Source organism: Brucella sp. NBRC 14130, assembly GCF_040371715.1.
Lineage (GTDB): Bacteria > Pseudomonadota > Alphaproteobacteria > Rhizobiales > Rhizobiaceae > Brucella > Brucella intermedia.
In genome coordinates this window covers 1-52,418 of sequence record NZ_BAABTE010000023.1, presented here as the reverse complement: position 1 = coordinate 52,418, position 52,418 = coordinate 1, and the positions used below count along the sequence as shown (strand labels likewise).

The window sequence follows — 52,418 nt, the reverse complement described above, 5'->3', positions numbered from 1 at the left end:
CCATAAACGCCAAACAAATACCAATACCAGTGATACAATCACACAAATGGCGCGGGGTGGAGCAGCCCGGTAGCTCGTCAGGCTCATAACCTGAAGGCCGCAGGTTCAAATCCTGCCCCCGCAACCATCTTTACTTGCGATCCACCCCGCCCACCGGCGGGGTTTTTCGTTTGTGCCGCAATCGTCAGAATGCCAGCCAGATCGCCCTGGACATCGATCGCCATCTTGTCGTCCACCGGCGTCAGAACGATCTGGTCCACCAGCGAGCGCAGAATGTCGGCCGCCTCGACCCGCTTCTCTTCTTCCTCGTCCTGCAAGGCTTCGTAGAGCTGCTGGACCCGCTTGCGGTATTGCAACGCCATCGAGGGATGCAAAAGGGGAGGTGGCTCCTCGGCTTCGGCCAGGAACAAGGCGAGTTCTTTCTTGCGCTGTTCCAGCAGGACCATCTTGGCGTTGATCGCGTCGGCCGCGCCACCCTTGAGAATCAGGTTGAGCAGCGTGTCCAGTTCCCTGTCGATCTTCGCGATCTCCGCTTCAGCCGCGGCGATACCCGCCCGTCCCTCCATGCGCAGGCGGTTCATCTCCTGCGTGAACACCTCGCAGAAGCGGGCGAACATGGCGGGATCGACGAGCTTGGTGCGCAGCGCATTCAGGACGCGCGTCTCCAGCTCGTCTCGGCGGATGTTGACCCGGTTGGAGCAGGTGCCCTTGTTGCGGGCTGTCGAGCAGCCGATCAGGGTCGCTGAGATCGCGGAATAGCCACCACCACAGTAGGCGCATTTGGTCAGCCCAGAGAACAGGTATTTGGGCCGGCGGCGATAGTTCATCTTGCGGACGTCGGCGACGCCCCTTTCGTCCCGCTCGACGCGGTTCTCGCCCTGCCTCGCCTTCACGGCGTTCCAGAGTTCGTCGTCGAGGATACGCAGTTCCGGCGCTTCCTGAATGACCCATTCGGATTCCGGGTTGGGCCGGGCCTGCCGCTTGCCGGTATCGGGGTCTTTGACAAAACGCTGCCGGTTCCAGACGATCTTGCCGACATACATCTCATTGTTGAGGATGCCGTTGCCACGCTTCGGATTGCCGTTGATGGTGCTGAAACCCCAATCGCCGCCGGAAGGAGCAGCGATGCCGTCCCTGTTCAGGGCGAAGGCGATGGTCTTGGCCGACTTGCCGGCAGCATAGTCGCGGAAGATGCGGCGCACGACCTCGGCTTGAGCTTCGTTGATCGTGCGATCGCCGCGGATTGGTTCGCCGTTAGCGTCCAGCTTTTTCACCACGTCATAGCCGTAGGAATTGCCGCCGCCCGACTTGCCTGCCTCGACCCGGCCGCGTTGCCCGCGCCGGGTCTTGTCGGCCAGGTCCTTCAGGAACAGCGCGTTCATCGTGCCCTTGAGCCCGACATGCAGGTGCGAGACTTCACCCTCGGAGAGGGTGAATATCTTCACGTCCGAATAGGACATGCGCTTGAAGAGGCCCGCTATGTCCTCCTGATCGCGCGAAAGCCGATCCATGGCTTCGGCGAGGATCAGATCGAAGCGCCCGCGCGTGGCGTCGGAGATCAGGGCCTGGATGCCGGGGCGCAGCAGAGACGAGCCGGAGATCGCGTGGTCGGAATATTCCTCGACGATCTGCCAGCCTTGCTTCTCGGCATGAAGCCGGCACATGCGGAACTGGTCGGCGATCGAGGCGTCGCGTTGACTGTCGGACGAATAGCGGGCGTAGATCGCGACCTTCAATGCACCTCTCCTTTCGGCATCAGGAGGTGCGCTTCCTCCGTCGCCTCGTCGTCTTGACTTCTTCCGCGTAGCATTCCCGTGCCGCCTGCCGCGCCAGAAAGTCGACCAGACGCAAAAGCCGCGGATCGGGATCGCCCCTCGGCGTAAAGGTCAGTTCCGGCTCGTCGATGAGCAGGGATTCGAGCAGCTCTTCGCGCTCTCTTCCTGTCATCTTCGACGGATATTGGTGTGTTCGTAAAGTCATGTCCGGCAGGATTTGCCGGAAAGGCAGTATAAGCAACTGAAAATACGATAGAATATTCGGCGTTGATTGATGTCGCGTGGCGCATGGCGGCGTGGTCCAGCGCACAGGCGCGCGCCGTGGCATAGCGAAATAACCTATGCGCTTTTGCCCCCGAACCGATGGTTGGGCGTATCGGCACCGCTGTTTCGAGATCGCTGACCATGGATGCGATGGTAGCGTATTGCGTTTTGCGATACAATCCCCTATCTTGCCTTCAAGGAGACGACACATGGCCAGCACAGCGGAACGCAAGGAATATCCTATCTCGATGCGGCTACCGGAAGCGGATGTCGCGATGATCGATCGCGCGGCGACGCTGCGCGGCCGCTCGCGCACCGACTTCGTGCGTGATGCCGCCGTGCGCGCGGCCGAGGAGGTTGTGATGGAGCAAGGCCTGATCCGTATGAGCCCGGAAGGGTTCGATGCGTTCATGGAGGTTCTCGCCGCCCCGGCAGCGCCTGTTCCCGAGATGGTCGAGCTGGCGAAACGGCCTGCACCTTGGGAAGCTGGCTACGAGCCGAAGCGATAAGTCGTGGCGCTATCGGCTCCCGAACCGCTCACCGTCGCGCATGATGTGTCTGAATTCTCTTGCGGCAAGCCGACGCTCGATCACTGGCTGAAGACGCGCGCCCTTTCCAATCAGCAGAAAGGCTTTACCGCTGTTCTCGTGGTCCATGAGGCGGGACGCGTCGTGGGCTATTATGGTCTGGCGCCGACCGCCGTCGTGCCGGCGGTTATGCCGCGTTCGATCCGCACGGGCCAGCCGCCCGACCCCGTTCCCTGCCTTCTTCTCGGCCAGCTTGCCACCGATACCGGATGGACGGGGCAGGGGATCGGAACCGGTCTCGTCAAGCACGCGCTGCAGCGATGTGTCCTGGCTTCTTCGCTCATCGGGGGAAGGGCATTGATGGTTAATGCCGTCGATGAGGAGGCGGCGCTGTTCTGGCAACGGCGCGGCTTCTTGCGCTCCAAAGATGATCATCTGGTACTGCTCCGGTCGATTCCCGATATCGCCGCATCCCTTCGTACTGTGGGTCTTGCTGGCGGCGTTCTGTGAGTTCGTGACGCAGCGGCAATTGCATTAATATCTGCCACTTTGTCTGGTGCTTGCGCGGCCTATCCGGCGCTCGAAATAGGTTGCGCCTGTGTTGGCGATCAGGCAGACATCGGCCTTCGGAGTTTGGATGATCCGCAGGGTCGGATAACCGCTGCTAGGAAGTTGGCAGGTGTCGGGGCTGCCGCTGCCATCAAACAACACTGATGCAGCGGCCGCCAACCTCTGAGCAACGATACCTTCACCAAAATCATCCTACGAAGGCCGCTTAGTCCTCGTCAGACGTCAGAAGTGCGCAAATATCATCTGACGGGGTGAGAATGGTCGTTCGGCTCTTCGCACGAGTTACGCTCACGCGAAAATTCTGCCGCGCCTGTGTCATAGCACCGGAACGAATATTGCCGCTCACGATCCGGTCTGGATTCGCCACGATCTCGCGCTTGGCTCGTCTCGGCCAACCTTCAAAAATGATTACCTCGTCGAACTGTTTACCCTTGGCCTTGTGCATGTTCATAACAATCACACCGGTTTCCGGCTTATGGGCGGTGGAAAAATGCTCCTGAACGAAGGCGCGGCGTGTGATCTCCAGGGCGTTACGATAGACCCCACTATCGCGCCAGTCTTGCGTGAGCCCCTGACGAAGTTGAGTGCCGCGTTCCAGCAAGCGCACATTCCGGACCTGTCCGGCGATCTCCTTCAGCCGCGAGCAGCCGCCAGCGTCAAGAATCGAACGAATCGCACGCCAGTCCTTGTCCGGGTCTCCGGTCAGCGCCAAGGCGATTGCAGCCTGATGGACAGTCGCGGTTGCATTCAGAACACTGTTGCCTGGTGGCGGCTTTCCCGCTGCTATGTTCGCATTCCATTTGGTGAGGGCGGTGCGCAATCGGCTTGCCTCCTCCAGATCGCCTTTGTTGGGAGCCGAGCCACCGCGACCGTGATAGTAGCTGCACAGCAACTCAATGAGATCGTCGAACGCCGCACTATGCCGATCTTGTTGCAGGAGGAAGGCTACGATTTCGGCGGCAAGGATTGGACCCTCCATGTCAACAGCGGCAGTATGCCCGATCGGGGGTACTGCGCCAAATGGCTCTCGCAGCGTATCCGATACAAGCCGCGTCATTTTCTTGGTCGGAACAAGTATTGCCAGCGACCAATCGCGTTTCCCGGCGTCTACTAGCCGCTTGCGAGCCTGAAGCACCTGCGTGGTTAGAGTCACATATGCCTGGTTCGAATTCGAAGCGAAAAGCTCGAAATGAATGCCTTCATAGTTCGATTTCCGGAATTTTCCGGAGAGGATGTCATTTCCGAATAGCGCGATTTCAGTACCCTTGCTGCGATGATTGTCGCCTGCGAGGTCATGCTCGGACGGATGAAACGCCTCCCTGAAATGGTTGAGACGTTCAGGATCGGCGCCGATGAAGTCAAAAATACGTTGCTCGGGGTCAGCGAGTGCGATGAGCGTGCTCTCTACCCCGAGGGCCTTGACGACACGCCATTGCTCTGCGCTCGTATCCTGAAACTCATCAAGGATAATGAACGGATACATCGTCGAGACCAGGGCCCGGACCTTATTCGATCCATGGAGAAGATCGCCGACCTTGGTCGCGAAGAGGTCAAAGCAGACCTTTCCTTCCTCGCGTGCCAAGCGCTCCCGTTCGGCTTCTTCTCGCTCTTTTTTCTCTGCTTTCTCTTCATCCGTCAGCTTCGAGGCCGCTTTATATCCACTACGCAAGCCTGACAGCGCAATCGCCTCGTTCGGTGGCGTCAGGATCGTCGTGCGGCGCGGGAAGCCGACCAGATACCCATGCGTTTTCAGAATGCGCCAGAAGAAGGCGTGATAGGTATCGACCTCGATCACCGCCTTTTCCTTCCGGGTGATCTGCTTCTCCTCGTCGACCGCCTCAAGCACGCGCGAGACGGTCGCGCGGGCAAAGCTCAGGAACAGTATCCTCTGACCAGGCTTGAGTGCTTCCCGTCCGATCTGGGCAGCTTTGAGAATGGAGACAGTGGTCTTGCCCGAGCCGGGGCCGCCCGTGACAAGCTGATGGCCTTCTGCCTCTAGGACGCCCTGCTGTGCTTCGGTGAGAGAGACCACGATCGTCTTCCTCTAACCCAGAATGTCCGCGAAAAGATCATCCTTTTCCGGCTCCGGTGGGGCCGGAGCCGCGAGTGGCGGGTCGCATAGGTTCTTCAACTCAACGCAGGCGTCGCGCAAAAACTGAGGGATCTCCGCCTCGTCGCATTGCGCGATAAAATCGGCGATCCCCCAATTTCCCTTCGACCAGCCGAAATACTCCTTCAAGGCTGCCTGCGCCTGAGCCTTCGGATCGGGGTACTTCGCCGCAAGGTGCGGCGGCCAGTCGAGGACGTCGGCAAACCGTTCCAGGGCAGCGGGCGTCGTATTCTTGAGGATCAGGTCCTCGATGCCCTTCTCTGCGTGCATGAACAACCGCTCGACCTGGGCCTCAATCGCGGCCTGTGCCACGGCCGTCTGCTTATCGCAGATGGCAAAGGTTCGCTTGCCGAGCCCCTTGTAGAGCGCCGCCAGATCGGCGATCTGGCTCTCGGTTCCAGCGTCGATCACGCAAACGCCCAATGCCTCCACCGAGGCGTAGGTCGCCGGGTTCAGTTCGGCAAGCCGGCGCGCTGCCACCGGGAAGGATGCGGCTTCGGTCGCGCCTTCGGCGATAAGTACGCGGCGCGACAGCAGCCCCTCGCAAAAGCGTGTTCGAAACTCTTGGCGATAACGCTTGTGCTTGACGCTTTCCGGGAGCGCAATCTTTGACTGCGTCAGTTCGCCATCGTCGGAACGAGACAGGATCACCGTCTCGTCGAGCGTGAACTCCTCCAGCACATAAGGCGAATGCGAAGTGAAGATCGACTGCGCCGACAGCTTGCGAAGCTCGTGGACGATCCGCTTTTGGGCATAGGGCGGTATCGCCGTTTCGGCTTCCTCCATCGCAAAGATGACGTTCTGCTTGTCCTCGGCGATTTGCGACAGCAGGGCCAGCACCAGCATGTTGATCGTGCCCGTACCCTGACGATAAAAGGGAGCCGCGTGATCGCCTCCACCCGTTGCAATGAACGCCGTCACGATCTTGCGCAGATGCTCGCGCGTCAAATTCGATACCTTGAGATGCGGCTGCGCGCCCCATTCGCGGGGAACGTACTTCTTCAGCGATTTGTTGATACTTTCCAGCACGCCGGAAATCCCGAGTTCCGGTTTGCTCGCCACGTCAAAGCCCGCCAGCGTCTTTATCGTTTCCTCCCACATCTGGGGGCGGATTTCCTTCAGACGCAGGATGATGTCGAGCAAGCTGCCGTGTTCCAGGCTCAGCGCCCGCGATCCTGTCCGCAGTGAACGCAGGAAAAGGAAGCCGCAATGCTGCTTGTCCTTCTTCGAGAAGGGCGTTGGCGTTGCCTCTTCGGCGATACTGCGGGTGAAATACGTGTTGCCGGAGAAATCGTCCTCGTCTGGATCATATTCCCCGATGAACGTCACTCGGAGCGCCGCAACGATATTCGCTGCATCGACCCCGGCCGGCTCCGCTTCGTCGTAAAAGTCTCCGGTGTCCGTTGCGAGCCATTCGATCTGCCCACCAAAGCGGGCTTGCTGCTCCAGCGACAGGTCAACGATCGTCACCTCGATGGTGATTTTCGGTCCCTCCGCCAGTTCCGCTTCAGCGTCGTCTGCCGGCACAATCGGAAGATCTTCGCCTTCGGCGACTGCCAATGTCGGCTCAGCCAAATAGCGTCCCTGATAGAAATCGTGCTCGTCGACCGGCGGACGCCGGTTCAACCTGTCGGGGCCAAGCACTAGGTCGATGGCTTCGAGCACCGAAGACTTGCCGGTGTTGTTGTCTCCGATAAGCACCGCATGATCCGGCAAAACCAGGCGCGTCGAGCGGATGCCCCTAAAATTCTCGATTGCGACAGAGTATATTTTCATTGCCCACCCTGTAAGTCAGATCCCCAAGACGTTTTTGTTCGTTTATATTTAGTAGCGGAAAAAGTTTGAAAGAGTCTCATCAGCTTATTGGAAAATAACAAAAATATCCTTGATCACAAAAACGTCGAGCGCCATTGCTTTTCTGATCGACGCTCGCCTCGATGCTCACCGAAAAAAAACGTTGTCTCGCCTTGCAGAGCGAGAGGGAGCGAGAGAAAGCAGGCTACTAGCAGCAAACGACTGTCACCATCTTCCTCGATGGCATTGATCGCTTGCAAGACGGCCGAACAAAGACGCTCCGATTCTGAGGCTAGTGTGGTGCCGTGCGCTGTCAATGAAGATGGGTGAGCTACAAGTTTCTCTGATAGCGAAGCCGTTATCCAAGGCTTACGCATTTGCTGTTTCCGTGAGGAAGTCTTCCCCCTGGGCCGGCGCCGCGGTCGCCGGCACACCTCCTTCTGCGGGTGCCCCCGCGACGCCCCCTTTAGAGCGAGAGTGCGGACGGGTTTTGCCGTGACGGGTTGAGGGCCGGAGGAGAGTCTTCCGGCGCCCGTCGCGGAGAACCGCGATGTCCAGATATGATCGCAGCGTTCGCACCGGCTCGGACCGGACGAACCTCTATGCCGAAATCACCACCAAAATCGTCGCCGAGCTGGAGGCCGGCCGGGTGCCGTGGGTGCAGCCCTGGGGCACGTCGGTCGCCAAGGCGCCGCTCGGCCTGCCGAAAAACGCCGTCACCTCCCGCAGCTACAGCGGCATCAACGTGCTCATCCTCTGGGGCGCCGTCATTGAGCACGGCTTTCCCTGCCAGGGCTGGCTCACATTTCGGCAGGCGCTTTCGCTCCGCGGCCATGTCCGCAAGGGCGAGCGCGGCACCACGGTCATCTATGCCGACCGCTTTACGCCGGAAGATGAGAAGCGCCGCGCCCGCGAGAGCGGCGAGGAGGCGCATGCCATCCCATTCCTGAAGCGCTTTACGGTTTTCAACGTCGCGCAATGCGACGGGCTGCCCGACGACATCGCCACCGCCGCGCCGCCACCACCGCCCGGCCTGATCGAGCCGAGGATCGAGGCGCTGATCAAGGCGACCGGCGTCGATTTTCACATCGGCGGCAACAGGGCCTTCTACGTCCCGTCGCAGGACTATGTGATGGTCCCGCCGCCCCAAGCGTATTTTGAGCCCATCAACTGGCACCGGACGGCTCTGCACGAACTCGGTCACGCCAGCGGCCATCACAGCCGGCTGAACCGTGACATGACGGGCTCGTTCGGCTCGAAGAAATATGCCTTCGAAGAGCTGATCGCCGAGCAGATTTCGGCCTTTAGCTGCGCCGCGCTCGGCATCGTGCCGACGGTGCGCCACGCCGATTACATCGGCAGTTGGCTGGAGGTTATGCGTGAGGATTCCCGCGCCATCATACGCGCGGCCTCGCAGGCGAGCAAGGCGGCCGACTGGCTGCTGTCTTTCCTGCCGCAAGACGAGCAGCCCGCGACATCCGAAACCGGCATCGACCAGAGGGCGGCATAAGTGCTCCGCAGCAGCATGGTGTCAGATAGGAGCACCTATTAGCTTCGCGTGATGAACCGTGCGCGCTCAAGCAGTTCATCAAACGTCACAATGTCGATACTGCGGGTTTCCCGGCGAAAAAGCTCAAAGGTATCGCGCTTGATGTTTGCGGCCCTGGGATCGTCGGCGGGCGAGAATTCGGAATGGGAGCCGATCACCAGAATGCTCTTGGTATTCCTCGTGCGAGCTGCCAGAGTCTCAGTCCCTGCCTTGTTATAGTGCTCGCCCGTTTGCGCGAAAGATAACCATTCCGCCTTCTGTTCGATGATCTGGGAAACAGCGCTCATGAACTCCTGGCTGAACTCCCATGTTCCCGCTCGTCCGCCACGATTGGCACGAAAGATGGGCGTGTCGGGCCTCTTAATTTCAACGAGTACAGTATAGTCGGTAAAGCTCATGAGAAAGTCGATGACAGGCTTGTTCTGATTATCTGTGCCCCCCATTCCCACCGTCATCTCTCGCCCGAACTGTCGCATCACGCGATAGTCGAGGCCGTACCCGAAGACCCATTGCTCGCGCTCAAAGAAGTCTTGCCACTGCGCTTCGCTCCAATCGCCGACGCGCATATGCTCCTCGTACTCCTCCAATCCCTGTCTTCGCCCGAGCAGGATATTGATCTCTTCATCGGTCAACGACTCTTGGAGCGCGCGGAGAAGACCATTTCGTTGGCCGTCCGGCATGCTTCTGATGCGCTCGATGATACCTCGATCCGAAGCGTCAATGATCGCCTTTGGGCCAGCCTTCGTGGAGATATCCTCGATCTGGAAATTTTCCTTATTCGTTAGATCGATGAACTTGATCTGTGCCAGGAATCCGAGAAGACGTTCAAACTCGTCGGCTCGAAACGTGAACTCGTCTTTCTCAACCGCTTCGATCCAGTCTCCTGCCCGGGTCTTGAAGGTCTGAAGCGTGATCCGCTTGATATTCTTGTCGTCCTGGGTGACAAGCGCAGAGACTTGTGTTTTGCGGACATTTCCGGTCAGGCGAAGACACATAGCGGCCTCGACTTCGCCGACGAGAACCTTGTCATTTCCCTCAAACACCATTTTTACATTTCGGAGGGGCTCTGGATTTTGCCCATTGAAGGTGAAAACCTTCGAGATATATGTCTTCGCCTGTTTGCGTAGCTTGAAAAATTCGTACTCGCTTTCATCGCTCATTCCACAAACCTCACAAACTTCTGCGAAACACAGTATCAAATATTCTGTTCATCCGCTCGGGTTGAAGACAGCTGACCACCTCTGCTTCCACGGCTATTTGCCTGCCGGTAGTAAGCCGTGCACCTGCATCCCATCACGGCGGCCCATGGTACGAAAGAGAGTGAGAGAGGGGCTGGGGATTTCGTGACGGGTTGGAAGGTCGAGAGAGGGTCTCGGCCGCCCGTCACGGAGAAACCACCATGGCCAAAGCTGCCAGGAAGTCGAAAAAGCCTGCCGCTGCGATGATCGTCTTCTCGCGCTCGCGTGACATTCCCTTCAATCGCATCCGCCTCTCGGACAGCAACGTCCGCGAAACCGACGTCGAGGCCGGTCTCGACGATCTCACCCACGACATCGACCGTCGCGAGGACATCGTGCAGGGCATTAATGTCCGCGCCATTCTCGATGCCGACGGCAACGAGACCGGCGATTTCGAGACCCCGGCCGGCGGCCGCCGGTTCCGGGCAATCGCGCGGCTGGTCGAGGCCGGACGCTTTCCCGCCGACGGCCTCGTTCCCTGCCTTGTCAAGAAGGCCGACGCCAAGACCTCGGCTGTCGACGACTCGCTCGCGGAAAACATGCTGCGTCTGGGCCTGCATCCGCTCGACCAGTTCCGGGCGTTCAAGCGCATGTTCGACGACGGCATGACGAAAGAGGAGATCGCCGACGCCTATCGCACCACGCCGCGCTACATCACGCAGCGTATGCGCTTGGCTTCGGTCTCGCCGGCACTTCTGGAAGTCTATGCGCGCAACGGCATGCCGCTGGCGATGCTGGAAGCGTTCACCGTCAATCCCGACCATGCCCGCCAGGAACAGGTCTGGGAGGCTGTCCAGCGCTCCTACAATGTCCAGCCCTGGCAGGTCCGCCAGCTCCTCACTGAAACCACCGTTCCAACCGATGACAAGCGCGTGCGCTTCGTCGGCGTGGAAGCCTATGAGCAGGCCGGCGGCGCGATGCTGCGCGATCTCTTCTCCGAGAACGACGGCGGCTGGCTCGAAGACGTGGGGCTTCTCGACCGTCTGGTCTCGGAGAAGCTGAAGGCGATTGCCGATGACGTAGCGGCCGAAGGCTGGAAGTGGGTTGCTGTCGAAACCAGCCATCCCTACGGATACGACAACGGCCTTCGCGAAATCACTGGCAGCTTCGCCGATCTCATCGACGAGGAGCGCGTCGCGCGCGATGCACTCCGCAACGAGTACGACGATATCGAATCGGAATATTCCGAGCACGACGAACTGCCCGAGGAGATCGATCGGCGCCTCGGCGAGATCGAGGCCGCTCTGGAGGACTTCGAAAAGCGCCCCGTCATCTATGATCCTGCCGAGGTCGCCCGCGCCGGCGTCTTCATCAGCATCGACCGCGACGGGGAGCCTGTCATCGAGCGTGGCTATGTCCGGCCCGAGGACGAGCCGATCGCCGATGCCGGGGACGGCGAGAACGAGAACGCCGTCACCGCCGCCGGAAATGACGGTGACGTGCAGCGCGCCGTCATCACCATCGGCGGCCAGCCGGTCGAAACCGAAGACGACGATGACGACGACGGGATCAAGCCGCTGCCGGAACGGCTCGTCATCGAACTGACCGCCCATCGGACCGTCGCGCTTCAGGAAGCGCTCGCCAACAATCCGCATGTCGCGATGACGGCGCTACTCCACCGCATGGTGATGGAGCGCTATCATTACTCGGCGCCGACCGGGTGCCTGGAGGTTTCCGTTCGCCACAGGTATTTGTCTTCGCAGGGCTCCGATCTCGCCGACAGCCCGTCGGTCAAGGCGATCGGCGAGCGCTTCGATGCCTGGAAGGCCGATCTGCCTTCCGACGAAGCGGCGCTCTGGGACTGGATCGCTGCGCTTGACGAGGCGAGCCGCATGGCGCTTCTCGCCCATTGCGTCAGCTATGGCGTCAATGCGCTCTACGAGCGTCCGAACCCCCATAGCGCCTCTGGCATCTCGCAGCATGGCCTTGATCGTCGCCTTGCCGGGGCCGACCGGATCGCCCGCGCAACCGCCATGGACATGGTTCTCGATGCGGGATGGCGGCCCACGGTCGAGAACTATCTCGGTCGCGTGACCAAGACCCAGATCCTCGCTGCGGTGCGTGAGGGCGCGGGCGAACGGGCGGCGCAGCTCATCGACCATCTGAAAAAGGGCGACATGGCCAAGGAAGCCGAGCGCCTGTTGGCCGATACCGGCTGGCTGCCGGAGCCGTTGCGTCTGGTCGATCTCGATGGCGATGCGTCCGCCGACACCAATGGCGAGGTCGAGGCTTTGCCCGACTTCCTCGCCGGTGACGGTGACGACGAGGAAGCAGCGGCCGAAGATGAAGAAGACCGGCAGCACCTCGTCGCTGCGGAATGACCTCATGCGGGGCGGCGCAGGCCGCCCCGCATCGCGTTTTCAACTCGCCCGGCCATCGCGCCGGGCATTTTCTATGGAGGCCGTCATGGCTGACCACATCGACATCGACTTCATCTTTCGGGCCGACCGCGAAAATCCCCCGGCGGAGCGGTCGCTGCCCTGGGAGGATACGCGCGACGGCATCACCGTCGTCGTCGAGCCCAAGCCACATTGGGCCGAGGACTTACGGGCCTTCCGCCTCGATGCTCGCGAATATTGCTACTATGCCGACTGGAGCCGGTCCGGTGCGCGCGCCCGATTCTATGGCCATATCGATATCTGTGGCGATGACCTGCTGCTGAAGGCCCGCGCGCTGTTCGTCCGCGAGATCGCCGAGGGGCATTGGAACTGACGATCATCCCCAGTCGCGTTTCAGTTTCACCAGCATCCGCCGTCCTTGCCATACCGTGTGGAGTTGGATTCCGTCTCCGGCCTGGAACACGTTGATCCGGTGAGACCGGCATGGAGGAAAGGCTGGCGCGGCGCGGCACCTGCGACGGGATTTCGGCATCCTGTCAGAGGCAGAACACCCCCGCTTCCATTCGCTGACCTTGGTCTGAGCCGTCTCCTTGTCAATCAACCCACGTATGTGGAACGGCCCGCGGTGCAAGGTGCTCTTCAGTCGATTTCACCACATGGGAACGGTGCGGTCATATGTCCGGCCTACTTGTGCGGTCATGACCGCTGGCCTCGATGAAGTCCGCGAAACGGGTGGCTGGATCAAGGGGGCGCGCTTTGTGCGCGTCACGGGTTTCGGCCTGTCCTGCTTCGGGATTTCGTCCCGTGGTTCATCGTCTGTTATGCACCCTACCTGCCGGCGGTTGCCGGGCAGCTCGTCTCGGCGGTCCTGCGCTTATACGGCGGCAGATCCTACCTCAATTCCTATTGGGTCTCGATAAACTCCACCTCTGGTCAACAATGCCCAGATCATCCGGGCGATCTTATTGGCCAGCGCCACCGCTACGACCTTGAACGGACGCCGCGTAAGCATGTTCTTCAGCCACGGCCAAACTCGGTCGCGATACTGCACATGACGTAGCACCGATGCCGCCCCCGTCGTCAGTAATGATCGTAGTACCGGATTGCCCATCTTCGATATTCGCCCCAACCGTTCTTTGCCACCGCTGGAATGCGCTTTCGGAGTTAGCCCGATCCAGGCCGCAAAGTGGCGAGCAGATTTGAAGCCGGCGGGATCAGGAACGAAAGCCTTTACGGCCAAGGCGATAATTGCGCCAACGCCAGGGATGGTCGCGAGGCGCCGCATCTCATCATCCTGCTTGGCTTGGATGACGATCTCACGTTCGAGTTTGTCGATCTGTGTGGCGAGCATCTCGATCTGATTGATAATTTCGGTCAGGGCAAAGCGCGCAGCCGGAGGCAGTCGAGTATCCTCTTCATCCCGGATGATAGGCGCCAGTGCTTTCACGTTGGCGATTCCGGTCGGAGCGATGATACCCAACTCTCCCATATGGGCGCGCAACGCGTTGATCGCTTGGGTTCGCTGACGCACGAGCAGCGCCCGCGTTCTGAGGACCATCACCGCTGCCTGCTGCTCTGCAGTCTTGACCGGCACGAACCGCATCGTCTTTCGCGTCACCGCTTCAGCAATTGCCTCCGCATCAGCGGCGTCGGTCTTGCCGCGCTTGACGAACGGCTTGACGTATTGGGGCGGCAGCAATCTGACGTCGTGCCCGAAGGCCGAGATCTCCCGCGCCCAGTGGTGCGCACTCGAACATGCCTCCATACCCACCAGGCACGGTGGCAGTCTTTCGAAGAAGCGCAGCACTTCAGCACGGCGTAGCTTTCGGTTGAACAGCGGCGTCCCGTCGACGTCCGCGCCAAAAGCTTGGAAAACGTGCTTCGCCAAGTCCAGTCCAATAGTGGTAACATCTTTCACGGAACGGTCCCTCCTTGTGGCGTTTGCGATAACGACCACGTTAGCACTTTGATGCTGTCGGAGCGGGCCGTTCCACCTCATCAAGGGGTCGGCTTACGCGAGCGTGCCGCCCTCGCGGATTCGGACAAGCCGAACGCGCGAGGGTGATTGCAGACCCGTTCAGACACTTCGGGCGCCTGTCGCGCGGGGGATGGTCCCCCGCCTCCCAAGACAGGAGCCGGAACCCATGTCCTACGCAGATGCCACCGCCTTCGCCGCCAGCCTCGCCGCCACGCTGATGGTCTCGATCGTCGTGTTCCAGGCAGGAGACGGAACCCACGGCGCCATGCCCGCCGACGAATTCGACGGCGACGACGAAATGGTGAAACTGGAACTCGACCCATGGAGCTGAGGCGCGCAAGCGCCTCGTTCCCGACGGCCCGGAACGCTCAGGAGGCGTCCGGGCCTTCCGCCTTGCGATGGGTTGGTCCATCGCCGGCAACATCGCCGAGGCGGACGCCTTCGGCAGATGAGAGGAAGAGGTTGGGCCTTTGGCCGTGACGGGTTGGATGCTGAGAGAAAGGCTCTCGGCGCCCGTCGCGGAGTGATCCCGATGACCCATGCCAGCCAATCCACCTTCGCCCCGATCGGGCAGGCTCTCGCCGACCGGGTGCTGCCCCGATTTCGGCGGGCGCAGAAGCTGCCGCTGCGCATCTCCTGCCTCGGCACCATCAGCTATGCCGGAGCCGCCGATGCCGATTATCGTGACCGCAGCGTCTCGCTTGGCGAGGCTGCTTCGCCGGAAGACGCCATCGCTCTTGCCGCGCTCCGCGTTTCGCGCGGCGATCTCGGCCCCGGCGGCGATACTGGCTTACGCTTCGAACTGCGCCTGATCGTCATTCAGGACAGCGCGCTCGGCCTTGTGCTCGCCGGCGAGATCCGTGCCGGGGTCATCCTCTGGCAGCATCCGGTTGCCGGCGATGGCGAGGTTCGCCGCATCGTCATCGAGGCAAGCCGCCTCCGTGGCATAGCCTTTGTCGCCACCGGCGGCGGCGATCATGCAAAGGCCCGCGATCTCCGTTTCCGCGCAGCGCTGCTCGAAGCGCGGCTGGTCGATCCGCTCTGGCGCGAGACCGCCGCCGAGCTGCTCCGGCTGCCGCAGGCGGCCTGATCCCATTTCCTTCCTTCAATCAGCCCGGCCTCGCGCCGGGCTTTGTCGTTTCAGGAGCCTGACATGGCCGACTACTTCACCCATTTTTCTTGCCTGCTCGATGTGGGGACGCCCGACAACGCTTCCCGCGCCCTCGATCTCTACAATCAACTTTCCGAGGAAGGCGCTTCGGAAGAGCCGCCGTCCGACGGTTTCCTCCTGTCGATCCAGGCCGAGCATGGCGGCACCAAACTCTGGATGCACGATGACGTCACGGGCGACCCGGAGCGCCTGATTCAGTTTGTGAAGCGTTGCGCCGCCGAATTCGGGCTGACCGGTCGCTGGGGGTTTCTATATGCCAACGCCTGCTCGAAGCCGCGCGTCGACGGTTTCGGCGGCGGTGCTCATGTGCTCGATCTCGCCACCGGGGAGACCGTCGCCTGGACCTATACCGACGGATGGCTTGCCGAAGTGCTGAGTGGAGGTGATCCGGATGCCTGAGATCATCGAAACGACGGTCTATCGGCTCGACGAGCTTTCCGATGCCGCAAAGGACAAGGCCCGCGCCTGGTATCGTGAAGGCGGCTTCGACTATGACTGGTACGATTCCGTCTATGAGGATTTCCAGCAGATCGCGGAAATCCTCGGAATCCGCTTCAAGACCCGCACCATCCGCCTCATGGCCGGCGGCACACGTCAGGAGCCTCGTATCGCCTTTACAGGGTTCTGGTCTCAGGGCGATGGCGCATCGTTCGAATGCTATTATTCGTATCGGAGGAATGCCCCGACCGAGATCCGCTCCTATGCGCCGCGGGACAGGAAGCTGCATGAGATCGCTGATGCGTTGCTGGCGATCCAGCGCCGCAACTTCTACCAGCTTCGCGCCGAGGCCGGCCATCGTGGGCATTATTATCACGAGTATTGCATGTCTATTTCGGTCGAGCGTGACAGCCCCACCTATCAGGACATGACCGCCGACGCCGAGGAGATCGTCATCGAGGCGCTGCGCGATCTGGCCCGCTGGCTCTATCGCCAGTTGGAGCGCGAATACGAATACCTGTCCTCGGACGAGGTGGTCGATGAGTCGATCATCGCCAACGAATACACCTTTACCGAAACAGGTCGCAGGTTCGGCTGACGCCATTTGAGCGCCCCGTCTAAAGGCGGGGCGCTCTTGTTATGTTTGCAATGGTCCGGTCAGCGAGCAGGACCGGCCGCGCTACCGCTCACGTTTCTGCCACCAAGGGCCGCGATCGGCGGCTTTCGGCGATTTGGCCGATGGATGAGAGTGAGAGCGAGGCCGGGACGGATGTGAGCCTGTGCGGTCGAGAGAGAGCGCTGCGCGGGCTCGATTCTGTCCCGCTCTCCCGAGGCTCCTTCCATGAACATGATCTCCGCATCCGCGGCGGCATCCGCCACCGCGCCGCTTTCGCTTGTCCCTGACACCGACATTCCTGCCGCCGTCTTCGCCGCGGCGGAGCTTCTCCTGCCCAATATCGAACGCGGCCAGCGCGTCGACGCCGCTACGCTGCGCGGCGCGATGGAGGCTACCTTCGGCGCTTCCGACGCGACTGGCGCCTGGAACTGGAAAACGGCCTATGACGCCTGCGAGGCGGCGACCGTTCTCTTCCTGCGCAAATACGGCAAGGCGCTTTTCCGTAGGTCCGCTTCTCCTGCGACGATGCTGCCGCAGCTCGCGAAGATCGCCGGCCTCCTGCCGACACATACGCGCCGCTCGGAGGAAACCCAATCCTTCCAGCAATTCTCGACACCGATCCCGCTCGGCCTCGCGGCCGTCACCGCGGCGGCGATCACGCCCGCCGACCGCGTGCTGGAACCGTCGGCCGGGACCGGGCTTCTCGCCATCCTGGCCGAGATCGCCTGCGGCACGCTCGTCCTGAACGAACTCGCCGAGACCCGCGCCGGGCTCCTGTCTCTTCTCTTTCCGGCCCTGTCCGTTTCCCGCTTCGACGCGGCGCAGATCGACGATCATCTCGACACCGGCATTCTGCCATCCGTCGTGCTGATGAACCCGCCGTTCTCCGTCATGGCAAATGTCGAGGGTCGGATGGCCGACGCCGCTTTCCGCCATGTCGCCTCGGCGCTTGCGCGCCTTGCGCCCGGCGGCCGTCTCGTTGCCATCACCGGCGCGAACTTCGCACCCGACGTGCCGGCCTGGTCCACGGCCTATGGACGGCTGCAGGAACGCGGTCGCGTCGTCTTCTCCGCCGCGATCGACGGCTCGGTCTATGCCAAGCACGGCACGACGTTTCCGACGCGGCTCACCGTCATCGACAAACTACCGGCCGAAGACCCGACGACGTTCCCGGCTGCGCCCGGCGTTGCGCCGGATGTGGCTACGCTGCTTGGATGGCTGGCCGAGCATCTCGCGCCACGCCTGCCGGTCGATCCGACCGTCGCCGTGCCGCTAGCCGCGCCTCGCACCGTTCGCGCCTATGTCAACCGGGCGGCCAGGGCCGCGCCGGTAGTGGCACATGCCGAGCCGGAGGGCACTCCGCTCGACTACGAAACCGTCGACTGGAAGCCGGCGGATGCCGGTCGCCTTTCCGATGCAATCTATGAGGAATACGGCCTCCAGACCATCCGGATTTCCGGGGCTCAGGCGCATCCGACCCAGATTGTGCAGTCGGCGGCCATGGCGAGCGTCGCCCCGCCGAAGCCGAGCTATCGCCCGACGCTGCCGGCGAACGTCGTCGATCTCCTGTCCGATGCGCAGCTCGAAACGGTGATCTATGCCGGAGAGGCGCATTCTGATTTCCTCGCCGGTGCGTGGACGGTGGACGACACCCTCGACAAGCTGACCGCTGTATCTGAGGACGCCAAGGGCGCCGTCCGGCTGCGCCAGGGCTTCATGATCGGCGACGGCACCGGCGTCGGCAAGGGCCGGGAATCGGCTGCGATCATCCTCGACAACTGGCTCCAGGGACGACGCAAAGCGGTCTGGGTCTCCAAGTCGGACAAGCTGATCGAAGACGCACAGCGCGACTGGGGCGCGCTCGGCATGGAGCGCTTGCTGGTCACGCCACTGTCGCGGTTCCCGCAGGGCAAGCCGATCACGCTGAGCGAGGGCATCCTATTTCTAACCTATGCCACGCTGCGCTCCGACGACCGCGGAGAGACGGTTTCGCGGGTCAAGCAAATCGTCGAATGGTTGGGCTCCGACTTCGATGGAGTGATCATTTTCGACGAGGCACACCAGATGCAGAACGCCGCTGGCGGCAAGGGAGAACGCGGTGATGTCGCCGCCTCGCAGCAGGGCCGCGCCGGCCTGCGCCTTCAGCATGCGCTTCCGAACGCCCGCGTCGTCTATGTCTCCGCCACCGGCGCAACCACCGTCCACAATCTCGCCTATGCGCAGCGGCTCGGCCTGTGGGGCGGCGAGGATTTTCCCTTCGCGACGCGCGCCGAGTTTGTCGAGGCGATCGAGGCCGGCGGCGTGGCGGCGATGGAGGTGCTCGCCCGCGACCTGCGCGCGCTCGGCCTCTACACCGCCCGCTCGCTCTCCTTCGCGGGCGTCGAATACGAACTGGTCGAGCACGAGCTGACGCCCGAGCAGGTTCGCATCTACGATGCCTATGCCGGCGCCTTTGCCATCATCCATAACAATCTGGATGCGGCGATGCAGGCCGCCAATATCACCGGCGGCGGCGAAGGCGGATCCGGCACGCTGAACATGCAAGCGAAATCCGCCGCCCGTTCGGCCTTCGAAAGCGCCAAGCAGCGCTTCTTCGGCCATCTGTTGACCAGCATGAAGACGCCGACCCTGCTTCGCTCGATTGCTGCCGATCTGGACGCGGGCCATTCGGCCGTCATCCAGATCGTCTCGACCGGCGAGGCGCTGATGGAACGGCGGCTGGCGGAACTGCCGACCGAGGAGTGGAACGACGTCCGCGTGGACATCACCCCGCGCGAATACGTCCTCGACTACCTTGCCCATTCCTTCCCGGTGCAGCTCTACGAGCCATTCACGGATTCGGAGGGCAACCTGTCGTCTCGGCCGGTCTATCGCGACGGCCAGCCGGTCGAAAGCCGCGAGGCGGTCGCGCGCCGAAATGCGCTGATCGCCAAGCTCGCCAGCCTGCCACCGGTTCCCGGCGCGCTCGACCAGCTCGTCCAGCATTTCGGCACGGATATGGTTGCCGAGGTGACGGGCCGGTCGCGACGCATCGTGCGCAAGCGCGGCGGCAGCGTCACCATCGATCGGCTCGTGGTCGAGACGCGCGCCGGGGCCGCCAATCTTTCCGAGACGCAAGCTTTCATGGACGACCAGAAGCGCGTGCTCGTCTTCTCGGACGCCGGCGGCACCGGCCGCAGCTACCATGCTGAGAAGTCGGCGAAGAACACGCGGCTTCGCGTCCACTATCTGCTCGAGGCAGGCTGGAAGGCGGACACCGCCATTCAGGGCCTCGGCCGGACGCACCGCACCAATCAGGCTCAACCGCCGCTCTTCCGGCCGATCTCGACCAATGTGAAGGCGGAGAAGCGCTTTCTCAGCACCATCGCCCGCCGCCTCGATACGCTGGGCGCGATCACACGCGGCCAGCGCCAGACCGGCGGCCAGGGGCTGTTCCGGCCCGAGGACAATCTGGAAAGCCACTATGCCCGTGACGCACTCCGCCAGCTCTATATGCTGCTGGTGCGCGGCAAGGTCGAAGGCTGCTCGCTCCAGCGCTTCGAGGAAGCCACCGGCCTGAAGCTGATGGACTCGACCGGCATCAAGGACGAGTTGCCGCCGATCACGACGTTCCTCAACCGGCTGCTCGCGCTCACCATCGAGCTTCAGGGCATCCTCTTCACGGCCTTCGAGCAGCTCCTGACCGCCCGTATCGAGGGCGCGATCGCGTCGGGCACCTATGACGCCGGGCTGGAGACGCTCCGCGCCGAAAGCTTCGTCGTCGTCGATCGCCAGACGATCTACACCCATCCGCGTACCGGCGCGGAAACCAGCCTGCTCACGATCAACGAGCGCAGGCGCAACCGTCCGGTGACACTCGATGCCGCTCTGGCCGAACTCGGCGATCCGCGCGCGAAGCTGCTCGTCAACGAGCGCTCAGGGCGCGCCGCCGTCCAGATCCCGGCCAGCAGCGTCATGCTCGACGATGGCGAGATCGAGCGCCGCGTCCGGCTGATCCGGCCGACGGAGGCGCACAATATCCCGGTGAGGATGATGGGGGAGACCCATTGGGGCGAAGCTGATCGAGACACCTTCGCGTCGGCCTGGAACGCCGAGATTGCCGAGGTGCCGGAATTCACCGATGCGACGCTTCACATGGTCACGGGCTTGCTTCTGCCCATCTGGAAGCGGCTGCCGAACGAGTCTACGCGCGTCTATCGGCTCCAGTCCGATGAAGGCGAGCGCATCATCGGCCGCAAGGTCTCGCCGGCCTGGGCCGCGAATGCGACCGCGACCGGCGCGGCCGCGATCACGCCGGATGATGCGTTCACCGCGCTGATGGACGGCCGCACCATCCTCGATCTGGCCGAAGGTCTTCAGCTTCGCCGCGTCCGCGTCATGGGCGCGAACCGGATCGAGCTGTCGGGCTTCGACGACACGATGCGCGAGCGGCTCACCGCCTACGGCCTGTTCCACGAGATCATCTCGTGGAAGCTGCGCATGTTCGTACCGACCGATGCTAATGGCCCCGCGGTTCTCGCCAGGGTGCTCGACCGCTGGCCGGTGGAGCGCATCGGCGAGAAGGAGGCAGCGTGATGGCCCGTCACGATGCTTCCGAACTGGCATCCCGTCTCGGCCGCAATGCCGAGGCGGTTTGCCGCCACTACCTGTCGTCCGGCCACCGCGCCGGACGATACTGGGTCGTCGGAGATGTTCAGAACAGTCCCGGCCGCTCGATGTTCGTGCGGCTGACCGGGCCGGAGTCCGGCAAGGGTGCTGCCGGCAAATGGATCGATGCATCGACCGGCGAGCATGGCGATCTGCTCGACGTCATCCGCGAAACGCTCGGCCTCATCGACTTCAAGGACGTAGCCGAGGAAGCGCGCCGCTTCCTCGCTCTCCCGCATCCCGAACCTTCGAGGCCGAGGACGCCGACCGGCAGGACGTCGAACATCGCTGTCGGTTCGCCCGAAGCGTCGCGGCGGCTTTTCGCCATGTCGCAGCCGATCGGCGGCACACTGGCGGAAATCTACCTCAACGGGCGGGCGATCAACTCCCTCGTGGGGACCACCGCGCTGCGCTACCATCCGCGGTGCTACTACAAGCCCGATGAGCATTCGCCCACCGAGATCTGGCCGGCGATCGTCGCTTCCGTCACCGATCTTCACGGCAACCAGACAGGCGCACACCGCACCTGGCTCGCCCCGGACGGTTCGGGCAAGGCGCCGGTCGCGTCACCGCGGCGGGCGATGGGCGACCTTCTCGGGCACGGGGTCCGCTTCGGCGTCGCCGGTGAGGTGCTCGCGGCCGGCGAAGGCATCGAGACCGTGCTGTCGCCCCGTCAGGTTCTGCCCCACATGCCGATGATGGCGGCGCTCTCTGCGGCTCACCTCGCTGCCATCCTGTTCCCGGCGACGCTGCGCAGGCTCTATGTCCTCAGAGATCGCGACCCGGCCGGGGACGGCGCAAGAGACAGCCTGGTCGCCAGAGCAAGGAGCGTCGGGATCGAGGCGATTTCGGTATCGCCCATCGCCGAGGACTTCAACGAAGATCTGCGCTGGCGCGGCATCGACGCCCTCCGGGCGACCTTGATGGAGCAGCTTCATCCTGATGACGTCCACCGTTTCGTGGAAGCGTGAGGAGATCGGCGGGGGACAAGGCGCGGTCGAGGCGTCTCCACCTGCCGTCTCCATTCATCATCGCAAGCATCCTTTGAAGTCGGAGAGAGCGGCGCCCACGGCCTTCTGAGAGGGCGATCGGCCCACAAACGGCCCGGACAGGCAATGGCCGCGTTCGGGCTATTTTCCGCCGGCGGGGGCGAGCCCCGCCTTTGCATCGCGAAAGTCAAAATAGCCCGAACCCGGCCATCGGAGCCCTCGCGAGGGCGCGAGGGTGCCAGTCCAGTCCGCCCGTGGGCTTCCGACGCCTGCGAAGGCCGCGATGGGCGCGGTCTCCAGACAAAGGACGCTCCCGATGACGAACGAAGACGAAAATGCAGGCTTTGAGCCGATCCACACGACGTCCCCCACCGATCATCTCCTCACCGAACTCCAGCTCTATGGCTGGCGGCCATATCAGGACGAACCTGATCCGAGGCCGCTCCCGGAGGGCAACGCCGTCGCCGCCGCCGTCGCAGATATCTTCGACGCCCTCGTCGCGGCGCTCGGCGACACCCGCCTCGAACCCGACCTCGACGAATTGCTCTGGGGGACCGTCAATCTCTTCCACCGCGCCGCGGGCCGGGTCGAACGCGATCTCGACGACAACGAGCAGGCGCAGCGCCGCCTCCAGCGTGAACAGGACGGCAGCGAGGTGAAGTCGGTCGAGCTTGAGCGCCTCACGGCAGAAGGTCAGACCCTGATCGAGCGGCGCAACAGCATGGAACTCTTCCGCGACGTCGCCTCCGAAGCCTTCGAGCACCACACCGGCAGCGCCTGGCGGCCCCGTACCGGCTCGACGGTCAACCATCGCAACCTCACCGCCGCGATGATCGACAGCCGGGACTTCCTCGCCGCGAAACACCGGACCGAGACCGAGGTGATGATGCCCGCCGGCCCCAAGGTTGTCTTGACCGGAGGCGCCGACTTCAACGATCACCGCCTGATCTGGGCGAAACTCGATCAGGTCCATGCGAAGCACCCCGGCATGGTGCTGATGCACGGCGGCACGCCGAAGGGCGCTGAACTGATCGCCTCCCGCTGGGCAGATAGCCGCAAGGTGTCTCAGGTCGCCTTCCGGCCCGACTGGACGAAGCACGGCAAGGCCGCGCCCTTCAAGCGCAACGACGCCATGCTCGACGTCCTGCCGGTCGGTGTCCTCGTCTTCCCCGGCACCGGCATTCAGGAGAATCTTGCGGACAAGGCCCGCAAGCTCGGCATCCCGGTCATGAAGTTCGATGGCGGCGCGTAAGCGCCGCCTCTGGCTGTTCCAGCCGCCAATACTTGACTATCGGAGAGGTTGATGGCTCTTGTGAAACATCCTTGCAGAACCGGAACAGTAGCATAGTCGCAGGCGGAGCGTATCTACAGGCAGCCTGTCGTGATCCTCAATCGATCATGTGGAGGCTTCCATGTCGCTCATCCTGCTCGCCATCTCTTTGACGATCGCGTTCTGCATCTTTGCCTACAACCTTGCGATCTACGCTTTACCGTTCATGGTTGGGCTGTCCGCTGCCCAATATACCTGGGGTGCCGGAGGCGGCATCCTCCTGTCGGGACTGGCCGCCATCGGCGCGGCGTTGGTTTCGATCGGCCTGGTCATCGCAGTTCTCGGCTTCGCCAGGAATCCGGCTCTGCGGCTGATCGCTCTCGCCGTCTTTGCCGTACCGGCCGTCATCGCCGGATATGCACTCATCCACGGCGTAGCGAAGAACGCCATCGATCCCGGCCTGATGCTCTACTTGCTTTCCGGCAGCGCCGGGCTGTTCATCGGCATCGCAGCAATGGTCAATCTGAACGCCCTCGGCGTGTCGTTCTTCTCGCGCTGATTAGTCGGTCGCGATCCGGCGCGACCGTTAAAAACCTGGCGGCTTACGCCGCCGGGTTTCACGTTTTCCGCGCAGTCGAGGCTGACGCGTCAGCGCTGCCTTTGTCGTTCTTGCCTTCGGTCCGCTTCACCCGGCTTCGGAAGTCGGTCATGGGATTGAGATCCGCATGCCGTGGACAATCGGTGCCTACCCGTCCATCCATTCGTAGTGAGGACGCGAGGGCGAACCAGAACCTTCATTCCCCTTTCGCAATTCGGCTGAATCGGACCATCCGTCGTCAAACACGGTAATGCGCTGCTGTTCCGTGCCCTGAAAGCCCGATAGCCTCCTCGTTCTTCTCCAGCCCATGTGTCCGTCAAATCGGCGAAGACGCGGGGTGCCCGGAAGCGGAGAAGGTCGGGTAACGCTCCGAAGCGTGCAAATCCAAGAGCCTGCCTGTTCGCTGTTAGCGGCGAGGACAATGGTTCTGCTGCGCGTCCCCGTATTCGTGCTTTCAAAGGCACCAATCCCTCCGACTGACTGATCCCCTAAGTCCGTTCTGTTTCCTCCAGCAACCCCGGCGGCTCCCAGCCGTGTTGCCGCGCAAGCGCGGCTGCCCGCTCCACCTGGGGCCTTAGGGGCAAGCTGCCGAAAGGTTCGGCAGTTGCGGGAGTCTCCCGACGGCCTTGGCCGGGTCTCGTCGGAGGGATGGTCCCTCCGAGAAGCAACGGAGACTTACAATGCAGAACATCGTCATTCTCGCCGGCAACATCGGTCAGACCCCCGAAACCCGCACCACCCAGGGCGGTACCCGGATCACCCACTTCACGCTTGCCACCTCGCGCCCCCGCTACTCGGACGGCAAGGTTGTCCGGGACGAGAGGGGCTACCGGGTCCAGGATACGGAATGGCACCGCATCACCGCCTTCAACGGCCTCGGCAAGACGATCCAGGAGTATTGCGAGAAGGGCATGAAGGTTCTGGTTCGCGGCCGCATCCACTACACGAAGTGGACGGACCAGCAGGGCAACGACCGCTACGGATACGAGATCATCGCCGAGACGGTCGACTTCCTGAGCCGGGCGAAGCAGACCGAAAGCGAGGACGGCAAGTTCATCGACGACGATGACATCCCGTTCTGAGCGGGACCGCGAAGCCCGGCGGCGCAAGCCGCCGGGTTCTTTTATGGCAGGCCATGCGCCGAGACGACCGAATCAGCCATCAAAGGAAAGCTGATTGCAATGTCGATCAGGCATTTCATGCTGGCGAAGTAAGCCAAGAACGACTAATTTAGTCGTAGTTCTGGAGTGCGCACAGGTCCGAATGGGAGGTGATCATGCATGATCACCGCCCGACAATCACGGGCCGCGCGCGCGTTGCTGGGTTGGACACAGGAGACGCTCGCTGACAAGGCCCGAGTAGCACTGACCGCATTGAAACGCCTCGAATCCGAAAGCGGTCTCGAAGTGTTCGAATCGACGCGCGATCAGGTGCGCCGGGCCCTCGAATCGGCCGGGATTGTTCTCCTTTCGACAGATAAGGGCGAAGGAGTTTTGCTCCTGCATGACAGGAGCGATTCGTCCCGGTAGTCACGCCGGGCACCGAGCTACCAAACCCTTGTCAAAAAAAGGGGCTATCTCCTGAGCGAGATGGTTAACGGACTTAGCGCGCGTGAATATGGTGGCTCGATGGGACAGGAGACGCAAACATTTCTGGACGAGCCACCGTTCAGCGAAACGATCACGTCTTATGACCGCAAACATATGAAGCTCTACATGCGGCTGGTCGACGCCAACCGCGACGGCGCAGACTGGCGCGAGGCGGTGCATATCCTGTTTGGCCTCGATCCCGATCAAGACCCAAGACGCTGCCGCTCTATCCACGATGCGCATCTGGCGCGCGCCCGGTGGATGATGGAGCGCGGCTATCGCGAGCTGGTTCGTGAGAGCCAGCGCGGGTCGCCATCGTGATGCGTCGGACGCATCACCTGTTGAGGCGCAACTGACTTCCGCAGATCAACCCAAACGGGAATCGTGATTCTCCCAAAGACTTAGACAAATACTTGGGAGGATCAGCGATGACACCCGACGCATCGATCTGGCGTTCCTCGGAATATGATCATCTGGACGGCCTGACCGCGTCCGATCTGGCCTGGGAATGGCTCCGCCGCAACGACGCCTATGACGCGGATTTCGAGGCTTCGGCCTCCGCTCGCGGAATGCGTGAACCACTGACCGTGCGAATTCGACAGCAGTGGGGGGTGCGATTTCCCGGTCGATCCCCTGACACCTCCGCCGGAAGCGCCGGTCTTCTGGCTTCCGCAGGAGGACACAAGCGTCGTCATGCTCGCCGAGGCGCCCGTTGACCTCGGCTCCGGTATCACAAGCGATGCTCCCGCGCTGTGGCGGCATGGGTCGCCGATGGGCGATGATGACGCTGCATTTCGCTTAGCCCTCGCGAACGGTCAGTCCCTCCAGATCATTGACCACGCCATCGACGGAAAAGAAAATGCCGTTGCGGTCATTCCTCTCGGCATAGACGGCTTCGACCGGATCGAAGCCGTCTATCGCTTCCTCTCAGCCTTGCATGGCCGCGCCATTCCCCCGGACACGCGCCTGACGCGTCAGCAGCGCGCCCGCCAGCGCCGGATGCTGCGCGCCTTCGACGGCTATCGCGCCGGCGCCACGCAGCAGGAAATCGCCGAGATCATTTTTCGCATCGACCATCTCGACCGTGACGCTTGGCAGGCGTCTTCCATACGCCACGCCATCAAGACGCTCCTGCGCGATGCCCGCGCCATGATAGCGGGCGGCTATCGAAAACTCCTTCGTCATCGCCGCCAATCCTAGCGCGGTCTCGCCCTCATCATGGTGGGCGAATTCGATACCCCCCAACTTTGCCCTGCAACTCGCCGGCTCTCCTCCGCCACCGTGGTCGTTGTCCGCCGCTGAAACGAAGCGGCCGTCCCCAACACCACGGAGGCCCGATCCATGCCACACGAACCCGTCGTTCTCCCGCCGCGCTTCCTGCGCACCAAGGAAGCGGCCGAGTTTCTCAGCCTTTCGGCCCGCACTCTCGAAAAGCACCGGACCTACGGAACCGGGCCGGCCTACCGCAAGCTCGGCGGCCGCGTCGTCTACGCCATCGACGATCTCGAAACCTGGGCCGCTCGCGGCGCGGTGACGTCGACGTCCGATCCGCGCGGTTCCGTGCTGCCGGCGAAACGCCACGCGCCAGTACAGCCGGTCCACGCCGGCCGCTACGCACGCTGACCGCGGCCGGCTTCCTTCATGGCGGTGCGGCGTCGACCCCTTTCGGAGCGCGGGCAACTCGATCTGTTCCGGGCGCTTCCCGGCGACTTCGCGCCACGAGACGCGCAGGATCTCATGGCCTATCCCTTCTTCTCACTTTCCAAAACCCATCGCGTCGCCCCGATCGATTTCGTTGCGGGCAACGTGGCGATCCGGGTCGAGGCGGTCCCGGATCATGGCATGGCCACGATCTGGGACGCCGACATCCTGATCTGGGCGGCGAGCCAGATCGTCGAAGCCCGCGATAACGGGCTTCGTACCTCGCGGCTGATGGCCGCCACGCCCTACGAAATCCTCACCTATGTCGGCCGGGGCACCAGCTCGCGCGACTATCAGCGCCTCAAAGCCGCCCTCGACCGCCTGCAATCGACCACCGTTTCCACCTCGATCCGACAACCTGCCGAAGGCCGCCGTCATCGCTTCTCGTGGATCAATGAGTGGCAGGAACGTACCGACCGCAACGGCCGGCCCGAGGGCATCGAGCTGATCGTGCCGGACTGGTTCTATCAGGCCGTCCTCGACGATGCGCTCGTGCTGACCATCGACCGGACCTATTTCGATCTGACCGGCGGCCTCGACCGCTGGCTCTACCGGCTGGTGCGCAAGCATGGCGGCCGTCAGCGCGATGGCTGGCGCTTCGACTTCCGTCACCTTCACCAGAAATCCGGCAGCCTGTCGCCGTTCAAGCGCTTCGCCTTCGAGCTGCGTGACATCATCCGGCGCCAGCCGCTGCCCGGCTACACCCTGTTCCTCGAAACCGAAATCGGCGGCCGCGCGCTGCTCGCTTTTGAGCCGCTGCCCGCCTGTGGACAACCTGTGGACGGCCTCGTGCTATCGGGAACCCGGACTATCGTGCTATCGGGAACCGGAGGCTCGTGCTATCAGGAACCCAAACAGGGTGTAAGGTACGGAAACCCCACACGAAATCGCGCCCTTAACTTAGAGTCTAACATAGACTCTAACCTTGAAGAGCGCGCGCGCGATGTGGAAAACCTCCTCAGCGTTACCGCCAGGAAGAGTGCGCCAAGCGCGCCAGCCGAGCCGCCACAGACGGCTACAAGCCGCCGCGGTGGGGTCTCTCCATCCACTGATGCCGATACGCCACGTCTTCCTCTCGATCCACCGGGAGGACGCCGATGATCGTCGCGCTTCTCAATCAGAAAGGCGGCGTCGGCAAGACGACACTCGCGCTGCATCTCGCCGGCGAGCTGGCGATGCGCGGCAAGCGCGTCACCCTGATCGACGCCGACCCGCAGGGTTCGGCGCTCGACTGGTCGCAACAACGCTCGCGCGAGAACCTGCCGCGCGCCTTTGGCGTCGTCGGCCTGGCGCGCGATACGCTCCACCGCGAGGCACCCGAACTCGCGCGCAGCGTCGATCATATCGTCATCGACGGGCCGCCACGCGTCGCCGGGCTCATGCGCTCCGCGCTGCTCGCCGCCGACCTCGTGCTGATCCCGGTACAGCCGTCGCCGCTCGACGGCTGGGCCTCGGCCGAGATGCTCGCGCTGCTCAGCGAGGCCCGCATATATCGCCCGCAGCTCGTCGCCCGCTTCGTCCTCAATCGCTGCGGCGCGCGCACCGTCATTGCCCGTGAGACCGCCGAGACTCTGGCCGACCACGATCCGCCAGTGCTCGCCACAACGATCGGCCAGCGCGTCGTCTTCGCCGACGCCGCGCAGACCGGGCGGCTCGCCTCGGACATCGACCGGCGTTCGCCCGCCGCGCGCGAGATCGCGGTACTGGCGGCCGAGGTCGAGCGTTTCGGCATCGGGAGAACCGCGCCATGACGGTTCGCCCCGAAATCATATTGTCCGGAGACTGCCGCGATCGCATGCCGGCGCGCGGCCCGTTCGACATGATCCTCGCCGATCCCCCTTACGGGGACACATCGCTCGCCTGGGATCGCCGCGTCGAGGGCTGGCTGGCGCTCGCGCGCGGCGCGCTTGCCCCGACCGGCTCGATGTGGGTCTTCGGTTCGCTGCGCAGCTTTATGGCAACCGCCGACCGCTTCGCCGACGCCGGCCTGCGGCTCGCCCAGGAGATCGTCTGGGAGAAGCAGAACGGCAGCGGTTTTCATGCGGACCGCTTCAAGCGCGTGCACGAGCTGGCCGTCCAGTTCTATCCCGCCGAGACACCGTGGCGCGACGTCTACAACGACGTCCAGACCACGCCCGATGCGACGGCCCGCACGGTGCGGCGAAAGCAACGTCCTCCCCATACCGGCCATATCGACGCCGGCCACTATGTCAGCCACGACGGCGGGCCGCGCCTCATGCGCTCGGTCATCTACGTGCGCAACTGCCATGGCCGCGCGATCCACCCGACCGAAAAGCCATCGTCGCTCCTCGAAATCCTGATCCGCACGAGTTGCCCGGAAGGTGGCCTCGTCGGCGACTGGTTCGCCGGTTCGGGCTCCGCCGGCGAAGCCTGCCGGCTCTCCGGCCGCCGCTACATCGGCTGTGAGATCGACGCGGACATGGCCGAGCGCGCCCGCGCGCGCATCGCCACGGTGTTGCCGTTTCATGACGGAGGTCCGTCATGACGGCGCGCACCGAAAGGCGCGGCTTCGCGCAACGGCCCGCCGATCCCGATGGATGGATCAAAGCGGGGGACACGCCGCCGCCACGCAATGGCGCAGCCGTCACCTTCACGGCCCGCCTCACCATCGACATCACGCCGGAGCTGCGCGGCCGGATCAAGATCGCCGCCTTCCGGCGCGGCGTCACCGCCTCGGAAATGCTGCGCGAGCTGTTCGAGCGCGAATTCCCCGACACCCAAGGAGACACACCATGACCGGCAATGCGGCGCTCCGCATCGGCGGCCGTCCGTTGCCGGACGGTCCCGCCGCGTTCACCACGCTCGTCGAACTCACCTGGATCGAAAAGCGCATCGAGAACTGGATCAGGTTCGGCCGCGAAAGCTACGAACAGAAACTCGACCGCCGTCACAGGGTGGTCGGCTTCGCGCCCGGCACGATATTCTGCCTCGTCCGCTGGGCTGCGAACGAGTACGGAACGATCATCTCGCGCCTGGACATCGTGCGCGCGGTCGACCGTGGCGAGCCGTTCCAGACGCTGCCCTTCGTGCGTCCTGGCGGCGAAATCCTGCTGAAGGTCGAGAGCTGGCCGAAGGTCGAGGACGTGCTTCGTCACGTCGACGGCATCGAGGCCCTCGGCATCGATCCCGTCGATGCTGATCCCGATCACTGGCGGCACGTCGCGCATTGGACGAATGCCGGCGAGACGCCGCGTCCGTACACCGCCGAGCGTCATAAGGCGTGGCTCCGGCGGCGGGAGATCGGGCAATGACACGGCTCGGCTACCTCGTGGCGACATCCGTCGCCGTGCTCGGCATCGCCGTCGTCAGCGCCACGCCAATGCCGTTGAAGCTGATCTGGAACGCCACGGCGAGCGCGCCTGTCGGCTTCTACACGGTATCGCCGACCGGGCGGATCGAAGTGCCGGATCTCGTCGCCGTTATGCCGCCCGAGCCGTTCGCCTCCTTCATGGTCGAACGCGGTTATGTCGGCCGCGACGTCCCGATCCTCAAGCACGTCGTCGGTCTGCCGGGTCAGCGCGTTTGCCGCGACGGCCGCGCCATCACGGTCGACGACGTTCCGCTCGGCGAGGCCCGCGATCGCGACAGCCGTGGCCGCGACCTGCCGGCCTGGCAGGGCTGCCGGGTGATCGCCGACGGCGAACTTTTCCTCATGAACCTCGAAGCCGTCGACAGCCTCGACGGCCGCTACTTCGGCCCGTTTCCCGCCGCGGCGGTGATCGGTCGGGCCACCCCGCTTTTCACCGACGAGGACGGCGACGGCCGCTTCGTCTGGCGCGCGCCGACGCGGTGAGCGCGCGCCGTTCGCCACCCCACCGCAGCACAGGAGACCACGACCATGGCCCAGATCGGACAGTTCACGCGCACGGAAACCGGCTTTGAACGCGAGTTCCGGACGCTCGGTATCAGGGAGGAAATGACCCTCGTTCCCGTTGAACCCTCTGACACCGAGAACGCGCCGAAGTACCGCGTCCTGCTCGGTGACGAAGACGGCCTCGACATCGGTGCGGGCTGGACGCATGTCGGCGAGCGCGCCGGCGAGTTTGTCTCGATCACGATCTGCAGCCCGCTTCTCGGCGGCACGTTTCGCGCAAATCTCTTCCGCACCGGCGACGACGGTTCCGCCTGGGTGTTGAACACCGTCCAGCCTCCCAAGAAGCGGCAGGAGGACTGAATGGCGGCGCCCCGAGACCGCGCGCCCGCCGGACGCACTTCCGCCGTCCGGCGCTCAGCGCTCCTCTTTCTTCTTTCCGGCCTGATCTTCGCCGCAGCCGCACCGCCGACAGCTCTGGCGCAAGTCTCGTCGCCGGTGCGTGCCGCGGCTGCGCATCCACATGCCGCCCATATCACCGAGGCATCGCGCCGCTTCGGCATTCCGCCTGCATGGATCATCGCCGTCATGCGCGCCGAGAGCGCGGGCGATGTGCGCGCCGTCTCCTCGGCGGGCGCGATGGGTTTGATGCAGGTCATGCCGGACACATGGGCCGAGCTTCGCGTCCGCTACCGCCTCGGCCGCAATCCTTATGATCCGCGCGATAACATCCTCGCGGGCACGGCGTATCTGCGCGAGATGTGGGATCGCTATGGCGACATCGCCGCCATGCTCGCGGCCTACAACGCGGGGCCTGCGCGCTATGACGAACATCGCTCGAAGGGCCGTCCGCTGCCCGCCGAGACGCGGGCTTACGTCGCTTCGCTCGTGTCCGCGCTGCGCGGCGAGCGCCCTTCGAAGAGCGGTTCGGCGATCGCCCGGCCGCTCGACTGGCGCGAGGCGGCAATCTTCGTCGGGCGCGATGACGGCGCTTCACCCGTCAATTCCGCGTCTCTGGATCGCTCGCCGGGCGACGCCCGTTCACCCGTCACGGCGACACCGCAAATGCTCGTCACCGCGCAGCCGGACGGGCTGTTCGTCGCTCGGAATGCCACCGGAGGCCGGCCATGAGCGGCTCGGCGGCAATTCGCATCCCATCGTGCGCTGGCGTGTCCTGGAGAGCGCCGTGGGTGGCGGCAGGCGCAGCAACCGGACGATGGCAGGATAAAAGGGCGCACGGTGCGCTTCGGTCGGGCGGTTGTTTTTGTTCATATTTTCGGCGCGTTCCGCACCGTGCAGCGCTGGCGCGCACCGTGCGCTTCGCGCCCATCTTCCTGATTTTCTGGTCCTTTTTGCACCGTGCGGGGTTGCGTCATGTCCGATGACCACGAGTTCCGCATCCGTCCGGGCCGCATCAGATCAACCCGCGCGCAACAGGCCCGGCCTTTCGTTGCGCAGGCGCTCGCCGCGGCAAAGAAGGCAGGCGGCGGCGTCTCGCGATCCGGCCGCGTCACCTCCGGCAACCGTTCCCGCTTCGGGCGCGGTCAGCGTGCCAGCATTCAGGCCAACCGCCTCATCACGTCGCGCACTCGCGGAGCCGTCGTTAAGGCGCGCGTGGTCCGCCACTCCCCACGATCCGCGCCGCTCGGAACGCATCTCGACTATCTGCGCCGCGACGGCGTGACCCATGACGGGGAGAAGGCGCGGCTGTTTGGGCCGGAAACGGAGAATGCCGATGCCCGCGCCTTCGCCGAGCGCTGCGGCGATGACCGGCATCACTTCCGCTTCATCGTCTCGCCCGACGACGCGCCCGACATGGCGGACCTCAGATCCTTCACCCGCGATCTCGTCGGCCAGATGGAAAAGGATCTCGGCACGAAGCTCGACTGGGTAGCCGCCGATCACTGGAACACCGAGCATCCCCATGTCCACCTGATCGTGCGCGGTGTGCGCGATGACGGTCAGGATCTCGTGATCTCGCGCGACTACATCAAGGAGGGCATGCGCGACCGGGCGCGCGAGCTTATCACCCAGGAGTTGGGGCCGCGCACCGATCTCGATATCCGCCGCACCCTCGAAAGCCAGATCGAGGCGGAACGCTGGACGCAGCTCGACCGCCAGCTTGTCCGTGATGCCGGCAAGTCCGGCATCATCGACCTCGCGCTGCGCGCCGACCGACAGCCCGACGAATTCCATGCTCTCAAGGTCGGCCGTCTGCGGACCTTGGAAATTCTCGGCGTCGCCGGGCAGGTCGGTCATTCGCAGTGGTTCATCAAGCCCGAGGCGGAGAGCGTCCTGCGCGAGCTCGGCGAGCGCGGCGACATCATCAAGCGCATGCATCGCGCGCTCACCGAACGCGGCATCGAGCGCGGCTCGGCGAGTTATGTGCTGGCCAGCGAAAGCCTCGACGTGCCCGTTGTCGGCCGCCTGCTCGAACGTGGTCTTGATGATGAGCTGAAGGGTACAGCCTATGCCGTGGTCGACGGCGTGGACGGCCGCACCCATCATATCAAGCTGCCGCATCTCGATGCCGCTGGCGACAGCCCACCCGGATCGATCGTCGAGTTGCGCGCCTGGGAGGACGCGCAAGGTCAGCGCCGCATCGCGCTCGCCGTCCGTTCCGATCTCGACATCCATGCGCAGGTCAACGCAACGGGCGCGACCTGGCTCGATCGGCAGGCGGTCGCTCGCGAGCCTATCGCTCTGTCGGAGGGCGGCTTCGGCGCCGAGGTGCAGCAGGCGCTGGAGCAACGGGCCGAGCACCTGATCGGAGAAGGTCTCGCGGAGCGGCAGGGCGGGCGCGTCGTCTTCGCTCGCCGCCTGCTCAACACGCTGCGGATTCGCGAGGTCAGCGCCCTTGGCGAGAAGCTCGCGGCCGAGAACGGTCTTCCATTCAACCATGCCGGCGGCGGAGAATATGTCGCCGGCTCCTATCGCCAGCGCTTCACGCTCGCCTCCGGCCGCTTCGCCATGATCGACGACGGCCTCGGCTTCCAGCTCGTCCCCTGGTCGCCTTCTCTCGAAAAGCAGATCGGTCGTCATGTCTCCGGCGTCGCGCGCGACGACGGCGGTGTCGATTGGGACTTCGGGCGGAAGCGCGGGCTCGGCCTCTAAACTTGACTAGAAAAGGAACATCGCCATGTCCGCGACGAAAATCCTTTGGGGGCAGATCATCGTGGTCTTCCTCATTGTCCTCTCCACCACTTGGGGCGCGACCCAGTATGTCGCGTGGAGCCTCGGGTTTCAGGCGCAGCTCGGTCCGCCCTGGTTCGTGCTGGCCGGATGGCCCGTCTATCATCCCCCCGCGATCCTGTGGTGGTGGTTCTCCTACGACGCCTATGCGCCAGCGATTTTCCAGACGGGTGGGATGATCGCCGCATCGGGCGGCTTCATCGCTATTGCGGTCGCCATCGGCATGTCCGTCTGGCGAGCGCGCGAAGCCAAGCATGTCGCGACCTATGGTTCTGCGCGCTGGGCGGAGAAGACCGAGGTCAAGGCTGCGGGCCTGCTCGATCCCGACGGCGTGGTACTCGGCCGCTACGAGCACGAGTATCTGCGCCATGATGGGCCGGAGCATGTACTGTGCTTCGCACCGACACGCTCGGGCAAGGGTGTCGGGTTGGTCGTACCCTCGCTTCTGACCTGGCCAGGCTCGGCCATCGTGCATGATATCAAGGGCGAGAACTGGCAGCTCACCTCCGGCTTCCGATCACACCATGGCCGCGTGCTGCTGTTCGATCCGACCAATCCGAAATCCTCGGCCTACAATCCGCTGATCGAGGTCCGCCGCGGAGAATGGGAAGTTCGCGATGTCCAGAACATCGCCGATATACTCGTCGATCCCGAGGGGAGCCTGGACAAAAGGAATCACTGGGAAAAGACCAGCCACTCACTTCTCGTCGGCGCGATCCTGCATGTCCTCTACGCCGAGCAGGAAAAAACGCTGGCGGGCGTCGCCAACTTCCTCTCCGATCCGAAGCGCCCGGTGGAATCGACGCTGCGCGCCATGATGAAGACCGCTCATCTCGGCGAGGCCGGACCGCATCCCGTCGTCGCGAGTGCTGCGCGCGAGTTGCTCAACAAATCCGACAACGAGCGCTCCGGCGTGCTCTCCACGGCCATGTCGTTTCTGGGCTTGTACCGCGATCCCGTCATCGCCGAGGTGACGCGGCGCTGCGACTGGCGGATCAGCGATATCGTTGGCGGCGAGCGCCCAACCACGCTCTATCTCGTGGTGCCGCCCAGCGACATCAATCGGACCAAGCCGCTGATCCGTCTCCTGTTGAACCAGATCGGCCGGCGTCTGACCGAGGATCTGCAATCGGGCGGCGGCCGCCATCGGCTGCTCTTGATGCTGGACGAGTTTCCGGCTCTGGGACGTCTCGACTTCTTTGAATCGGCACTCGCCTTCATGGCTGGCTACGGCCTCAAGAGCTTTTTGATCGCGCAATCGCTGAACCAGATCGAGAAGGCCTACGGGCCGAACAATTCGATCCTCGACAACTGTCATGTTCGCGTGAGCTTCGCCACCAACGACGAGAGGACCGCGAAGAGAGTCAGCGACGCTCTTGGCACTGCGACCGAAATGAAGGCCATGAAGAACTACGCCGGGCACCGGCTGTCGCCCTGGCTCGGCCACCTCATGGTGTCGCGCTCGGAGACGGCTCGCCAGTTGCTCACGCCCGGCGAAATCATGCAGCTTCCGCCGACCGACGAGATCGTCATGGTCGCCGGCATTCCGCCGATCCGGGCGAAGAAGGCGCGCTATTATGAGGATGCCCGCTTCCGTGAGCGCCTGCTGTCGCCGCTCGACCTGAAACGCCCGGATCAGATTCGCAAGGACGACTGGAGCAGCCTGCCGATCCCGGCGCGTCCAGAAGCGCTCGATGCGCAACCGGCAGGCCGATCCGACGACGAAGACCCCACCGAATCCGAACGGCGGCTGCAACCCGAACTCAGCCGGGCGAAGCCGGTGAAGAAAAAGGCGCCAATCGAGAACGAATTCGAGATCGAGCCGCCGGACGACATCGATGAGGACGCCATTCGTAATCGGCGCATGATCCGGCAGATGCAGGGCGTCGCGCGGCAGGTGGCGCTCGATCCGAATGACGGCATGGAGCTGTAGGCGCCATGACCACTCCTCGCCGGAAGAAGATAAAGACCACGATCTATCTGGACCCTGATGTCGAGAAGACCCTGGCGGATTTCGCCGCCCGCCGCGACCAGTCGCAGTCCATGATCGCGGAGGCGGCAATCGCGTCGTTCCTCTCACCGGACGATGCGGAGCGGCGTGAGGCAATCGTCGCCAAGCGCCTCGACCAGATCGACCGCCGCATGACACGGCTTGAACGGGACGTCGGCATCGCCGTCGAAACGCTCGCGGTGTTCATCCGTTTCTGGATCACCACAACGCCCGCCTTGCCGGAGCCGGCTGCCCAGGCGGCTCGCGCCAAGGCGAGCGAGCGGTATGAGGCGTTCGTCACCGCGCTCGGCCGCCGCCTGGCGCAAGGGCCGAAGCTGCGGCAGGAGATTTCCGAAGAAGTCCCCGAATCGGACGCCTGAATGTCTCGCGCGCGGCATCTGGGAATGGATGCGACCAGTTCAAGAACAGGGTCGCACCGCCGTTTTCCTGTATTTGCACGCCACACTACTACTACGACCGAAACTTGTTGAATCGGCCTGATTTCGGGCTCTTTTAATCATCCCCGATCCGGGGATCATCTGTTGCGTCCCCACGAAATACGGGGACGACATGGTAGCCACTCACCATAGACAGGAAGCGATCCAGCGCGGTACGCGCATGCTGCGTACCGCGCTCGGAGCGGCTATCGCCCGGTTTCTCGAAGATCCGGCCGTCGTCGAGGTGATGCTGAACCCCGATGGCCGCATCTGGGTGGACCGGCTTTCAGAAGGTCTGGCCGACACCGGCGAGACGATGACGGCCGCCGACGGCGAGCGCATCGTGCGTCTGGTCGCGCACCATGTCGGTGCGGAGGTTCACGCGCGATCCCCTCGCGTCTCAGCCGAGTTGCCGGAAACGGGTGAGCGTTTTGAGGGTCTGCTTCCCCCCGTCGTAGCGTCACCCGCCTTCGCTATCCGCAAGCCTGCTGTCGCAGTCTTCACGCTGGACGACTATGTGGCCGCCGGCATCATGACGGCCGGCCAGGCGGTGAAGCTGCGCGCGGCAGTTCAGTCCCGCGCCAACATACTCGTCGCCGGCGGCACTTCCACCGGCAAGACCACGCTGACCAACGCGCTGCTCGCCGAAGTGGCGAAGACAGCGGATCGCGTCGTCATCATCGAGGATACCCGCGAGCTGCAATGTGCAGCGCCGAATCTTGTCGCGATGCGAACCAAGGATGGTGTCGCCACGCTCTCCGACCTTGTTCGGTCCTCGTTGCGCCTGCGGCCTGATCGCATTCCCATCGGCGAGGTCCGCGGCTCAGAAGCCCTGGACCTTCTCAAAGCCTGGGGCACTGGCCATCCGGGCGGCATCGGCACCATCCACGCCGGCTCGGGCATCGGCGCGCTGCGCCGCCTGGAGCAACTCATCCAGGAAGCCGTCGTCACGGTCCCGCGCGCCCTGATCGCCGAGACGATCAACTTCGTTGCTGTCCTATCCGGCCGCGGCTCGTCGCGCCGGCTGGCCGAAGTCGCGCGAGTCGACGGCATCGACCCCGCCACCGGCGACTACCGCATCACCCCCGCAACCACCCCGAACGGAGAAGCTGAATGAATTCGCCCGTCATTCCAAATGTGACCAATCCTCCCGTGCTGTCGACTGTGTCCGTCGATCTAAAACTGCCCGCCGGCTCGATCATTCGTGGCAGCTACAAGCGTCTCGCCAGTTCGACCGCGCTTTTCACCATCATGTTGCTGGCGGCCACGCCGCCGGCCCATGCCTCCGGCTCCTCCATGCCGTGGGAGCAGCCGCTTCAGCAGATACTCCAGTCGATCGAAGGGCCGGTCGCCAAGATCGTGGCGGTGATCATCATCATCGCCACCGGCCTGGCGCTCGCCTTCGGGGATACCAGCGGCGGCTTCCGCCGCCTGATCCAAATCGTATTCGGACTGTCGATCGCGTTCGCGGCCAGCTCGTTCTTCCTCAGCTTCTTCAGCTTCGGCGGCGGAGCGCTCGTCTGATGGCGGCCGTCCTCGAACAGCTCGACGCCGTGCCTGGCTTTTCGGTGCCGGTCCATCGCGCCTTGACCGAACACATCCTGCTTGGCGGTGCGCCGCGTTCCATCGCGATCATGAACGGCACGCTGGCCGGGGCTGTGGGTCTCGGCCTGCGCCTCTGGCTCGTCGGCCTCGCCATCTGGGCGATCGGTCATTTCGTGGCCGTCTGGGCGGCCCGTCGCGATCCGCTCTTCGTCGAGGTCGGGCGCAGGCATCTGCGCATTCCGGCTTTCCTCGCGGTGTGAGGAGGCGGGCCATGATGAATCTTTCCGAATATCGCCGCACCGCCGCTCGCCTCGCCGACTATCTGCCCTGGGTCGCCCTGGTCGCACCCGGTATCGTGCTGAACAAGGATGGCTCGTTCCAGCGCACGGCCCGCTTTCGCGGTCCCGATCTCGATTCCTCCGTCGCGGCCGAGCTGGTTGCCGTTGCAAGCCGCATCAACAACGCTTTCCGCCGCCTCGGCCTGGGCTGGAGCATATTTGTCGAAGCACAGCGGCACGAGGCTGCGACCTATCCGGACAGCATCTTTCCCGATCCGGCTTCAGGTCTGGTCGACGCCGAGCGCAAGGCCGATTTCGAAGAAGCCGGCGCACACTTCGTATCGAGCTATTTCCTCACATTCCTGTTTCTTCCGCCGGCCGAGGAAGCTGCGCGCACCGAGTCCTGGCTTTACGAAGGCCGCGAGCGCTCGGGCGTCGACCCGCACGAGATCCTGCGCGCCTTCACCGACCGCACCGATCGCGTGCTGGCGCTGCTCGACGGCTTCATGCCGTCCTGCGGTTGGCTCGATGACAGCGAGACGCTGACCTATCTGCATTCCTGCGTGTCGACGAAAAGGCATTGCGTCCGCGTGCCCGAAACGCCGATCTATCTCGACGCGCTGCTCGCCGACCAGCCGCTCACTGGCGGTCTGGAGCCGCGTCTTGGCGACCAGAATCTGCGTGTGCTGACCATTGTCGGCTTCCCGACCACGACGACGCCGGGCCTGCTGGACGATCTGAACCGGCTGGCATTCCCGTATCGCTGGTCGACGCGCGCGATCCTCCTCGACAAGACCGACGCGACGAAGCTGCTGACCAAAATCAGGCGGCAGTGGTTCGCCAAGCGGAAGTCGATTGCCGCGATCCTCAAGGAGGTAATGACCAACGAACAATCGGTGCTTGTGGACACCGACGCCGCGAATAAGGCCGCTGACGCGGACATGGCTTTGCAGGAGTTGGGCGCAGACGTCGCCGGCATGGCCTATGTCACCGCCACGATCACGGTCTGGGACGCCGATCCCCGCCTTGCCGACGAAAAACTGCGGCTGGTCGAGAAGGTCATCCAGGGCCGCGACTTCACCGCCATGATCGAGACGGTGAACGCCGTCGACGCCTGGCTCGGCAGTCTGCCCGGCCATGTCTATGCAAACGTACGCCAGCCGCCGATCTCGACGCTCAATCTCGCCCACATGATCCCCCTCTCTGCCGTGTGGGCGGGGCCGGAACGGGACGAACACTTCGACGCGCCCCCGCTGCTTTACGGCAGAACCGAAGGTTCGACCCCGTTCCGGCTGTCTTTGCATGTGGGTGACGTCGGCCACACGCTCGTCGTCGGCCCGACAGGCGCGGGCAAATCCGTGCTGCTCGCGCTCATGGCCTTGCAGTTCCGCCGTTATCTCCGCAGCCAAGTCTTCGCCTTCGACTTCGGCCGCTCGATCCGCGCCGCCGCGCTCGCCATGGGCGGCGACTGGCACGATCTCGGCGGCGGCCTGACCGAAGGATCGGACGCCTCGGTATCGCTCCAGCCGTTGGCCCGCATTCACGATACCTATGAGCGTGCCTGGGCCGCTGACTGGATCGTCGCGACCCTCCTGCGGGAAGGAATCAAAATCACCCCGGAGGCAAAGGAGCACATCTGGACGGCGCTGACCTCGCTCGCCTCGGCACCCGTCGGCGAGCGCACGATCACCGGCCTCAGCGTCCTTCTCCAGTCCAACGATCTCAAGCAGGCACTCCGCCCTTACTGCGTCGGCGGTCCCTATGGCCGGCTGCTCGATGCCGAAGCCGAGCATCTCGGCTCGGCGGACGTGCAGGCATTCGAGATCGAGGGGCTGGTCGGCACGGGCGCTGCGCCGGCTGTACTGGCCTATCTCTTTCATCGCATCGGCGACCGGCTCGACGGGCGGCCGACGCTGCTCATCATCGACGAGGGCTGGCTTGCGCTCGATGACGAAGGCTTCGCCAGCCAACTCCGCGAATGGCTGAAGACGCTCCGCAAGAAAAACGCCTCGGTTATCTTCGCCACCCAGTCGCTCAGCGATATCGACAATTCGGAGATTGCCCCGGCCATCATCGAAAGCTGCCCGACGCGACTGCTCCTGCCGAACGAACGGGCCATTGAGCCGCAGATCACGGCCATCTATCGCCGCTTCGGTCTCAATGACCGTCAGATCGAAATCCTCGCGCGGGCGACGCCCAAGCGCGACTACTACTGCCAGTCGCGGCGTGGCAACCGCCTGTTCGAACTGGGCCTGTCCGAAGTCGGGCTCGCGCTCTGCGCCGCTTCCTCGAAATCCGACCAGGCACTGATCGCCAATCTCGTCGCTGAGCATGGCCACGAGGGCTTTCTCGCGGCCTGGCTCAAGGCTCGCGACGCCGGCTGGGCCGCAGATCTCATCCCAACTTTTCCGTCCCTGGTCCCCGAAGACGAAAAGGAAATGTAAACATGAAGACCCGTTCCGTCCGCTCGCCTGCGGTGCTTCTCGCAGCAACCATGCTTGCCACCCCGATCGCGCTTTCGCCGGTCGCGACCACGCCTGCCTACGCCTGGAGAATCGTCTTCGATCCCAGCAACTACGCGCAGAACGTGCTCACGGCAGCGCGAACGCTCGAACAGATCAACCACCAGATCACCTCGCTTCAGAACGAGGCGACGATGCTGATCAATCAGGCCCGCAATCTTGCGAGCCTTCCGTTCTCCTCGCTCCAGCAGCTTCAGCAGAATGTTCAGCGCACGCAGCAGCTCCTGACCCAGGCCCAGAACATCGCCTTCGACGTGCAGCGGATCGATCAGGCGTTCCAGCAGCAATATGGCAACGTCTCCATGTCGGCCACGGATCAACAGCTCGTCTCCGATGCGCGCTCGCGCTGGCAGAACACGGTCGGCGGCCTGCAGGACGCAATGCGCGTCCAGGCGGGTGTCGTCAGCAATATCGACACCAACCGCACGCAGATGAGCGAACTGGTGAACCAGAGCCAGGGCGCGACCGGCGCGCTTCAGGCGACGCAGGCCGGCAACCAGCTTCTGGCGCTTCAGTCGCAGCAACTCTCCGATCTGGTGGCGTTACTTGCGGCTAACGGGCGCGCAGGCGCTTTGACCGAAGCCGAGCGCACAGCGGCTGCCGAACAGGGCCGCGAGCAGCGTCGTCGCTTCCTGACGCCCGGTTCAGGCTACCAGCCGGGCAACGCGCAGATGTTCAACGGCAACTGAGGGCGAGCTTATGGACGGCAAGATGCTGGCCCGGCTGGGCGCTGTTGTGTTCGTCGCCATCGCCATCACGGCGGCGGTCGTCGAGATGACCCGTAAGGAGGAGCCGTCAGAGGATTTCTCCACGCGCACCGTCGAACCTCGGCGCGATCCGCTGCGTGAGGCACAGCGCCGGTGCCAGCAGCTTGGGGCAACGGCCGCGAACGACGCCGAATGCCTGCGCGTCTGGGCGGAAACCCGCGATCGTTTCCTGCGTCCGTCGCCCGCGCCAGCGTCGCCGTCCTCCAGCGAAGGGCGGTGAAGCATGGGCGGCTCGGGCGTCATCGACACGTTCCTCGACACCTTCACCCGCTATATCGACTCCGGGTTCGGTCTGCTCGGCGGCGAGGTGGCGTTTATAGCCACAACGCTCATCGTGATCGACGTTACCCTTGCTGCGCTGTTCTGGAGCTGGGGGGCGGACGACGACATCATCGCGAGGCTGGTCAAAAAGACTCTGTTTGTCGGGGTATTTGCCTACCTGATTTCCAATTGGAACAACCTCGCCAAGATCGTTTTCGAGAGCTTCTCCGGTCTTGGCCTGAAAGCCGCCGGCACGGGGTTCACCGCTCAGGATCTCCTGCGCCCCGGCAAGGTCGCCCAGACCGGCCTCGATGCGGCGCGTCCTCTGCTTGACGCGATCTCGCCCTTGATGGGCTGGATCGCGGTCTTCGAGAACCTGATCCAGATCGTCTGCCTGCTCTTTGCCTGGGCGCTGGTCATCCTCGCCTTCTTTATTCTGGCGATCCAGCTCTTCGTGACGCTGATCGAGTTCAAGTTGTCGACGCTCGCCGGCTTCGTTCTGATCCCCTTCGGCCTGTTCGGCAAGACCGCCTTCATGGCCGAGCGCGTGCTTGGCAACGTGATCTCCAGCGGCATCAAGGTGCTCGTGCTCGCCGTTATCGTCGGCATTGGCTCCACGCTGTTCAGCCAGTTCACGCAAGGTTTTGGCGGCCAGACACCCAGCATCGATGATGCCATGGCCATCGTGCTCGCGGCCCTCTCGCTTGTCGGTCTTGGCATCTTCGGTCCAGGCATTGCCTCGGGCCTTGTCAGCGGCGGTCCCCAACTTGGCGCAGGCGCCGCGATTGGCACTGGCTTCGCGGTCGGAGGTGCAGCACTTGCCGCCGGCGGCGGCGCGGTGCTTGCCGCGAAGGGTGGTGCCGCTCTTCTTTCCGGCGGCGCCGCTGCCGCGCGAGACGGAGCAGCGGCGGCCGGCGCGGCATCGTCCGCCTACACGCTTAGTTCCATGGGACGATCGGGAGCGTCCGGCGTCGCGTCCGGCCTCGGAGGCGTAGCACGCGCCGCCGGCTCTGCCTCCGTTTCGCCATTGCGCCGTGCCGCTTCCCGCGCGTCCGAGAGCATGAAATCCAGCTTCTCCGACGGCGCGCGTGCAGGTGTCAGCGCCACCGGCGGCTCCTTCACCTCGGGCGCAGCAGCCGGCGAATCCGAACCGGCTTCCGTCGCTCCCGCCGCCACGCCCGACCAGCCTCCGGCCTGGGCGCAGCGCATGAAGCGCGGCCGGCATGTCTCTCACGGAGTCAGCGCCGCCGCCCATGCCGTTCGCTCGGGCGACAGTCACGGGTCCGGCGCATCCGTCAATCTCTCTGAAAGTGACCGCTCATGAATCTCTTCAAACGACCCGCCGTTCACTACGGCAAGACACCTGAGCCAGAAACGCCCTACCAGAAGGCCGCACAGGTCTGGGATGAACGCCTCGGCTCCGCTCGCCTGCAGGCGAAGAACTGGCGCTACATGGCGTTCGGTTCGTTGATCCTCTCGGCCGGCTTCGCGTCCGCATTGGTCTATCAGTCCGCGCGCGGGACGGTGGTGCCATGGGTGGTCCAGGTGGACAATCTGGGTCAGGCCCAGGCCGTCGCGCCCGCCACGGCAGACTTCCGCCCGACCGATCCCCAGATAGCCTGGCATCTGGCGCGCTTCATCGAGCAGACCAGAAGCATTCCCGCCGATCCGATCATTGTCCGCCAAAACTGGCTCAGGGCCTATGAATGGACGACCGATCGCGGCGCCGCCGCGCTCAACGACTATGCCCGCGCCAACGATCCTTTCACGAAAGTCGGCAAGCAGCAGATCGCGATCGAGGTTTCCAGCGTCATCCGTGCTTCTCCGGACAGCTTCCGCGTGGCGTGGACGGAACGGCATTTCGAGAACGGCCAACTCTCCACGACCGAACGATGGACGGCGATCCTGACGATCGTCATCCAGCCGCCGCGTGATGCGGAGCGGCTCAAGGTCAACCCGTTGGGAATCTATGTGAATGCGATTTCGTGGTCGCGGGAGATGAGCCAATGAAATCGGCTTTCTGTAATCCCGCCATTCCGGCTTTCCGTAAATCCGTTCTTCCGGCTCTGCTGCTTTCCGCCTCCACGCTGGCGGGTTGCGCCACGCCGCAGAAGCCGCCCGAAATCAGCTACGATCGAAATGTTCCGGCTTTGCCGGCCGTACCCGCTTCAGTCACAGACGATCGGCCCCGTCCGATTCATATCCCTCCGGCGTGGACGCCCGCAAAAGGCGGGACGGCAGCCAGCACCCCTGTCGGACGCGTCGAGAATGCCAACGCCGCCGCTCGGGTTCAGCCGCGCCGGGAGGGGTACTTCAACGCGATCCAGATCTACCCCTGGTCGGAAGGAGCGCTCTATCAGGTCTATGCCGCACCCGGCCAGATTACCGACATCGCGCTGGAACCCGGTGAGTCGCTGACCGGTGCTGGACCGATTGCGGCCGGCGATACCGCACGATGGATCATCGGGGACACCGAGAGCGGCAGCGGCACAACGCGGCGCGTCCACATCCTCGTGAAGCCGTCCCGGCCGGACATCACGACCAATCTCGTCGTGACCACCGACCGGCGCGTTTACATGATCGAGCTGCGTTCCGGAGCGAAGCCCTATATGCCCTCCGTCGCATGGTCCTATCCGCGGCCGCGCGCCGGACAAGGCCAGAGCATCCCGGCGACGCCGGTCATCCCGGTCGTCGCGGCGCGCAACTACCGCTACGGTTTGACCGGCGGGAATCCGCCCTGGAAACCCGTCTCCGTCTATGATGACGGCCGCAGGGTTTACGTCGAGTTCCCGCGCGGGATCGTCCAGGGCGAAATGCCGCCGATCTTCGTCATCGGTCCGGACGGCGAAGCGCAGCTCGTCAACAGTCGTATCCACCAACACATCCTGATCGTCGATCGCTTGTTCGGCGCGGCGGAGCTGCGGCTCGGCGGCGGCGACCGTCAGCAGGTCGTCAGAATTGTCCGCACCGACCGGAGACCCGCATCATGAGTGAGGACAAAACTAACACTGCATCTTCCATGCGTCTGCGCGCCGAGGCACCGCGCGTTACCCGCCTTTCGCGGAAAGTGCTGGCAAGCGTTGCGGCCGTCGGGCTCGTCGGCATCGGCGGCGCGCTGATCTACGCCCTCCAGACCCGCGACGGAGGTCAGGGCGGAGAGGAACTTTACTCGACCAACAACCGCCAGACCGCAGATGGCCTCGCCGGCCTGCCGCGCGATTATACTGGACCTGTGCTAGGTCCGCCGCTGCCCGGTGATCTTGGGCGACCGATTCTTGACGCCCAGAACAGGGGCCAGCCCGTTGTTCCGCCGACGATCGCGACGCCGACCGTCGACGAAGCCGAACAACGCCGTCGAGCCGAAGAAGAGGCGGCCCGCACCAGCCGCGTCTTCTTCCAGACCCAGCCAAGTGCGACACCCGGGACGCCCGGTGGCGCGACCACGCCAAACGTTCCCGGCTTCGATCTCGCCGGCTTGACCGGGCAACTCGGACAGCAGACCGCGCAGGATCGGCAGCTTGCGTTTCTGAATGCGCCCGTCGATCGCCGGACCACATCGTCGGATCGGGTCGTGGCTCCGGCTTCGCCGTTCATCCTTCAGGCAGGAGCGGTGATTCCCGCCGTGCTCATTACTGGCATCCGCTCCGATCTGCCCGGCCAGATCACGGCACAGGTGACGGAAAACGTCTACGACAGTCCGACCGGCCGCATTCTGCTCGTGCCGCAAGGCACCCGGATTATCGGTCAGTACGATAACAACGTGCAGTTCGGTCAGAGGCGAGCGCTCCTGGTCTGGAACCGGCTGATCTTCCCGAACGGCCGTTCCATCGTGCTCGAACGTCAGCCGGGCGCCGATACCCAGGGCTATGCTGGCCTTGAAGATGGCGTCGATTACCACTGGTGGGATCTGGCCAAGGCGGCGGGATTGTCCACGCTGCTCGCGGTCGGCACAGAACTGGCGGTCAGCGACGAGGACCGCTTGGTGCGCGCCATCCGTGATGGAGCACAGGACACCATCAACGACGCCGGCCAGCAGATCGTCCGGCGCCAGTTGCAGGTTGCGCCGACATTGACCATCCGACCGGGCTTCCCCGTCCGCGTTATGGTCACCCGCGATCTTGTCCTCGAACCCTATAGAGGCTGACCATGGCAAAGCTGAAACTCGGACCGATCGTCGACGACAGGCCCGTCAAGGTGACGGTAGAACTACCTGCACAACTGCATCGTAACCTTGTGGCCTATGCCGAAATCCTGGCCCGAGAGACCGGCCAGCCCGTCGCCGATCCCGTGAGGCTCATCGTGCCCATGCTGGAGAGGTTCATCTCGACAGATCGGGGCTTTGCGAAAGCTCGGCGCTCCACGCAATCGTCGACGGCGCAAGTCTGACGGCCATTGCTCTCGCCATGGAGAGGAATCGCCTGAAGGCGGGATTGTCGTTGCTGGCGGACCAGACCGCGGAGAAGGGAAGATCCTCGTTGCTGATCGGCCGGTAGGCCACACCTGGGAACCGTGCGACGGTCATCGCCTCGCTCACCAGCGTCAAACCCCGCCCGATCGCCACCAGCGGCAGGAGATTGTCCCGACCGACCGATTGCACCTGGATCTCGGGATGCTGGCCGAGCCCGGCCAGCTCCCGCACCAGATAGTCATGGATCTCCTGACCCGGCGCCGCCTCAGTCACGATGAAGGGCTCATCCATCAAATCCTGCCAGGCGAGCTCGGAGCGAGCCGTGAGGTGGTGGTGATCCGGCAGCACCGCAAAGATCCGCTCCGACCACAACGCCGCGCGTTCGCAGGCCAGCCAATCCCTCGTCCCCGTGATGAAGGCGACGTCGAGGCGCAATTGCCGGATGGCCGCGACGTGCTCGTCGGGGTTGCCGTCGATCAGTTCGATCCGGACCGTGCCATGTCGTTCGCTGTAGTCACGCAGCAGGTCGGCCAGGAAGCCCGAGGCGATGGAAGAGTAGATGCCGATCCGGACGCGCCCGTTCTCGGATCGGCCCGCCGAGGCCACGTCATATGCACCTTCGCCGATGGTCCTGATGGCCTTGCGCGCTCGCCGCAGGAAGCGCTGTCCGGCATAGGTCGCCGATACGCCCCATGTATGCCGATGAAACAGGGACGCGCCGATTTGGTCCTCGAGGTCGGCGATGCATCGGCTGATTGCCGCCTGCGATCGCCCGAGGGCAGTTCCCGCCTTGCGGAAGCTGCCGTGCTCGGCCGCAGCCACGAAATAGCGGAGGTGGCGAAGTTCTATTGAATCGGGATACTTCGTCACCTCCCGCATCACACACCCTCCTTGCACCATGACGGCTGGGCGATGGCCGAGCGAAGACAGCTCGGAGCCGCGTGGTCCGTTCGGAAGGCTCGCCGTCGCTGGCGCTTGGCGACCGGGAGCGCTGGGATCAAGGCGGCCATAGGAGTCCGGTCTCCGGTCAGGTGAGGCGACCGGCCGGGGGAGACATGTTTGTGCTTCCACCGCCACATCGTTCCTACCCCTTTGGCCAGATTGGATGATGGTCATCGATGACAAAAGGGTGGGCGTGACGGACCGGCCCATGGCGATGGCCGCGCTTCGCGTCGGCCTCGCCGGAGAGAGGCGGCGCATGATCGACCCCGGCTTCAAGCGGATGGCTGTGCTCGATTTCGTGGTGATCGTGCTCGATGATATCGGGATCATGTGCGGGCCAGAGTCGCACGGCAGCAATCGCGCCAGCCCCAGCCGCGATGGCCAGCACCGCGAAAGCCGTCGTCATCCCGAAACCTGCTCCGAGCCAACCCGCCAGCGGATAGGTCACGAGCCATCCAGCATGCGACAGCGCGAATTGCGCGGCGAAGAGCGACGGCCGATCCTCCGGGTGTGCGGAGCGACGCAGCAGGATTCCACCTGGCGTCATGACAGCGGAACCGGCGGCGCCCAGCAAGAACCAGAGAACCAGAATGGACCACCAGCTCTGGTAAAACGCGGCAATCGCGAGCAACACCGGCAAAGCTACTGAGCCCGTGATCATGACGCTGCGCGGTGATCTGCCTTCGAGGAGTTTGAGCAAGGCGAAGGCGACGACCATGGAACCCGCCCCATAAGTAGCAAAGAACCATGCAACATCGCCTTCCGTGCCCCCGAAGCCTGCGCGAACGATGACCACCGTGTTCACGATCACCATCGCGCCCGCCGCCGACGAAGCAAAGCTGAGGGCTAGCAACCCGCGCAGGCGCGGCGTCGCGAAATAGATCCGGCTTCCGCGTGTCAGCCGTTCAAGGAAGGGGCGCTGCACCGTCTTGGCGACCGGCAGGGCGACCGAAAGGACCAGCAGGCCCGAGGCGATGAAGCCGATGGCATTGCCGAGGAACAGCCAATGAAAGCTGATGAGCGTGAGCAGAAGGGCGGCCAGCAGTGGGCTGAGCAGGGATTCGAGGTCATAGGCCAGCCGCGACATGGAAAGCGCGGCGGTATATTCCTTTTCGTCGGGAAGAACGTCGGGAATGGTCGCCTGGAAAGTCGGCGTGAAGGCAGCCGAACAGGACTGGAACAGGAAGACCAGCGCATAGATTTGCCAGACCTCCGTGACGAACGGCAGTAGCAGAACCATACCGGCACGCAGGACATCGAGCGTCACCAAAAAGGCGCGGCGCGGCACCCGGCCCGCCAACGCGCCCGCGAAGGGCGAGACGCCGACATAGGCGATCATTTTGACGGCGAGGGAGATGCCCAGCACTTGACCGGCGTCGGTGCCAGCCAGATCATAGGCGAGCAGGCCGAGGGCGACCGTGGTGAGACCCGTGCCGATCAAGGAAAGGACCTGCGCGGCGAAGAGATTACGATATGTCCGGTTGACGAGGATCGAAACCATGGCGATCCTATTGGCTGGTGAAAAATTCGCGCTCGGCCGGCCCAAACTGGACCGCGTCGAAGCGCACGCAGGTCGTGCCTTCGACCGGCGGGCCGGATTTCGTTTCAACCGACAAGTTGTTCTTCACCAAAGCGTGCATTACCGTCTCCTTACCTTCGTCAATCGGGCCTCAGACAGAACTGTGCGGTCTCCAATGGTTGGAAGGTCAAGACCCGATTTCATCTGATTCCCGGCAAGCCGACCCAAGCTCGCGCGCCGGACTGAACGCGGCGAGTTCAATCTTCGTAGTACGGCTCAGACACGAAGCGAGGCGATGAGTTAGCCGTGCGGAGCCAAGGACGCAGGTGCCGAATTCACATCGTGTTTCGGATGGCGCCGCTGATTTTACCTAGTCATCAGCATGGTCTTCGTGGATATGGAACGCCATGTCGATCAGCATGTCGCTTACATGGCTGTCCGCCACTTCGTAGAAGACCTGCTTTGACCGACGCTCCCCTCTGACGAGCCTTGCACCTCTGAGCAGCCGCAAATGATGGCTGACCAACGTCTGCGATAGCTCCAGATTCTCAACAATCTCGCCAACAGACCTTGGACCTGGCAGGCAAAAGAGCAGAATTCTCAGTCTTGTGGGATCGCCCAGCAGGCGGAAAGTCTCTGCCAATACGGTTACGTCGTGCTGCGTCAAGGATGGGGCTTGTTTCAATGCTCATGCTCCTGTTAGGCGTGGACGTGCTCATGGCCATTGTCATGGTCGTGTCCATCCCCATGCGCGTGGCCCGTCGGGACAGGGAATTGGGACAGGCTGCATGCTTCCGCTTCGTCATTCCAGTCGATAGCGATAGTCGCATGTTCGATCGTAAACTGTGACTTCAGTTCATTCTCGACTCCGCGCACGACCGAGCGAGCATCGACATCGGCAGCCGGTCGCACATGCATCGTGGCCAAGGTCCGCCCGGAGGTGATCGACCAGACATGGATGTGGCTAACGGACGCCACGCCAGGGATATTTTCGACGAGATGACGTTCAATCTTTTCCGGCGTCGCGTTGTCGGGCGCACCTTCGAGCAGGATATGGATCGACTTGCCGAGAAGGCCCCAGGCGCTGCGCAGGATCAGCAGGGAGACAACCACCGACAGGATGGGATCGATCGGGGTCCAACCCGTGTAAGAGATCACAATGGCTGCTGAAACCGCACCCACGGAACCGAGCAGGTCACCCATGACATGAAGGGCGGCGCCCTTGATGTTGACGTGCTCGCTATCGCCGCGCGTCAGAATCCAGAACACCAGAATATTGATGAGAAGGCCGGCGATGGCAACGCCGAGCATCGGTCCCGCCAAGATCACGTGCGGTTCCTGGAAGCGCTGCCAAGCTTCATAGACAATCCAGACGACGATCGCGAACAGCGTGATCGCATTGATGAAACCGGCAAGGACCTCGAAACGCAGATAACCGAAGGTTCGCTTGGGGTCGGCCGCACGCCGTCCGAACCGAAAGGCCGCATAGGCTAGCGCCAGCGCAGCCGCGTCGCTCAACATATGTCCGGCGTCGGCCAGCAGCGCCAGCGATCCTGAGATCAGACCGCCGATCACCTCCACGATCATGAACGTGAAGATCAGGAAAAACGAGAGAAGAACCTTGCGCTCATTATCGCTCGTGACGGTCGGCGCATGGGAGTGATCGTGGGAATGGTCATCGTGAGAATGACCATGGCTGTGTGAATGGGACATTTCAGGGCTCATCCGTTTGACATATAACACATGAATAGATGTTCATATGTTGGATGTCAACCACCCCGATAGCAATCCGCCCCAGCGGGCAGGGCCTACGGCGGGGTAGCGGGTCACCGTATCGCGCCGGTAGGCTTGATCACGGTCCGGTCAATGGACCGGGATGGGGTCGGGGGAAACCTGTCCCCTGCTGGCATTGACCAGCACCGCCGCAATGACCGCGGCAATCACGAGGGCAGCTCCAGCGCCCATAAGCGCAGGACCATAGCCGAAGATCAGTGCATCACTGGCAGATCTCTCCACATCGCCACCGCCGGCCTCGCGCGCGATAGAGCGCACCGAGTGCATCCGGCAACCTGCTCGCCGTGACCGAGATGGAAATGGTCGAAAGGACGGCCAGCCCCAACGCAACGCCGACTTGCTGCGAAGCGTTGAAGAGTACCGAAGCAATACCAGGAGGGGGGTCCGGCCGCCGCTGAGGTTCGATGTCCGCCGCCTCCGCATTGTGATCCGCGACGCATCGGCAGTTGTTGACCTGCGTAGTCGGCAATGGCCCGTCCCGTTTCTGGCTCATCCATCCTTGGATCTCACTGGACAGATCATATCTTAATGACGTGCTGGCATTCTCTCCGAGGCGCGGGAAGCTTACCGATAGCCAGATAAGCTTCAGACAGTGGCTTGTGAGAAACTGCGGCACCAGTCTCTCGCGCATCAATCAGTTCAAGGGTCTGCAAAAGCTTCTCGGCAACTTCCATGTCGCCGTCGGAACAGGCCCGTTTGAACAGGTGCAGGATTTCGCGGGCGAGGATCATAGCTACTGCTCCCTGGCGCCATAGCTGCTTCTTTTTGCCTGTGCCGAAACAACGGGGCCGAGGTGCTCGAACTTGTTACCCGTCGCTCCAGAACGACGGCGAGTCTTGGGCGTCCTGTCCGACTTACCATCCGCCGAGAGTTCGTCGATGATCGGGCAGTCCGGTCGGGCATTACCCCGACAGTTTTCGGCCAGATGCTTGAGCGTCATGCTCATCTCCTGGAGTTCGCGTGCCTTCCGCTCAAGCTCTTCGACATGCTCAAGTGCAACACGCTTGACGTCAGCGCTCGCACGGCTTCGATCTCGCCACAGGGCGAGCAATTCGGTCATTTTCTCGACCGAGAAGCCGAGATCGCGCGCATGCCTGATGAAGCGCAATGTATGCACATCCTTTTCGGAGTAGTCGCGATAGCCGCTATCTGTTCGGGATGCCTCCGGGATCAATCCAATCGCTTCGTAGTAGCGGATCATCTTGGCCGAAACGCCCGATGCCGCCGCAGCCTTGCCGATATTCATCATCCTGTCCTTTCGGTAGGTTTTATGTGGTCGTTTCTTCGGGCGTAAAAAACACGTCCGCATGCATGTCCTCGCTCCGCAGGCCCAGTTCGCGAAACATGACGCCGGCAGCGTCAATCATGGCGGGCGGTCCCGCCATATATGCCTTCCAGCCATCGAGATCCTGAATGTCACTCACGATCGCATCCGTTACCAGGCCGGTTCGGAAGTGATCGGATCGGCTCACCTCCGAGAGCACGGGAATGAACTGGAGATTGTCGTAGGTGCTCGCCAGAAGACTGAAATGTTCGACCAAATAGAGATCGCGTTCCGTCCGCGCCCCAAAATAGAGATGGATCGGCTGACGCAGGCCGCTTGCCAGCGCCATTTCGACAATCGACTTGATCGGAGCCAGACCCGACCCGCCGGCGACCGCCAGAATTGGACCAGTATGCTGTTCGCGCAGAAAAGAGCTGCCGAGCGGCCCGCGGACCGAAACCTCGTCACCGACCTTGAGTGACCTGGCGACGTGTTCGCTCGTCG

The 52,418-nt window shown here is 63.4% G+C and carries 56 protein-coding genes and 1 tRNA gene; 42 read left to right on the top strand and 15 right to left on the bottom strand.

Annotation, left to right across the window (positions count from 1 at the left end; translation table 11 throughout):
- Window positions 1-50: 50 nt before the first annotated feature.
- A tRNA-Met gene (locus ABWW28_RS25695) sits at window positions 51-127 on the top strand.
- Here ABWW28_RS25695 and ABWW28_RS25690 read toward each other — a convergent pair.
- Together ABWW28_RS25690 and ABWW28_RS25685 are read right to left on the bottom strand one after the other, a co-directional pair.
- Complete coding sequence (locus ABWW28_RS25690) at window positions 84-1,736, bottom strand: recombinase family protein (RefSeq protein ID WP_100653077.1); 1,653 nt, start codon at window positions 1,734-1,736, stop codon at window positions 84-86. The two genes, ABWW28_RS25695 and ABWW28_RS25690, sit on opposite strands and share 44 nt — an antisense overlap.
- 19 nt (window positions 1,737-1,755) lie before the next feature.
- Window positions 1,756-1,980, bottom strand: coding sequence for a hypothetical protein (locus ABWW28_RS25685; protein ID WP_197926858.1), 225 nt, complete (start codon window positions 1,978-1,980; stop codon window positions 1,756-1,758).
- Between the two features lie 268 nt (window positions 1,981-2,248).
- Between ABWW28_RS25685 and ABWW28_RS25680 the strand changes: the two genes are divergently transcribed.
- Both ABWW28_RS25680 and ABWW28_RS25675 read left to right on the top strand, forming a co-directional pair.
- Window positions 2,249-2,548, top strand: coding sequence for a type II toxin-antitoxin system TacA family antitoxin (locus ABWW28_RS25680; RefSeq protein WP_100652942.1), 300 nt, complete (start codon window positions 2,249-2,251; stop codon window positions 2,546-2,548).
- A 3-nt stretch (window positions 2,549-2,551) separates the two neighbouring features.
- Window positions 2,552-3,076: a GNAT family N-acetyltransferase gene (locus ABWW28_RS25675; RefSeq protein ID WP_100652944.1), complete on the top strand. Its 525-nt coding sequence runs from the start codon at window positions 2,552-2,554 to the stop codon at window positions 3,074-3,076.
- A 265-nt stretch (window positions 3,077-3,341) separates the two neighbouring features.
- Here the strand turns inward: ABWW28_RS25675 and ABWW28_RS25670 are convergent, their stop codons facing one another.
- Window positions 3,342-5,168: a UvrD-helicase domain-containing protein gene (locus ABWW28_RS25670; protein WP_313015742.1), complete on the bottom strand. Its 1,827-nt coding sequence runs from the start codon at window positions 5,166-5,168 to the stop codon at window positions 3,342-3,344.
- Window positions 5,169-5,180: 12 nt separating this feature from the next.
- Window positions 5,181-7,022, bottom strand: a complete 1,842-nt coding sequence (locus ABWW28_RS25665) for an ATP-dependent nuclease (protein ID WP_151606144.1) — start codon at window positions 7,020-7,022, stop codon at window positions 5,181-5,183.
- Between the two features lie 568 nt (window positions 7,023-7,590).
- Here ABWW28_RS25665 and ABWW28_RS25660 point away from each other — a divergent pair.
- Window positions 7,591-8,550, top strand: coding sequence for an ArdC family protein (locus ABWW28_RS25660; RefSeq protein ID WP_100652950.1), 960 nt, complete (start codon window positions 7,591-7,593; stop codon window positions 8,548-8,550).
- Between the two features lie 38 nt (window positions 8,551-8,588).
- Here ABWW28_RS25660 and ABWW28_RS25655 read toward each other — a convergent pair whose 3' ends face one another.
- Window positions 8,589-9,749, bottom strand: a complete 1,161-nt coding sequence (locus tag ABWW28_RS25655) for a Shedu immune nuclease family protein (RefSeq protein ID WP_100652952.1) — start codon at window positions 9,747-9,749, stop codon at window positions 8,589-8,591.
- Window positions 9,750-9,988: 239 nt separating this feature from the next.
- On the opposite strand from ABWW28_RS25655, the gene ABWW28_RS25650 reads away from it, so the two are divergent.
- Together ABWW28_RS25650 and ABWW28_RS25645 are read left to right on the top strand one after the other, a co-directional pair.
- Window positions 9,989-12,148 carry a ParB/RepB/Spo0J family partition protein gene (locus ABWW28_RS25650; protein ID WP_151665658.1) on the top strand — a complete coding sequence of 720 codons (2,160 nt, stop codon included), beginning with the start codon at window positions 9,989-9,991 and terminating at the stop codon, window positions 12,146-12,148.
- The gene (locus ABWW28_RS25645) at window positions 12,111-12,539 is read left to right on the top strand and encodes a hypothetical protein (RefSeq protein WP_502904596.1); all 429 of its coding nucleotides are present in this window, start codon (window positions 12,111-12,113) and stop codon (window positions 12,537-12,539) included. Before ABWW28_RS25650 ends, ABWW28_RS25645 begins: the two co-directional genes overlap by 38 nt.
- Window positions 12,540-13,040: 501 nt before the next feature.
- Here the strand turns inward: ABWW28_RS25645 and ABWW28_RS25640 are convergent.
- Window positions 13,041-14,084: an IS110 family RNA-guided transposase gene (locus tag ABWW28_RS25640; RefSeq protein ID WP_154722737.1), complete on the bottom strand. Its 1,044-nt coding sequence runs from the start codon at window positions 14,082-14,084 to the stop codon at window positions 13,041-13,043.
- A 226-nt stretch (window positions 14,085-14,310) separates the two neighbouring features.
- On the opposite strand from ABWW28_RS25640, the gene ABWW28_RS25635 reads away from it, so the two are divergent.
- The 36 genes from ABWW28_RS25635 (at window position 14,311) to ABWW28_RS25460 (ending at window position 46,373) form a co-directional block, all read left to right on the top strand.
- Window positions 14,311-14,475 (top strand): hypothetical protein, encoded by a 165-nt coding sequence (locus ABWW28_RS25635; protein ID WP_177319382.1) that lies wholly within the window; start codon window positions 14,311-14,313, stop codon window positions 14,473-14,475.
- Between the two features lie 201 nt (window positions 14,476-14,676).
- Complete coding sequence (locus ABWW28_RS25630; RefSeq protein ID WP_100652958.1) at window positions 14,677-15,234, top strand: hypothetical protein; 558 nt, start codon at window positions 14,677-14,679, stop codon at window positions 15,232-15,234.
- 63 nt (window positions 15,235-15,297) lie between these two features.
- A complete protein-coding gene (locus ABWW28_RS25625; RefSeq protein ID WP_353392687.1) occupies window positions 15,298-15,714 on the top strand; it encodes a hypothetical protein in 417 nt (138 codons plus the stop codon).
- Window positions 15,707-16,351 (top strand): DUF8835 domain-containing pootine, encoded by a 645-nt coding sequence (locus ABWW28_RS25620; protein WP_100652962.1) that lies wholly within the window; start codon window positions 15,707-15,709, stop codon window positions 16,349-16,351. The genes ABWW28_RS25625 and ABWW28_RS25620 overlap by 8 nt, the downstream gene beginning before the upstream one ends.
- A gap of 243 nt (window positions 16,352-16,594) precedes the next feature.
- On the top strand, window positions 16,595-20,944 hold the full coding sequence (locus tag ABWW28_RS25615; RefSeq protein ID WP_353392685.1) for a strawberry notch-like NTP hydrolase domain-containing protein: 4,350 nt from the start codon (window positions 16,595-16,597) through the stop codon (window positions 20,942-20,944).
- Entirely contained in the window at window positions 20,944-21,987 is a 1,044-nt protein-coding gene (locus ABWW28_RS25610) for a DUF7146 domain-containing protein (protein ID WP_353392683.1), read from the top strand. Before ABWW28_RS25615 ends, ABWW28_RS25610 begins: the two co-directional genes overlap by 1 nt.
- Window positions 21,988-22,321: 334 nt before the next feature.
- Window positions 22,322-23,257 (top strand): DUF2493 domain-containing protein, encoded by a 936-nt coding sequence (locus tag ABWW28_RS25605; RefSeq protein ID WP_353392681.1) that lies wholly within the window; start codon window positions 22,322-22,324, stop codon window positions 23,255-23,257.
- A 160-nt stretch (window positions 23,258-23,417) separates the two neighbouring features.
- Window positions 23,418-23,834: a hypothetical protein gene (locus tag ABWW28_RS25600; RefSeq protein ID WP_100652968.1), complete on the top strand. Its 417-nt coding sequence runs from the start codon at window positions 23,418-23,420 to the stop codon at window positions 23,832-23,834.
- A gap of 719 nt (window positions 23,835-24,553) precedes the next feature.
- Complete coding sequence (locus tag ABWW28_RS25595; protein WP_313014965.1) at window positions 24,554-24,955, top strand: single-stranded DNA-binding protein; 402 nt, start codon at window positions 24,554-24,556, stop codon at window positions 24,953-24,955.
- Window positions 24,956-25,153: 198 nt separating this feature from the next.
- Window positions 25,154-25,402, top strand: coding sequence for a helix-turn-helix domain-containing protein (locus ABWW28_RS25590; protein WP_100652972.1), 249 nt, complete (start codon window positions 25,154-25,156; stop codon window positions 25,400-25,402).
- Between the two features lie 99 nt (window positions 25,403-25,501).
- Complete coding sequence (locus ABWW28_RS25585) at window positions 25,502-25,783, top strand: DNA -binding domain-containing protein (RefSeq protein WP_036742966.1); 282 nt, start codon at window positions 25,502-25,504, stop codon at window positions 25,781-25,783.
- Window positions 25,784-25,890: 107 nt separating this feature from the next.
- Window positions 25,891-26,178 carry a transcriptional regulator domain-containing protein gene (locus tag ABWW28_RS25580; RefSeq protein ID WP_353392678.1) on the top strand — a complete coding sequence of 96 codons (288 nt, stop codon included), beginning with the start codon at window positions 25,891-25,893 and terminating at the stop codon, window positions 26,176-26,178.
- Window positions 26,156-26,662, top strand: coding sequence for a DUF2285 domain-containing protein (locus tag ABWW28_RS25575; RefSeq protein WP_100652976.1), 507 nt, complete (start codon window positions 26,156-26,158; stop codon window positions 26,660-26,662). Before ABWW28_RS25580 ends, ABWW28_RS25575 begins: the two co-directional genes overlap by 23 nt.
- 141 nt (window positions 26,663-26,803) lie before the next feature.
- Window positions 26,804-27,085 (top strand): helix-turn-helix transcriptional regulator, encoded by a 282-nt coding sequence (locus ABWW28_RS25570; protein ID WP_036742967.1) that lies wholly within the window; start codon window positions 26,804-26,806, stop codon window positions 27,083-27,085.
- An 18-nt stretch (window positions 27,086-27,103) separates the two neighbouring features.
- Entirely contained in the window at window positions 27,104-28,264 is a 1,161-nt protein-coding gene (locus tag ABWW28_RS25565) for a replication initiator protein A (RefSeq protein ID WP_100652978.1), read from the top strand.
- Entirely contained in the window at window positions 28,261-28,914 is a 654-nt protein-coding gene (parA, locus tag ABWW28_RS25560; protein WP_100652980.1) for a ParA family partition ATPase, read from the top strand. Before ABWW28_RS25565 ends, parA begins: the two co-directional genes overlap by 4 nt.
- Window positions 28,911-29,669, top strand: a complete 759-nt coding sequence (locus tag ABWW28_RS25555) for a DNA-methyltransferase (RefSeq protein WP_100652982.1) — start codon at window positions 28,911-28,913, stop codon at window positions 29,667-29,669. Before parA ends, ABWW28_RS25555 begins: the two co-directional genes overlap by 4 nt.
- A complete protein-coding gene (locus tag ABWW28_RS25550; RefSeq protein ID WP_100652984.1) occupies window positions 29,666-29,920 on the top strand; it encodes a hypothetical protein in 255 nt (84 codons plus the stop codon). Before ABWW28_RS25555 ends, ABWW28_RS25550 begins: the two co-directional genes overlap by 4 nt.
- Window positions 29,917-30,435 carry a DUF2840 domain-containing protein gene (locus ABWW28_RS25545; protein WP_100652986.1) on the top strand — a complete coding sequence of 173 codons (519 nt, stop codon included), beginning with the start codon at window positions 29,917-29,919 and terminating at the stop codon, window positions 30,433-30,435. Before ABWW28_RS25550 ends, ABWW28_RS25545 begins: the two co-directional genes overlap by 4 nt.
- Window positions 30,432-30,977, top strand: a complete 546-nt coding sequence (locus ABWW28_RS25540) for a S26 family signal peptidase (protein WP_151665231.1) — start codon at window positions 30,432-30,434, stop codon at window positions 30,975-30,977. The genes ABWW28_RS25545 and ABWW28_RS25540 overlap by 4 nt, the downstream gene beginning before the upstream one ends.
- Window positions 30,978-31,022: 45 nt before the next feature.
- On the top strand, window positions 31,023-31,358 hold the full coding sequence (locus ABWW28_RS25535; RefSeq protein ID WP_100652990.1) for a DUF736 domain-containing protein: 336 nt from the start codon (window positions 31,023-31,025) through the stop codon (window positions 31,356-31,358).
- Complete coding sequence (locus tag ABWW28_RS25530) at window positions 31,359-32,126, top strand: lytic transglycosylase domain-containing protein (RefSeq protein ID WP_100652992.1); 768 nt, start codon at window positions 31,359-31,361, stop codon at window positions 32,124-32,126.
- A gap of 243 nt (window positions 32,127-32,369) precedes the next feature.
- Window positions 32,370-34,109 carry a relaxase/mobilization nuclease domain-containing protein gene (locus ABWW28_RS25525; RefSeq protein WP_313015465.1) on the top strand — a complete coding sequence of 580 codons (1,740 nt, stop codon included), beginning with the start codon at window positions 32,370-32,372 and terminating at the stop codon, window positions 34,107-34,109.
- 25 nt (window positions 34,110-34,134) lie between these two features.
- Window positions 34,135-36,120, top strand: coding sequence for a conjugal transfer protein TraG (locus tag ABWW28_RS25520; protein WP_177319383.1), 1,986 nt, complete (start codon window positions 34,135-34,137; stop codon window positions 36,118-36,120).
- Between the two features lie 5 nt (window positions 36,121-36,125).
- Complete coding sequence (locus ABWW28_RS25515) at window positions 36,126-36,557, top strand: CopG family transcriptional regulator (RefSeq protein ID WP_313015467.1); 432 nt, start codon at window positions 36,126-36,128, stop codon at window positions 36,555-36,557.
- 190 nt (window positions 36,558-36,747) lie between these two features.
- Window positions 36,748-37,731, top strand: coding sequence for a P-type conjugative transfer ATPase TrbB (gene trbB, locus ABWW28_RS25510; RefSeq protein WP_100652998.1), 984 nt, complete (start codon window positions 36,748-36,750; stop codon window positions 37,729-37,731).
- Entirely contained in the window at window positions 37,728-38,138 is a 411-nt protein-coding gene (locus ABWW28_RS25505; RefSeq protein ID WP_376780820.1) for a TrbC/VirB2 family type IV secretion system protein, read from the top strand. The genes trbB and ABWW28_RS25505 overlap by 4 nt, the downstream gene beginning before the upstream one ends.
- Entirely contained in the window at window positions 38,138-38,419 is a 282-nt protein-coding gene (locus ABWW28_RS25500) for a VirB3 family type IV secretion system protein (protein ID WP_100653002.1), read from the top strand. The genes ABWW28_RS25505 and ABWW28_RS25500 overlap by 1 nt, the downstream gene beginning before the upstream one ends.
- A gap of 11 nt (window positions 38,420-38,430) precedes the next feature.
- Complete coding sequence (gene trbE, locus ABWW28_RS25495) at window positions 38,431-40,881, top strand: conjugal transfer protein TrbE (protein ID WP_100653004.1); 2,451 nt, start codon at window positions 38,431-38,433, stop codon at window positions 40,879-40,881.
- 2 nt (window positions 40,882-40,883) lie between these two features.
- Entirely contained in the window at window positions 40,884-41,648 is a 765-nt protein-coding gene (gene trbJ / locus ABWW28_RS25490; protein WP_036742993.1) for a P-type conjugative transfer protein TrbJ, read from the top strand.
- Window positions 41,649-41,658: 10 nt separating this feature from the next.
- On the top strand, window positions 41,659-41,946 hold the full coding sequence (gene trbK-alt, locus ABWW28_RS25485; RefSeq protein ID WP_100653006.1) for a putative entry exclusion protein TrbK-alt: 288 nt from the start codon (window positions 41,659-41,661) through the stop codon (window positions 41,944-41,946).
- Window positions 41,947-41,949: 3 nt separating this feature from the next.
- Window positions 41,950-43,311, top strand: a complete 1,362-nt coding sequence (trbL, locus tag ABWW28_RS25480; RefSeq protein WP_100653008.1) for a P-type conjugative transfer protein TrbL — start codon at window positions 41,950-41,952, stop codon at window positions 43,309-43,311.
- Window positions 43,308-43,997, top strand: coding sequence for a conjugal transfer protein TrbF (gene trbF, locus ABWW28_RS25475; RefSeq protein ID WP_100653010.1), 690 nt, complete (start codon window positions 43,308-43,310; stop codon window positions 43,995-43,997). The genes trbL and trbF overlap by 4 nt, the downstream gene beginning before the upstream one ends.
- On the top strand, window positions 43,994-44,977 hold the full coding sequence (gene trbG / locus ABWW28_RS25470) for a P-type conjugative transfer protein TrbG (protein ID WP_036743009.1): 984 nt from the start codon (window positions 43,994-43,996) through the stop codon (window positions 44,975-44,977). Before trbF ends, trbG begins: the two co-directional genes overlap by 4 nt.
- Entirely contained in the window at window positions 44,974-46,131 is a 1,158-nt protein-coding gene (locus ABWW28_RS25465; protein ID WP_036743016.1) for a TraB/TrbI/VirB10 family type IV secretion system protein, read from the top strand. Before trbG ends, ABWW28_RS25465 begins: the two co-directional genes overlap by 4 nt.
- A gap of 2 nt (window positions 46,132-46,133) precedes the next feature.
- Window positions 46,134-46,373, top strand: a complete 240-nt coding sequence (locus ABWW28_RS25460; RefSeq protein ID WP_074948162.1) for a DUF2274 domain-containing protein — start codon at window positions 46,134-46,136, stop codon at window positions 46,371-46,373.
- Here the strand turns inward: ABWW28_RS25460 and ABWW28_RS25455 are convergent.
- The 9 genes from ABWW28_RS25455 to ABWW28_RS25415 form a co-directional block, all read right to left on the bottom strand.
- Window positions 46,306-47,274, bottom strand: coding sequence for a LysR family transcriptional regulator (locus tag ABWW28_RS25455; RefSeq protein WP_036743017.1), 969 nt, complete (start codon window positions 47,272-47,274; stop codon window positions 46,306-46,308). The two genes, ABWW28_RS25460 and ABWW28_RS25455, sit on opposite strands and share 68 nt — an antisense overlap.
- Window positions 47,275-47,479: 205 nt before the next feature.
- Window positions 47,480-48,838 (bottom strand): MFS transporter, encoded by a 1,359-nt coding sequence (locus ABWW28_RS25450; protein ID WP_100653012.1) that lies wholly within the window; start codon window positions 48,836-48,838, stop codon window positions 47,480-47,482.
- A 7-nt stretch (window positions 48,839-48,845) separates the two neighbouring features.
- Window positions 48,846-48,977 (bottom strand): hypothetical protein, encoded by a 132-nt coding sequence (locus ABWW28_RS25445; RefSeq protein ID WP_267950880.1) that lies wholly within the window; start codon window positions 48,975-48,977, stop codon window positions 48,846-48,848.
- 249 nt (window positions 48,978-49,226) lie between these two features.
- Window positions 49,227-49,541, bottom strand: a complete 315-nt coding sequence (locus ABWW28_RS25440; RefSeq protein WP_036743019.1) for an ArsR/SmtB family transcription factor — start codon at window positions 49,539-49,541, stop codon at window positions 49,227-49,229.
- Window positions 49,542-49,555: 14 nt separating this feature from the next.
- Window positions 49,556-50,569: a cation diffusion facilitator family transporter gene (locus ABWW28_RS25435; RefSeq protein ID WP_100653014.1), complete on the bottom strand. Its 1,014-nt coding sequence runs from the start codon at window positions 50,567-50,569 to the stop codon at window positions 49,556-49,558.
- A 150-nt stretch (window positions 50,570-50,719) separates the two neighbouring features.
- The gene (locus ABWW28_RS25430) at window positions 50,720-50,908 is read right to left on the bottom strand and encodes a hypothetical protein (protein ID WP_157808273.1); all 189 of its coding nucleotides are present in this window, start codon (window positions 50,906-50,908) and stop codon (window positions 50,720-50,722) included.
- A 260-nt stretch (window positions 50,909-51,168) separates the two neighbouring features.
- Window positions 51,169-51,381 carry a hypothetical protein gene (locus ABWW28_RS25425; RefSeq protein WP_036743030.1) on the bottom strand — a complete coding sequence of 71 codons (213 nt, stop codon included), beginning with the start codon at window positions 51,379-51,381 and terminating at the stop codon, window positions 51,169-51,171.
- 2 nt (window positions 51,382-51,383) lie between these two features.
- The gene (gene cueR / locus ABWW28_RS25420; protein ID WP_313014898.1) at window positions 51,384-51,896 is read right to left on the bottom strand and encodes a Cu(I)-responsive transcriptional regulator; all 513 of its coding nucleotides are present in this window, start codon (window positions 51,894-51,896) and stop codon (window positions 51,384-51,386) included.
- A gap of 22 nt (window positions 51,897-51,918) precedes the next feature.
- The coding region (locus ABWW28_RS25415; protein WP_502904595.1) for a ferredoxin reductase domain-containing protein at window positions 51,919-52,418 on the bottom strand (500 nt) is incomplete at its 5' end.

What these genes read in the sequence shown, in the direction of transcription:
- ABWW28_RS25445 (WP_267950880.1), bottom strand. Translation starts at nt 48,977, where the DNA reads ATGCACGCTTTGGTGAAGAACAACTTGTCGGTTGAAACGAAATCCGGC.
- ABWW28_RS25500 (WP_100653002.1), top strand. Translation starts at nt 38,138, where the DNA reads ATGGCGGCCGTCCTCGAACAGCTCGACGCCGTGCCTGGCTTTTCGGTG.
- trbE (WP_100653004.1), top strand. Translation starts at nt 38,431, where the DNA reads ATGATGAATCTTTCCGAATATCGCCGCACCGCCGCTCGCCTCGCCGAC.
- ABWW28_RS25665 (WP_151606144.1), bottom strand. Translation starts at nt 7,022, where the DNA reads ATGAAAATATACTCTGTCGCAATCGAGAATTTTAGGGGCATCCGCTCG.
- ABWW28_RS25620 (WP_100652962.1), top strand. Translation starts at nt 15,707, where the DNA reads ATGCCTGAGATCATCGAAACGACGGTCTATCGGCTCGACGAGCTTTCC.
- ABWW28_RS25685 (WP_197926858.1), bottom strand. Translation starts at nt 1,980, where the DNA reads ATGACTTTACGAACACACCAATATCCGTCGAAGATGACAGGAAGAGAG.
- ABWW28_RS25555 (WP_100652982.1), top strand. Translation starts at nt 28,911, where the DNA reads ATGACGGTTCGCCCCGAAATCATATTGTCCGGAGACTGCCGCGATCGC.
- ABWW28_RS25520 (WP_177319383.1), top strand. Translation starts at nt 34,135, where the DNA reads ATGTCCGCGACGAAAATCCTTTGGGGGCAGATCATCGTGGTCTTCCTC.
- ABWW28_RS25585 (WP_036742966.1), top strand. Translation starts at nt 25,502, where the DNA reads ATGGGACAGGAGACGCAAACATTTCTGGACGAGCCACCGTTCAGCGAA.
- ABWW28_RS25540 (WP_151665231.1), top strand. Translation starts at nt 30,432, where the DNA reads ATGACACGGCTCGGCTACCTCGTGGCGACATCCGTCGCCGTGCTCGGC.
- ABWW28_RS25635 (WP_177319382.1), top strand. Translation starts at nt 14,311, where the DNA reads ATGTCCTACGCAGATGCCACCGCCTTCGCCGCCAGCCTCGCCGCCACG.
- ABWW28_RS25630 (WP_100652958.1), top strand. Translation starts at nt 14,677, where the DNA reads ATGACCCATGCCAGCCAATCCACCTTCGCCCCGATCGGGCAGGCTCTC.
- ABWW28_RS25610 (WP_353392683.1), top strand. Translation starts at nt 20,944, where the DNA reads ATGGCCCGTCACGATGCTTCCGAACTGGCATCCCGTCTCGGCCGCAAT.
- ABWW28_RS25650 (WP_151665658.1), top strand. Translation starts at nt 9,989, where the DNA reads ATGGCCAAAGCTGCCAGGAAGTCGAAAAAGCCTGCCGCTGCGATGATC.
- ABWW28_RS25525 (WP_313015465.1), top strand. Translation starts at nt 32,370, where the DNA reads ATGTCCGATGACCACGAGTTCCGCATCCGTCCGGGCCGCATCAGATCA.
- trbJ (WP_036742993.1), top strand. Translation starts at nt 40,884, where the DNA reads ATGAAGACCCGTTCCGTCCGCTCGCCTGCGGTGCTTCTCGCAGCAACC.
- ABWW28_RS25575 (WP_100652976.1), top strand. Translation starts at nt 26,156, where the DNA reads ATGCTCGCCGAGGCGCCCGTTGACCTCGGCTCCGGTATCACAAGCGAT.
- ABWW28_RS25505 (WP_376780820.1), top strand. Translation starts at nt 37,728, where the DNA reads ATGAATTCGCCCGTCATTCCAAATGTGACCAATCCTCCCGTGCTGTCG.
- trbL (WP_100653008.1), top strand. Translation starts at nt 41,950, where the DNA reads ATGGGCGGCTCGGGCGTCATCGACACGTTCCTCGACACCTTCACCCGC.
- ABWW28_RS25595 (WP_313014965.1), top strand. Translation starts at nt 24,554, where the DNA reads ATGCAGAACATCGTCATTCTCGCCGGCAACATCGGTCAGACCCCCGAA.
- ABWW28_RS25515 (WP_313015467.1), top strand. Translation starts at nt 36,126, where the DNA reads ATGACCACTCCTCGCCGGAAGAAGATAAAGACCACGATCTATCTGGAC.
- trbF (WP_100653010.1), top strand. Translation starts at nt 43,308, where the DNA reads ATGAATCTCTTCAAACGACCCGCCGTTCACTACGGCAAGACACCTGAG.
- ABWW28_RS25590 (WP_100652972.1), top strand. Translation starts at nt 25,154, where the DNA reads ATGATCACCGCCCGACAATCACGGGCCGCGCGCGCGTTGCTGGGTTGG.
- ABWW28_RS25455 (WP_036743017.1), bottom strand. Translation starts at nt 47,274, where the DNA reads ATGCGGGAGGTGACGAAGTATCCCGATTCAATAGAACTTCGCCACCTC.
- ABWW28_RS25660 (WP_100652950.1), top strand. Translation starts at nt 7,591, where the DNA reads ATGTCCAGATATGATCGCAGCGTTCGCACCGGCTCGGACCGGACGAAC.
- ABWW28_RS25570 (WP_036742967.1), top strand. Translation starts at nt 26,804, where the DNA reads ATGCCACACGAACCCGTCGTTCTCCCGCCGCGCTTCCTGCGCACCAAG.
- ABWW28_RS25425 (WP_036743030.1), bottom strand. Translation starts at nt 51,381, where the DNA reads ATGATCCTCGCCCGCGAAATCCTGCACCTGTTCAAACGGGCCTGTTCC.
- trbK-alt (WP_100653006.1), top strand. Translation starts at nt 41,659, where the DNA reads ATGGACGGCAAGATGCTGGCCCGGCTGGGCGCTGTTGTGTTCGTCGCC.
- ABWW28_RS25535 (WP_100652990.1), top strand. Translation starts at nt 31,023, where the DNA reads ATGGCCCAGATCGGACAGTTCACGCGCACGGAAACCGGCTTTGAACGC.
- trbB (WP_100652998.1), top strand. Translation starts at nt 36,748, where the DNA reads ATGGTAGCCACTCACCATAGACAGGAAGCGATCCAGCGCGGTACGCGC.
- cueR (WP_313014898.1), bottom strand. Translation starts at nt 51,896, where the DNA reads ATGAATATCGGCAAGGCTGCGGCGGCATCGGGCGTTTCGGCCAAGATG.
- ABWW28_RS25435 (WP_100653014.1), bottom strand. Translation starts at nt 50,569, where the DNA reads ATGTCCCATTCACACAGCCATGGTCATTCTCACGATGACCATTCCCAC.
- ABWW28_RS25550 (WP_100652984.1), top strand. Translation starts at nt 29,666, where the DNA reads ATGACGGCGCGCACCGAAAGGCGCGGCTTCGCGCAACGGCCCGCCGAT.
- ABWW28_RS25465 (WP_036743016.1), top strand. Translation starts at nt 44,974, where the DNA reads ATGAGTGAGGACAAAACTAACACTGCATCTTCCATGCGTCTGCGCGCC.
- ABWW28_RS25450 (WP_100653012.1), bottom strand. Translation starts at nt 48,838, where the DNA reads ATGGTTTCGATCCTCGTCAACCGGACATATCGTAATCTCTTCGCCGCG.
- ABWW28_RS25545 (WP_100652986.1), top strand. Translation starts at nt 29,917, where the DNA reads ATGACCGGCAATGCGGCGCTCCGCATCGGCGGCCGTCCGTTGCCGGAC.
- ABWW28_RS25530 (WP_100652992.1), top strand. Translation starts at nt 31,359, where the DNA reads ATGGCGGCGCCCCGAGACCGCGCGCCCGCCGGACGCACTTCCGCCGTC.
- ABWW28_RS25460 (WP_074948162.1), top strand. Translation starts at nt 46,134, where the DNA reads ATGGCAAAGCTGAAACTCGGACCGATCGTCGACGACAGGCCCGTCAAG.
- ABWW28_RS25655 (WP_100652952.1), bottom strand. Translation starts at nt 9,749, where the DNA reads ATGAGCGATGAAAGCGAGTACGAATTTTTCAAGCTACGCAAACAGGCG.
- parA (WP_100652980.1), top strand. Translation starts at nt 28,261, where the DNA reads ATGATCGTCGCGCTTCTCAATCAGAAAGGCGGCGTCGGCAAGACGACA.
- ABWW28_RS25615 (WP_353392685.1), top strand. Translation starts at nt 16,595, where the DNA reads ATGAACATGATCTCCGCATCCGCGGCGGCATCCGCCACCGCGCCGCTT.
- ABWW28_RS25580 (WP_353392678.1), top strand. Translation starts at nt 25,891, where the DNA reads ATGACACCCGACGCATCGATCTGGCGTTCCTCGGAATATGATCATCTG.
- ABWW28_RS25605 (WP_353392681.1), top strand. Translation starts at nt 22,322, where the DNA reads ATGACGAACGAAGACGAAAATGCAGGCTTTGAGCCGATCCACACGACG.
- ABWW28_RS25680 (WP_100652942.1), top strand. Translation starts at nt 2,249, where the DNA reads ATGGCCAGCACAGCGGAACGCAAGGAATATCCTATCTCGATGCGGCTA.
- ABWW28_RS25645 (WP_502904596.1), top strand. Translation starts at nt 12,111, where the DNA reads ATGAAGAAGACCGGCAGCACCTCGTCGCTGCGGAATGACCTCATGCGG.
- trbG (WP_036743009.1), top strand. Translation starts at nt 43,994, where the DNA reads ATGAAATCGGCTTTCTGTAATCCCGCCATTCCGGCTTTCCGTAAATCC.
- ABWW28_RS25565 (WP_100652978.1), top strand. Translation starts at nt 27,104, where the DNA reads ATGGCGGTGCGGCGTCGACCCCTTTCGGAGCGCGGGCAACTCGATCTG.
- ABWW28_RS25625 (WP_353392687.1), top strand. Translation starts at nt 15,298, where the DNA reads ATGGCCGACTACTTCACCCATTTTTCTTGCCTGCTCGATGTGGGGACG.
- ABWW28_RS25600 (WP_100652968.1), top strand. Translation starts at nt 23,418, where the DNA reads ATGTCGCTCATCCTGCTCGCCATCTCTTTGACGATCGCGTTCTGCATC.